This is a genomic window from Streptomyces sp. NPDC034099 (assembly GCF_055575415.1).
The window spans coordinates 111,170-167,098 of record NZ_JBVISR010000009.1; the positions used below are offsets into that span (position 1 = coordinate 111,170).

Sequence of the window (55,929 nt, forward strand, 5' to 3'; positions counted from 1 at the left end):
ATGCTCTCGGTGTGGATGAGCCCCGCGGACGGCGCCCGCCTGTTCCACGCGGCCCTCACCGCCGAGAACGTCGGGCACACCGTCGTCCACGGCTCCTCCGCCAACACCCGGCTGTGGTGGGACCTCACCTCCGCGCGGGCACTCGGTTACGAACCCCGGGACGACTCCGAGCCGTACGCCGAGAAGCTGATCGCCGAGCAGGGCGACCTCGACCCCGGCGACCCGGCGCACGCCCGCCTGGGCGGCCACTTCGTGACCGACCCCCCGATCTGGCCGTACTGACCGGAAGACGACCCCGCAGAACCCTCGAAGGAGCGGACGGGCACCGAACGGGCCCGTCCGCTTCCGCATGCGGGCATCCGCGCTGCCCGTTCCCACCCCGACCCGCGCTGCGCCCCAGGTCCGAGACGGGCACCCGGGACCGCAAACGGGCACACCCGGGCAGCATCGGGTCCGCAACAGACCTGGTCAGTGCCGCGCGGTCGCTGTAGAACTTCCTCCAAGGGCCGCAGGGGCCCGAACGGGCAAGCACACGGCGACGAGGCGGTGAGGCGGGTGTTCGGCATGAACACGAGGACGACGGAAGAGCGTCGGCACGAGATCGTGCGCGTGGCCCGCGCCACCGGCTCGGTCGACGTCACCGCGCTCGCCGCCGAACTGGGCGTCGCCAAGGAGACCGTACGACGGGACCTGCGCGCCCTGGAGGACCACGGCCTGGTCCGCCGTACCCACGGCGGCGCCTACCCGGTGGAGAGCGCCGGGTTCGAGACCACGCTCGCCTTCCGCGCCACCAGCCACGTGCCCGAGAAGCGCCGGATCGCGTCCGCGGCCGTGGAACTGCTCGGCGACGCGGAGACGGTCTTCGTCGACGAGGGCTTCACCCCCCAGCTCATCGCCGAGGCACTGCCCAGGGACCGGCCGCTGACCGTGGTCACCGCGTCCCTGCCGGTCGCCGGCGCGCTCGCGGAGGCCGGTGACACCTCCGTCCTGCTGCTCGGCGGCCGGGTCCGCTCGGGCACCCTGGCCACCGTCGACCACTGGACGACGAAGATGCTGGCCGGCTTCGTCGTCGACCTGGCCTACATCGGCGCCAACGGCATCTCCCGCGAGCACGGCCTCACCACCCCCGACCCCGCGGTCAGCGAGGTCAAGGCGCAGGCCATCCGGGCCGCCCGCCGCACGGTGTTCGTCGGCGCGCACACCAAGTTCGGGGCGGTGAGCTTCTGCCGCTTCGCGGAGGTCGGCGCCCTGGAGGCCATAGTCACCAGCACCCTGCTGCCCACGGCCGAGGCCCACCGCTACTCCCTGCTGGGCCCCCAAATCATCCGCGTCTGAGAACCGACCCGGACCCACCGGACCCCGCACGGCACACCCACACCCTCCACTGCCCCTTACCTCCCCATACCTCCCCATACGTTCAGGAGCGATCCATGCGAACCCAGAGCCGACGGAGGCCGCGAGCCACGCTCGCCATGGCCGCCGCAGGGACGCTGCTCGCCCCGCTGCTCACCGGCTGCTGGGTCGGGGCGGGCGGCGCCGGATCCGGCGGCAACGCCATCAACGTCCTGATGGTCAACAACCCGCAGATGGTCGAACTGCAGAAACTCACCGCCGACCACTTCACCAAGGAGACCGGCATCAAGGTGAACTTCACCGTCCTGCCGGAGAACGACGTCCGCGACAAGATCAGCCAGGACTTCGCCAACCAGGCCGGCCAGTACGACGCCGCCACCCTCTCCAACTACGAGATACCGATCTACGCCCGCAACGACTGGCTGCACGAGATGGACTCCTACGTCGCCAAGGACCCGGCCTACGACGAGCAGGACGTCCTCGGCCCGATGCGCGAGTCCCTCACCGGCGACGACGGCAAGCTCTACGGCCAGCCCTTCTACGGTGAGTCCTCCTTCCTGATGTACCGCAAGGACCTCTTCGCCAAGGCGGGCCTTGAGATGCCTGAACACCCCACCTGGACCCAGGTGGCCGGCTTCGCCGAGAAACTCGACGGGTCCCAACCCGGCATGAAGGGCATCTGCCTGCGCGGACTGCCCGGCTGGGGCGAGCTGATGGCACCCCTGACGACGGTCGTGAACACCTTCGGCGGCACCTGGTTCGACAAGGACTGGCAGGCCCGGCTCGACTCCCCCGAGTGGCAGAAGGCCACGAAGTTCTACGTCGACCTGGTCCGCGAGCACGGCGAGTCCGGCGCCGCCCAGTCCGGCTTCGCCGAGTGCCTGAACAACATGACCCAGGGCAAGGTCGCCATGTGGTACGACGCCACCTCGGCGGCCGGCTCCCTGGACGCCGCCAAGTCCCCGGTCAAGGGCAAGATCGGCTACGCCCCGGCGCCCGTGGAGAAGACGGACTCCTCCGGCTGGCTCTACACCTGGGCCTGGGGCATCCAGAAGGCCTCCCGCAACTCCGACAAGGCCTGGAAGTTCGTCTCCTGGGCGTCCAGCAAGGAGTACGAGCAGCTGGTCGGCGACGAGATCGGCTGGTCCAACGTCCCGGCCGGCAAGCGCGCCTCGACGTACGAGAACCCGGCCTACGTCAAGGAGGCCGCCGCCTTCCAGGAGATGACCCGCAAGGCCATCGAGGGCGCCAGGCCCAAGGACCCCGGCGTGCAGCCGCGGCCCGCGCCCGGCATCCAGTTCGTCGGCATCCCCGAGTTCACCGACCTCGGTACCAAGGTCTCCCAGGAGATCAGCGCGGCCATCGCCGGACGCCAGTCCGTCGAGGAGGCCCTGAAGAAGTCCCAGCAGCTCGCCGAGAAGATCTCCGAGGAGTACGAGGGACGATGACCGCCACCACAACGGCCCCCTCGGCCGCACCCGAACACACCCGCCCCACCGTCCGCCCGCCGTCCAACCGGCTGCGCGTCTGGGCCACCCGCGCCCCCCTCCTCCCCGCCCTGGTCTTCATGGTCGTGGTCACCCAGCTGCCCTTCGTGGCGACCCTGGTGATCTCCTTCTTCGACTGGAACGCCCTCTATCCCGACGCCCGCCACTTCACCGGCTTCGCCAACTACGGCGACGTCCTGAGCGACCCCGCCCTGCGCAAGTCGGTGTGGACGACGATCCTGCTCACCGTGGCGGTCGTCCTGGTCAGCCTGGTCCTCGGCCTGGCCCTCGCCCTGCTCCTCGACCGGAGGTTCAAGGGCCGCGGCGTGGTCCGCACCCTCCTGATCGCCCCGTTCCTGGTGGTCCCGGTGGCGGCGGCCCTGCTCTGGAAGCACGTCCTCTACAACCCCGAATACGGCCTGCTCAACGGCCTGTTGCACTACGTCGGCGGACCCCAGCCGGACTGGATCTCGAACACCCCGCTGCTCGCGGTCGAGGCCTCACTGGTGTGGCAGTGGACGCCGTTCATGATGCTCATCCTGCTGGCCGGACTGCAGAGCCGGGACCAGCAGCAGATCGAGGCCGCCCGGGTGGACGGCGCGGGCGACTGGCAGATCTTCGTCCACCTCACCCTCCCCCACCTGCGCCGCTACCTGGAACTCGGCGCCCTGCTCGGCTCGATCTACATAGTCCAGAACTTCGACGCGGTCTTCACGATCACGTCCGGCGGCCTGGGCACGGCCAACCTGCCCTACACCGTCTACCAGAGCTTCTACCAGGCCCACGAGAACGGCCTCGCGTCGGCCGCGGGCGTCCTGGTCGTCATCGGCTCGATCATCATCGCCACCTTCGCGCTGCGCGTGGTGTCGTCCCTGTTCCGCGAGGAGGTCGGCCGCGCATGACCGCCACCGCCGTACGCCCCGTCGTCACCGACGCCAAGCCCGCACCCGCCCGCCGCAGGACCGGTGCCGGCCTCGGCCTGGTCGCCTGGCTGGTCGGCATCGTCTTCTTCCTGCCCATCGCCTGGATGGCGCTGACCTCCTTCCACTCGGAGTCGGACGCCGCCACCAACCCGCCGTCCTTCGCGGCGTCGCTGACGCTGGACGGCTACCGCGAGTTCTTCGGCGCGGGCGGCGGCGCCAGTCCCTGGCCGGCGCTGGCCAACTCGGCCGTGGCGTCGATCGCCTCCACCCTCTTCGTCCTGGTCCTGGCCCTGCCCGCCGCCTACGCCCTGTCCATCCGCCCGGTGAAGAAGTGGACGGACGTCCTGTTCTTCTTCCTCTCCACCAAGATGCTGCCGGTGGTGGCGGGCCTGCTGCCGATCTACCTGTTCGCCAAGAACACCGACATGCTGGACAACATCTGGCTGCTTGTCATCCTCTACACGTCGATGAACCTGCCGATCGCGGTCTGGATGATGCAGTCCTTCCTGGCCGAGGTCCCGGTCGCGATCATCGAGGCGGCCCGGGTGGACGGCGCGAAACTGCCCACGATCCTCCTCCGGGTGGTGGCCCCCATCGCCCTCCCGGGCATCGCCGCCACGTCCCTGATCTGCTTCATCTTCAGCTGGAACGAACTGCTCTTCGCCCGGGTGCTGACGGGCGTGGTCGCCGAGACCGCCCCCGTCTTCCTGACCGGCTTCATCACCAGCCAGGGCCTCTTCCTGGCCAAGGTGTGCGCCGCGTCGCTCGTCATCTCCCTGCCGGTGCTCGCCGCGGGGTTCGCCGCCCAGGACAAACTGGTCCAGGGCCTGTCGTTGGGAGCCGTGAAATGAAGGCCGCCGTCATCGAGTCCGTGGGCCGCGCCGTCGTCACCGAGGTCCCGGACCCGACGCCAGGGCCGCGCGAGGTCGTCGTCGAGGTCGCCGCCTGCGGCCTGTGCGGCACCGACCTGCACATCCTCCAGGGCGAGTTCGCGCCCAAGCTCCCGATCGTGCCGGGCCACGAGTTCGCCGGCGAGGTCGTCGGCGTAGGCGCCCAGGTCACGGAGGTGGCGGTCGGCGACCAGGTCGCGGTCGACCCCTCCCTCTACTGCTACGAGTGCCGCTACTGCCGCACCGGCCACAACAACCTCTGCGAGCGCTGGGCCGCCATCGGCGTGACGACGGCGGGCGGCGCGGCCCAGTACGCGGTGGCGCCGGTCGCGAACTGCGTGAAGCTCCCCGAGCACGTCCGCACCCAGGACGCGGCCCTGATCGAACCGCTCTCCTGCGCCGTCCGCGGCTACGACGTCCTCCAGTCCCGCCTCGGCGCCCACGTCCTGATCTACGGCTCCGGCACGATGGGCCTGATGATGCTGGAGCTGGCCAAGCGCACCGGCGCGGCCAGCGTCGACATGGTCGACCTCAACCCGGCCCGCCTGGAGACCGCCCGCGGCCTCGGCGTCTCGGCCTCGGCCGCCACCCCCGACGAGCTGGACCGCCCCCAGGGCTGGGACCTGGTCATCGACGCCACCGGCAACGCGGCGGCGATCCAGGACGGCCTGGACCGGGTCGCCAAGGCCGGCACCTTCCTCCAGTTCGGCGTGGCCGACTACGCCACGCGCGTCCAGATCGACCCGTACCGCATCTACAACCAGGAGATCACCATCACGGGCTCCATGGCGGTCCTCCACAGCTACGAGCGCGCGGCGGAGCTGTTCGCGAACGGTGTCCTCGACCCGGACGTCTTCATCAGCGACCGCATCGAACTGGCCCGCTACCCCCAGGCCCTGGAGCAGTTCGCGGCGGGCGTGGGAAGGAAGATCGTGGTCGTGCCCTAGCCCTTTCCAGCCAACGCCCGGCACACCCAGCCCGTCCAGCGTTTGAGGACGAGGCCGTTCAGGCCGAAAGCGGGGGCCTGGGGGCGGCAGCCCCCAGAGACGCGAAGGGACGGGAAGGGGCGGCGGGGGCGAAAACCCTGAGTCCGCCGCCCCCATCACCCCCGCCCCCCGATTGGCCCCCGGGTAAGGGAACGGTAAAACGCCCTCGCTCGTTCACCCGGCATGACAGCTATGACCCCCGGCTCGAACATCCCCCTCTCCGCCGCCCGCGTGACGGTGGACGTCGCCGCCCCCGTGCGGCTCGACGTATCGGGCCTGCTGCTCACCGCCGACGGCAAGGTGCGCTCCGACGACGACTTCATCTTCTACAACCAGCCCACCGGCCAGGGCGTGACCTACCGCTCCGGCGGCGGCACCGCCCCGGACGCGATCGTGGTGGACACCTCCGCCGTCCCCCCGGGCATCGAGAAGATCGTCGTCACCGCCAGCCCGGACGCCGCCGGCCAGACCTTCCAGGGCATCGAGCCGACCGCCACCATCCGCAACGCGGACGACAACTCCGTGCTCGCCACCTTCACGCCCCCGCAGCTCGGCGCCGAGACCGCCCTGGTGATCGTCGAGGTCTACCTGCGCAACGGCGCCTGGAAGGCCCGCGCGGTCGGCCAGGGCTACGCCAACGGCCTGGCCGGCATCGCGACGGACTTCGGTGTCTCGGTGGAGGAACCGGCGGCCCCGGCCCAGCCGGCCACCCCGCCGCAGCCCCAGGCGGTCACTCCCCCGCCCCCGCCCGCCGCGGCGCCCACGATGCCCGCCGCCCCGCCCGCCCCGCCCGCCGCCGCGCCGGCCGCGCCCGCCCCGGGCACCGGCAAGATCAACCTCGACAAGGGCCGGGTCAGCCTCCAGAAGAACCAGACGGTGTCCCTCGTCAAGGGCGGCCGCCCGGTGCTCTCGCAGGTCAAGATGGGCCTCGGCTGGGAGCCGGCGTACCGCGGCAAGGACATCGACCTGGACGCGTCCGTCATCGCCTACGGCCCGCAGCGCAACCACATCGACAGCTGCTACTTCGGCAAGCTCTCGATCGTGAACGGCGCGATCAAGCACTCCGGCGACAACCTGACCGGAGAGGGCGGCGGCGACGACGAGGTGATCGTCGTGGACCTCGGCCGGCTCCCGCAGGAGGTCAGCGGCCTGGTCTTCACGGTGAACTCGTTCTCGGGCCAGAAGTTCACCGAGGTCGCCAAGGCGTACTGCCGCCTCATCGACGCCGCGAGCGGCGAGGAGCTGGTCCGCTTCGACCTCACCAGCGCCGAGCCGCAGACCGGCGTGATGATGGCGAAGCTGATCCGCCAGTACTCGGGCGAGTGGGAGATGACCGCCATCGGCGACTTCGTCAAGTCCCGCACGGTCCGCGGCATGGTGAAGCCGGCCGCGCAGGCCCTGTAGGCGCCCGCACACCGTAGGGGCCGCCGCCGTCCCGCGGGCGGCGGCGGCCCCTACGGCCTCGCCAGACCCTCCATGAGCAGCGACAGATACCGGCGCGCGGCCGTCCCGTCCACCTCGCCGGCCGCCTCGGCCGCCGTCACCACGCCGTGCAGCAGTCGCAGCACCTCGACCGGCTCGACGTCCGGCCGCAGCGCACCGGTCTGCTGCGCGGCCCGCACCAGCCGGGTCGCCGCGCCGCGCACGCAGTCGCCGCACGCGGGTCCGCCGCCGGTGACGGCCGTACCGAGCAGCGCCTTGAGCCCGCGCACCTGGAGCATCCCGACGGCCAGCTCGTCGAGCCACGCCAGGAGCGCCGCGCCCGGCGGCCGCGCGGCCGCGATCACGTCGGCGCGGGCCGCGATCGCCTCGACGCGTTCGAGGTAGGCGGCCTCCAACAGCGCCTGCCGGGTCGGGAAGTGCCGGTACAGGGTGCCGACCCCCACCCCGGCCCGCCGGGCGATGTAGTCCAGGGAGGCACCCTCGCCGTGCTCGGCGAACGCCTCCGCCGCCACCGCCAGCAACCGCTCACGATTACGCCGGGCATCCGCCCGCATGGGCCTGACCTGCGCCACAGCCCCTCCCTGCACAGCGGGCAACCTTCCGGGCACCCTACCGCGCGGGCTCGCGCCGCAGGTCCCAGGGCCAGTCGGCGTCCCGGCCCGCCTCGAGCAGCGGCACCATCCGGAACGCTGCGTCCGAGAGGCCGCCGAAGGTGTGCCGGTTCGCCTGGCCCGACGGACCGTGGCCCGCCCGGTACCCGGCGAGGTTCCAGGTGTAGACGGGCACGTCCCGCGGCACCTGCTCGGTCGGGTCGCCGTGCCGGCTGTACGCGTACTGCTCGTCGGTGACGATCAGCACCCGGTCGTGCCGCTTGTAGTGGCGCCGTACCGCCTCGGTGGTGTCGGTGCCGCCGAGGTCGCCGAAGCGGTCCAGGACCTTCAGCACCGACTCGCCCTCGCGGTACGTCACGCGGTTGCTCGACGAACCGAATTCCACCAGGTCCGCGTCGGCCGCCCGCAGCGCCAGCGCCGTGCCGAAGACCGCCGCCGCGTCGGCCCGGGTCAGCTCGGAGCGGTCCGACATCCGCGAGTGGAACATCGAGCCCGAGCGGTCCACGAGGACGAGCGTCCGGCCTGCCAGCGCGGGCACGTTGGCCAGCGAGTGGCCGAGCGCCTGCTCCAGCGGGTACGACCAGCGCAGCGACGGCGCGTGCCGGTACGCGGCGAGGTAGCGGAAGGGGAACTGCCGCGAGCGCGCCACCTCGGCCGGGTCGCTGATCCGCGCCGCGACCCGGGCGGCGACCTCGTCCGAGACGCCGGCCTCGTCGAAGTTCCGCAGGTTGCGGAGCAATGCCGTCGCTCCCATGGACGGGATCACCGCCTCCCAGGCGGCCTTGTCCATCGGGCCCTGGAGCCAGCCGGCCAGCATCTCCCACGTGATGCCCGCCGCCGCGAGCCGCTCGGCACCGTCGGGAGCCGTGACCACCGCTCGCCGCTGGGCGACGGGCAGCGCCATCAGCTCGCGGTGCGTGGTCAGAACGCGGTTCGAGGCGGGCGGCACGGCGGTGTCCGGGTTGTGCCGGCGGTCGAGGGCGTACTGGAACAGCTCGCCCTGCCATGGCTTGTCCGGGTCGGGCGCGGCGTGCACCAGGTTGAGAATGTCGCCGAAGCGGTACCCCTTGGACGCGGTGTCGTACTTCAGCAGCGACTTGCCGTGGTAGAGCCGCCGTACGGCGTCGGCGATCCCCCGCTTGACCGGCTTGGGCACGGCGCGGCCGTAGGTCGCCGTCCAGTGGGCGAGCAGCTCGCCGGGCTCGTCGGGACGCTGCAGGACGGAGGCGACGACCTGCCGGTTCGACGGTCCGTCGGTGACGCCGCCGTCGAGGCGGGCCTTGACGTACTCGGCGGCGCCGACGATGGAGGCGGTGCGCAGGTTGCCCTCGCCGCGCAGCCAGCCGAGCAGGCCGGCCGTCCACGACGGGTCGCTGAGGGCGAGTTCGCGCACGAGCGTGGCGAAGCGGTCGTCGCGAGCGGCGCCGGTCTCGTAGAAGGTCCGCTGGGAGACGAAGTTGGCGACCGCGAGCAGAAAAAGCTCGGAGCGCGGGTCGCGCTCGGTGCCCCGACCGCCCTCGAAGGTGCGCAGCACGCGGCCCGTCGAGGTCACGCGCGAGGCGGGCTGTGCCTTCGCGGTCCTGGTGTTGAATCGCGCCATGATGAATTCCCCCGAATTCTGGAATGATGTCGGAGGGAGGCACGGCGGCAGAAGGGTGCCCGAGGTCAGAATCGGCGACGGGAACAGTCGGATGCTCTGCCGAATTGAGCTACACCGACCCGAAGTCGATGACGGGATTCGAACCCGCAACCGTCCGATCCAGGAAGTATCCGCTGCCTGCGCACCGGGCACCCCTCGACTGCTGAGCCTCCCGAGATCAAGTGGACAGCGGCATGGGATTCTTTTGAGAGAAGAAGTAGCCGCGGCCCGCGCACCGGGAGGTGCGTGAAGTTATGGGTGTCCAGAGTTCAGGTCGGCGGAACCGACAAGGTGCTCCAACCCCTGAGCTACACCGGCGCGTTGTGCCGGTGACGGGACTCGAACCCGTGACCGCCCCATTATCAGTGGAAGTAGGTCCTGCCTTCGCACCTGGACGTTCATCACTCTAAAAGGGCGGCCACTGCTCGGGCGAGCGAATTAATCAGCTGCGCTTCTGGCGCTTCCACGGCCCGGTGATGGCCAGCATGATGCCGGGGGTCTGGATGTTGGCGTAGAGGGTCCGGCCGTCGGGCGAGAAGGTGACGCCGGTGAACTCGCTGTATTCGGGGTCGTCCTCGGTGCCCAGGTTCAGTTCGTTGCGGGCGATGGGATAGGTGCGGCCGCTGTCGGTGGCGCCGAACAGGTGCTGGACGCCGTCGCCGTCCTCGGCGATGACGAGACCGCCGTACGGGGAGACGGTGATGTTGTCGGGGCCGTCGAAGGCGCCGTCGGCGGACGGGTCGGCGTTGACGCCGAGCAGGACCTTCAGCGTGAGGGTGCGGCGCTTGGGGTCGTAGAACCAGACCTGGCCGTCGTGCGGGCGGCCGGGGCTCTCGTCACGGGCGAAGGAGGAGACGATGTAGGCGCCGCCGTCGGCCCACCACATGCCCTCCAGCTTGCGCGCGCGGGTGACCTCACCGGCGGCGAACTGCTTGCGCACGGAGGTGGTCCGCGCGTCGCGGTCGGGGACGTCGACCCAGTCGACGCCGTAGACGGTGCCGGTCTTCGTGGCGCGGGACAGGTCGTCGACGAACTTGCCGCCGGAGTCGAAGCACTTGAAGGCCTGGAGGACCCCGGCGTCGTCGGCGAGGGTGCGCAGCCGGCCGCGGCCGTGCCGGAAGTGCTCCGGCGGGGTCCAGCGGTACAGGAGGCCGTTGGGTCCCGAGGCGTCCTCGGTGAGGTAGGCGTGGCCCCGCTTGGGGTCGATGACGACGGCCTCGTGGGCGTAGCGGCCGAGCGCCTTGACCGGCTTGGGGTCGCGGTTGGCGCGCCGGTCCTCGGGGTCGACCTCGAAGACGTAGCCGTGGTCCTTGGTCATGCCGTTCTTGCCGGCCTTGTCCTCGGTCTCCTCGCAGGTCAGCCAGGTGCCCCACGGAGTGCTGCCGCCCGCGCAGTTGGTGGCGGTCCCGGCGATGCCGACCCACTCGGCGACGTGGCCGCCGCGGCGGACCTCGACGACCGTGCAGCCACCGGCGGCGGCGGGGTCGTAGACGAGGCCCTCGGTGAGCGGGACGGGGTGCGGCCAGTCGTCGCGGTGGCCGCCGAGTTCGTGGTTGTTGACGAGGAGGGTGGTGCCGCGCGGACCGTCGAAGGTGGCGGTGCCGTCGTGGTTGGACGGGGTGTACTCGCCGGACTCCAGCTTCGTGCGGCCGGAGTAGGTGATGATCTCGTACCGGAAGCCGGCGGGCAGGGCGAGGATGCCGTCCGGGTCGGGGATCAGCGGCCCGTAGCCGACTCCGCCGTGACCGTGGTGGCCGTCGTGCCCGTGACCGTGCTCCTCCCCCACGCGGTCGGTGTCCGTGGACGCGAGGGCGTTCGGTGCGGTGGCGAGGGCGCCGACGCTGCCCGCCAGTACGACCCCGGCGCCGGTGAGCGCGGATCGACTGGCGAAGTCCCTGCGGGTGAGCGACATGGTGTCTCCTGTGACGGTGGGCGAGCCGTGGAGGGTGGCGGACCTCGGTCCGGCGTCACGCTTCCGCCCGCGCCTGAACAGGAATCCCGCCGTCGCCTGAACGGAAGCTGAACTGGCGGAGACCTCTCCCGCACGCCGCGCCCCGACCCCCCGCCCTCCGGCCGAGCCCCGCCCGCCTCCTCCCGGCCAAGGACCGACAACCCCCTCCCGGCCGCAGGCCAACCGGCTCACCTGCCACCGGGTCCCGCCCACGAGGCCGACCGGGCATCGCCGGGTCGCTCCGGCGGGTGTCAGCCGGCCTGCTGGGAGCGTGCCTTGAAGGCCGCCTTGCGGGCCTCCTTGGCGATCTTCTTGTCGGGGTGCAGCCGCCCCATCGCCTCCAGGACGTCCGGCGTGGCCGGGTGCTCGACCCGCCAGACCGTGTCGAAGAACCCGCTGTGCTGGCGGGCGAGGCCCTCCACCAGGGCGCGCAGTTCCTCGGAGTTGCCCTCGGCGGCGAGCTGCGCGGCGACGGTGTCGATGGTCAGCCAGAAGACCATGTCCTGCGACGGCGCCGGTACGTCCCGGGCCCCGTGCTCGGTGAGCCACACCCGGGCCAGGCCGCCCAGTTCGGCGTCGTCGAGGACCTCCCGCAGCGCGGGCTCGGCCTCCGCGCCGACGAGGGAGAGCGCCTGCTGGCAGCGCAGCCGGCGCAGCGGCGCGCCGGTGTCGGAGCCGCGGGCCGCCGCCAGCAGTTCGCGGGCGGCGTCGAGCGGGCTCCGCCCGGCCAGCCACAGCTCGGTCTCGGCGTGGGCCGCGGCCGGCGGGAAGGGGGCGGTGCCGTCGAGCAGCGCGTCGGCTCCCTTGTCGGCGAGGTCGCCGACGGCGGGGGCCTCGAAGCCGGCGTCCAGGAGCCGGGCGCGCAGTCCGTACAGGCCGAGCGGGGTGAGCCGCACCATGCCGTAGCGGCTGACGTCGGCCTCGTCGACGGGGGCGGCGGGCTCCTCGTCGGCGTCGGCCATCAGCGCCTCGTCGACCGGCTGGTACTCGACGAGGCCGACCGGTTCGAGCAGCCGGAACTGGTCGTCCAGGCGCATCATCGCGTCCGACACCTGCTCCAGGACCTCGTTGCTGGGCTCGCCCATGTCGCTGGGCACGAGCATGGAGGCGGCCAGCGCGGGCAGCGGCACCGGGCTGTCGCCGGGGCCGTCCCCGCCGACGGTGAGCAGGTACAGGTTGCCGAGCACGCCGTCGAGGAACTCGGACTCGGCGTCGGGGTCCCAGTCGAGGGACGACAGGTCGACCTCGCCGCCCTCGGCCATCGCGTCGACCAGGTCGTCGAGGTCGGGCACGCTCGCGTCGGCGAGCACGGCCTCCAGGGCGGTGAGCCACACCCCGAGCACGTCCTGCGGGGAGCCGCCGGTGAGCAGGGCGAGGTCCTCGCCCGCGGCCACGGTGCCCGCCTCCTCGTCGGTGATCTCGACGAGCCCGGTGTCCACGGCGATCCGCCAGGCCTCGCTCGCGTACGCGGCGGCGTCGTCCCCGCTCAGCCCGAGCTGCTCGGCCGCCGCGGGCAGCTGCTCCTCGACGAGCCCGCCCCCGGCGTCGACGCGGGTGCCGGCGTCGGCCCAGCGGGCCAGCCGCGCGGCCCGGGCGAGCACCGGCGCGGACAGCGCGTCGCGGGCCAGCTCCGCTTCGGGGCGCAGCCGTGCGGGCGGCAGGGTGGAGCTGTCTGACATCGGAAGTTTCTCCTCGCGCGCCTCTTGACCGCCGTACGACTGCTCAGCCTAGACGGGTTTCCACCCATGCCGCCCGGTTCATCTCCCCGTCGGGTGGTGTACATGGCCGAAACCTTGACAACTGGCCGGAGCAGGCAGGAGATTGACGCGCGTAGAGTCCCGCGCCACGTCACATCCCCGGAGGGATCCGTTGGCCAGCAAGTCCTCCACGCGCCTCGCCGCGCTCACCGTCGCCGCGGTCTGCTCGGCGGCGTCCACCGTCGTCCTCACCGTGCCCGCGCACGCCGGCTCAGCCCCGGCCGACTCCGTGCGGATCCACGACATCCAGGGCAGCACCCGGCTGTCCCCGTACGCCGGCCGCCAGGTCACGGACGTGGCCGGAATCGTCACCGGCGTCCGGGACTACGGCTCCTCCAAGGGCTTCTGGATCCAGGACCCGCGGCCCGACGCGGACCCGGCCACCAGTGAGGGCGTCTTCGTCTTCACCAGCAAGGCCCCCCAGGTCGCCGTCGGTGACGCGGTCACCGTCTCCGGCACGGTCTCGGAGTACGTCCCCGGCGGCACCTCCTCGGGGAACCAGTCGTTGACCGAGATCACCCGCCCGACGGTCGCCGTCCTCTCGGGCGGCAATGCCCTCCCGGCCGCGACGACCGTCTCCGCCCGGTCCGTGCCCCACGCGTACGCCCCCGCGGGCGACGCGGCGGCGAACGGCTCGGTCAACGGCCTGGCCCTGAGGCCGGGGGCGTACGCCCTGGACTACTACGAGTCGCTGGAGGGCATGAGCGTCCGGGTCGCCGACGCCCGGGTGGTCGGCGCCTCGGACCCGTACACCGAGTTGTGGGTCACGGTGAAGCCCTGGGAGAACCCGAACCGCCGCGGTGGCACGGTCTATAGCTCCTACGACGATCAGAACACCGGACGGCTGCAGATCCAGTCGCTGGGCAAGCCGGCCGACTTCCCCGCCGCCGACGTGGGCGACACCCTCGCCGGCACCACCGCCGGTCCGCTGGACTACAACCAGTACGGCGGCTACACGCTGGTCGCGAGCGAGATCGGCGCCCTGGAGAAGGGCGGTACGGAGCGCGAGTCGACGCGTCGGCAGAGCGCGCGCGAGCTGGCGGTGGCGACGTACAACGTCGAGAACCTCGACCCGTCGGACGACACCTTCGCCGCGCACGCCGACGCGATCGTGCACCATCTGAAGGCGCCCGACATCGTGTCGCTGGAGGAGATCCAGGACAACAACGGCGCCACGGACGACGGCACCGTGGCGGCCGACGCGACGGTCGGGAAGCTGATCGACGCGATCGTCGCGGCCGGCGGCCCCCGCTACGAGTGGCGGGGCATCGACCCGGTGGACAAGGCGGACGGCGGCGAGCCCGGCGGCAACATCCGCCAGGCGTTCCTGTTCAACCCGGAGAGGGTCTCCTTCACCGACCGCGCGGGCGGCGACGCCACCACGGCGACCGGGGTGCGCAAGGTGCGCGGCAAGGCGGCGCTGACCCTCTCCCCCGGCCGGGTCGACCCGGCGGACCCGGCCTGGGAGGACAGCCGCAAGCCGCTGGCCGGTGAGTTCGTCTTCCGCGGCCGGACGGTCTTCGTCATCGCCAACCACTTCAACTCCAAGGGCGGCGACCAGGGTCTGACGGCGCAGTACCAGCCGCCGTCGCGCAGCTCGGAGACCCAGCGCCACGCCCAGGCGAAGGTGGTGAACACCTTCGTGAAGGAGATCCTGGCCACCCAGAAGAACGCGGACGTCGTCGCCCTCGGCGACATCAACGACTTCGAGTTCTCCGAGACCGCGCGCCTCCTGGAGGACGGCGGCGCCCTGTGGTCGGCGGTGAAGTCGCTGCCGAGGAGCGAGCGCTACTCGTACGTCTACCAGGGCAACAGCCAGGTCCTGGACCAGATCCTGGTGAGCCCGTCGGTCCGCCACGGCCACCTGTCCTACGACAGCGTGCACGTCAACGCCGAGTTCCACGACCAGATCAGCGACCACGACCCGCAGGTGCTGCGGTTCCGTCCGTGACCGGACCCCGGTGGGGGCGGGTGCGGGGTTTCAGCGGGGCACGAGGCCCAGCGCGTGGTCGTAGCGACCGACCGTGCTGCTCTTCAGGCCCGGCCAGTTGTGTACCCGCTCCCACTGGGACGTCGCCGAGCCGACACCGTCGCCCGGCGCGGCGAGTGCGTCGATGTGGGCCCGCGCGCTCTCCCACTCGGCGTAGTTGAGGACGCGCGTGCCGTCGGTACTGAGGTGGAAGTGGGCGGAGATGCCGCCGGGGTGCGGCCGCGGCTCGCTCTCCAGGGCCTCGAAGACGGCGTCGACCCAGGCGCGCTGCCGGTCGGGGTCGGGCCCCTCGAACTCGACCTCGACGATCACGACACAGCCCGGGACGACGGCCGCCGCCCCGGGCTCGCGGGTCGCGGCGCGGTAGTGCCGGTACCTGCCGAGGCCCAGCCGTTCGATGCCCGGCACGGCGGTGTCGATCTCGTCGACGCGTTCCTGCCGGTGCACCTTCGCGAAGGCCTCGTACGCCTGCTCGCTCGCCCACTGGGAGTGGTGCAGCAGGGTGCTGCCGTCGTGCCCGGTGTAGACGTGGTAGCCGCGCAGGTCTTCGGCGGGCCAGGGCCGGTTCTCCCAGGTACGGGCGATGGCGTCGACGGTCTGCCGCTGCCGTTCGGGGGTGCCGACCCGCCAGGTGCTGAAGAAGGGCGCCAGGACGTCGGGGCGGGCGAGGCGGGGGTGGGCGTCGGTGCGGCGGGTCATGCCGGGCCTCCGGTGATCGGTGGTTGTCGGGTGCACGCACCACCCTCCGACCTCGACCAAGGTTGAGGTCAAGCCCTGCCCGTGCCGGCACGACGTACGGGGCGAGGGGCCCCGCCCGGAGCCCCTCGCCGCGCCTCACCCTCCGGGCTCAGCAGTGCCCGTGCCGGCGGTGCCGCACGAGGCTCGCCGCGACCACCACGCCCGCCGCCGCCCCCGCGGCCAGCACGGCGCGCGGGTGCCCGAGCCCCGCCCGCACCGCACCGCGCGCCCGTCCCGACGGCGTGTGCCGCTCCGCGGCGTCCCGGGCCCGGCCCGCCTTGTCCTGCGCGGTGTGCCCGGCCCGGCCCGCCTTGTCCTGTACGGCGTGCCCGGCGTGCGCGGCGGAACTGCGCAGTTGCACGCTCATGGCGCCGGCCTTGTCCTTCAGGTCGGCGGCCCGGGCCTTGGCGCGGCCCTTGACGTCGGCCTTGCCCGCCAGCTCCTCCACGGTGTCGCCGAGCCGGCCGCGGGTCTCTTCGATCTGCCTGCGCAGCTCGTCGGGGCCCTTCGCCCCGCCGACCGGCTGCGCGGTGGAGCCGCTCCTCGAACCGTCCCGGCTCGTCGCGTCGGTCATCGATGTGCCCTTTCCCTGATCTGGTCGACGTCGGCCCTGACGCTGCCGAGGGTCTGCTCGGGCTTGGGCGGCACGGCCCGGCGGAGCTGGGCGCGACCGGTCATGGCCAGGACGCCGGCGATCACGAAGAGCGCCGCCGTCACGATGAGCGCCGCGGCCCAGACGGGCAGTACCAGCGAGAGCGCGGCGGCCGCCGTGCCGGCCAGGGCGAACAGGCCCACGTAGGCGATGGCGCCCGCGGCGCCCAGCATCCCGCCGCCGCGCCCGGCCCGCTTGCCCTTCTCGGCCAGTTCCATCTTGGCCAGGGCCACTTCCTGGCGCACGAGCCGGGAGAGCTGTTCGGTGGCCTGCCCGACGAGTTCGCCCACGGAGTGCTGCTCGTCGCGCACCGGCCTGGTGTGCATGGTTCCGGTCACGGTGTTCCCGCCTCCTCTCGGTTCGGAGCACCCCGGGTACCCCGGCCCGAACGGCACTACCCCCACCGCCGCCCACGCCGTCACGGGTGCCCGGGCACCACCCCATTCCTGAAGCATCCCTTACAGACACCTCGTAGAAGAATTAAGTGGAGCTACACTGTCCGGCCGCCGACACTACTCCCATGACGACAGACGAGGACCGCCCCGCCGCCCCCTTCGGCCGCGCCCTGTGCGCGATGGTCACGCCCTTCACCGAGTCCGGCGCCCTCGACCTCGACGGCGCCCGGCGGCTCGCCGGGCGCCTGGTCTCCCGGGGCTGCGACGGCCTGGTGCTGTCGGGCACCACGGGCGAGTCGCCGACCACCACGGACGCCGAGAAGGCGGCGCTGGTGACGGCGGTCCGGGAGGCGGTCGGGGACCGGGCGGCGCTGGTCGCCGGGGTCGGCACATCGGACACCCGGCACACCGTGGAACTGGCCCTGGCTGCCGAGAAGGCGGGCGCCGACGGGCTGCTGGTGGTCGCGCCGTACTACAGCAGGCCTCCGCAGGACGCCCTGGAGGCGCACTTCCGCGAGGTCGCCGACGCGAGCGGGCTGCCCGTGATGGTCTACGACATCCCGGGCCGCACCGGCACCCGCGTCGAACCCGACACCCTGGTCCGCCTCGCCGGGCACCCGCGGATCGTCGCCGTCAAGGACTGCGCCTACGACCTCCTCGGCACCCAGAAGGTGCTGTCCCGCACCGGCCTGGCGTACTACGCGGGCTGCGACGAGCAGGTCCTCGCGCTGTACGCGGTCGGAGCGGCGGGGTACGTCAGCACCGTCGCCAACGTCGTGCCGGACCTGTTCCGGGCCGTCCTCGACGCCTTCGACGCGGGCGACACCGGGCGGGCCGCCGCGCTCCAGCGGCGGGCGATTCCGCTCATCGAGTCGATGATGGCGGCCGGACTGCCCGGCACGGTCACCGCCAAGGCCCTCCTCGGCGCCCTGGGCCTCCCGGCCGGCCCGGTCCGCGCGCCGCTGCGGCCCGCGGACCGGGAGACCACGGCCGGCCTGCTGGCGGCCTACGAGGAACTGGCCGCCCGCACCGGTCAGTTCCAGGCGTAGCCGTCGCCGAACAGCAGGGTGTGCTCCAGCACGTCCTCCGCGGGGTCGTCGATCTGTCCGACGTGGACGTTGAGGAGCCCCACGCGGGGGCCGTTGTGCGAGCCGGTCGTCGTCTCGTCGGCGTGCGCGGCCCCCGCCGCCCACACCGACCCGCAGCACACCAGCACCGCGGCACCCGCCCCGGCCAGCAGGCGTGCCACGGTCCCCATCCGCTCGTTCGTCGTCCCAGGCGTCATCCAGGCCCCTCGTTTCGTCGGATCGGCCTCTGATCGGACTCTGCGTCCACCCGTTCATCCGCCAAGACCACCGGTAAGTCACGGGCAGTCATCCGTACGTGCGGGTTACGGTCGCCCGCGATGAGCAGAAGGCGCTACGTGGCCCGGGGCGTGCCGGGCGGATACCGCATATGGGACAGCAAGGGCCGCCGCTGGTGGGGCGACCACTACGAGCTGTGCCCCGACGACCTCCTGACCGAGCTGAACGGAGCGGCCGACCAGGCCCGGGTCACCGCGCTGCTGAAGCGCTACCGGGCCCTGAAACGCTGAGCGCCGTAGGCTGAGTCCCCGCGGATGACCGCCAGGGGCGACAGGAGGCGACCGAGGTGCCGGAGAAGACGCCGACCGAACCGACGGTGGCCGAGGTGCTGGCCGAGCTGGCCGGGCTCGAGGACCCGCGCATCCGGGCCGTGAACGAGAAGCACGGCGACGACCACGGTGTGAACCTCACCAAGCTGCGCGCGCTCGCGAAGCGCCTGAAGACCCAGCCGGAACTCGCGCGCCGGCTCTGGGCCACGGACGACACCGCCGCACGCCTGCTGAGCCTCCTGATCTGCCGCCCGAAGTCCTACGACCGCGAGGAACTCGACACCATGCTGCGCCAGGCCCGCACCCCCAAGGTGCACGACTGGCTCGTGAACTACGTGGTGAAGAAGAATCCGCACGCCGAGGAACTGCGCGTGGCCTGGACCGCCGCCCCGGACGCGGTGGTCGCGAGCGCCGGCTGGGCACTGACCACCGAACGCGTGACGAGGAAGCCCGCCGGTCTCGACCTCACGGCTCTGCTGGACACCGTCGAGTCGGAGATGAAGGACGCCCCGGACCGCCTGCAGTGGGCGATGAACCACTGCCTGGCCCGGATCGGCATCGACCACCCCGAACACCGCCCCCGCGCCCTCGCCATCGGCGAGCGCCTCGGAGTCCTGAAGGACTACCCCACTCCCCCGGGCTGCACCTCCCCCTACGCCCCCGTCTGGATCACGGAGACCGTGCGCCGCCAACAGGAGCAGACCACCCCCGCGAACACCTGAGCGCCCTCCCCGCGAGGGCGGACAGGGCGCTCGGCGAACTGACGTCGGCTCAGTTGTGGCTGTGCAGGATCTCGTTCAGGCCGCCCCACACCGCGTTGTTCGGGCGGGCCTCGACCGTGCCCGTGACCGAGTTGCGGCGGAAGAGGATGTTCGAGGCGCCGGAGAGTTCGCGGGCCTTGACGATCTGGCCGTCGGGCATCGTGACGCGGGTGCCCGCGGTGACGTAGAGGCCGGCCTCGACCACGCACTCGTCGCCCAGCGCGATGCCGACGCCCGCCTCGGCGCCGACCAGGCAGCGCTCGCCGATGGTGATGCGGACGTTGCCGCCGCCGGAGAGGGTGCCCATGGTGGAGGCGCCGCCGCCGATGTCGGAGCCGTCGCCGACGACGACGCCCGCGGAGATGCGGCCCTCGACCATCGAGGTGCCCAGCGTGCCGGCGTTGAAGTTGACGAAGCCCTCGTGCATGACCGTGGTGCCCGCGGAGAGGTGCGCGCCGAGCCGGACCCGGTCGGCGTCGGCGATGCGGACGCCCTTGGGGGCGACGTAGTCCGTCATGCGGGGGAACTTGTCGATCGAGGTGACCTGGAGGTGCAGGCCCTCGGCGCGGGCGTTGAGGCGGACCTTCTCGATGTCGTCGACGGCGACCGGGCCGAGCGAGGTCCAGGCGACGTTGGCGAGGAAGGCGAACTGGCCCTCCAGGCTCAGGCCGTGCGGCTTGACCAGGCGGTGGGAGAGCAGGTGCAGGCGCAGGTAGACGTCGTGCGTGTCGACCGGCTTCGCGTCCAGCGAGGAGATGACCGTGCGGACCGCGACCACCTCGACGCCGCGGCGGGCGTCCGGACCGACCGCGGCGGTGGCGCCGCCGCCCAGGAGTTCGGCGGCCTGTTCGGCGGTGAGGCGCTCGGTGCCGGAGGGACCGGGCTCGTCGGACAGTTCGGGGGCCGGGAACCAGGTGTCGAGGACGGTGCCGTCGGCGGCGATCGTGGCGAGGCCGGCGGCCACGGCGCCGGTGGTGCGGGGAGCAGTCGTGTCGGTCATGAGGGCAACCTAACCGGCCGTCGCCGGTGGAAGCGAGCCGGGACCGCGGCCGTCTCGGGTGCCGGGCGCGGGGACCAGCCGGGCCAGCACCTCCCGGGCGTACTCCTCGTCGTACGGCGTGTCCGTCAGCAGCACCTGGAGGCAGATGCCGTCCATTACGGCGACCAGGGCGCGGGCCGTGGTGGGGTCGGTGCGGGCGGCGAGCAGGGCGCCCACGCCCTCGGCCCACTCGGCGGCGACCGGGCGCAGGGCGGGGCGGCGCAGGGCGGCGAGGTACAGCTCGTACTCCAGCTCCACGCCGGTGCGGTCGCCGCCCAGCCATGCGCCGAGGACGCGGGCGAGTCCGCCGGGCAGGTCGGCCGCGGGGTCGGACAGGGCGGGGTGGGCGGCGACGACCTTGGCGAAGCCCTCGTTGGCCTGGCGCAGGGCGGCGACCATGAGGTCGTCCAGGGTCGCGAAGTGGTACGTCGTGGAGCCGAGCGGCACGTCCGCCTCGGCGGCGACGCTGCGGTGGCTGAGCCCGGCGATGCCCTTCTGTCCGACGACCCGGATCGCGGCGTCGATGAGGCGCTGGCGGCGCTCCGGATCGTGGCGGCGGGGCATCAGTGCGCCCCGCCCAGGTTGAGGACGACGACGCCGATGATGATCAGCGCGATGCCGGCGGCCTTGGTGGGGGTCATCCCCTCGCCCATGAAGGCGACCCCGATGGCGGCGATGGCGGCCGTGCCCACCCCGGCCCAGATGGCGTACGCCGTGCCGACGGCGAGGAGCTTCAGGGTCTGGGCGAGGAGCGCGAAGGAGAGGACGTACGCGAGGGCCGTCACCAGGGACGGCACCAGCCTGCTGAACCCCTCGCTGTACTTCATGGCGGTGGTGCCGGCGACCTCGGCGGCGATGGCTCCGGCCAGGAGCAGATATCCCATGTGTACGAGCGTACATAACGAGGGACGCGGGCGGGGCGGAACGCGAGAACGGCGGCACCCGAAGGTGTCGCCGTTCTCCACAGCCGTCGTGCCGGGGTGGCTCAGACGTTGAACCCGAGCGCGCGCAGCTGCTCGCGGCCGTCGTCCGTGATCTTGTCGGGGCCCCACGGCGGCATCCAGACCCAGTTGATGCGCAGCTCGCTGACCAGGCCGTCCGTGGCGGACTTGGCCTGGTCCTCGATCACGTCGGTCAGCGGACAGGCCGCCGACGTCAGGGTCATGTCGACGGTGGCGATGTTCGCGTCGTCGACGTGGATGCCGTAGATCAGGCCGAGGTTGACGACGTCGATGCCCAGCTCGGGGTCCACGACGTCCATCAGGGCCTCGCGGAGTTCCTCCTCCGAGGCCGGCTTCATCTCCAGGGTCTCGCTCATGCCGTCGTCTCCTTCTCGGCGTCGGCGCCGTCCAGCGCCTTGGCCGTCGCGTCCTTCCAGGCCATCCAGCTCAGCAGGGCGCACTTGACCCGGGCCGGGTACTTCGAGACCCCGGCGAACGCGACCGCGTCCTCCAGGACCTCCTCCATGGCGTCGTCCGGCTCGACCCTGCCCTTGGACTGCATCAGCTCCAGGAAGGTCTCCTGGATGCGCTGCGCCTGGGCGAGGTCCTTGCCGACCAGCAGGTCGTTCAGCACGGAGGCGCTCGCCTGGCTGATGGAGCAGCCCTGGCCCTCGTAGCTGACGTCGCTGATCGTCGTGCCGTCGTACTTCACGCGGAGCGTGATCTCGTCCCCGCAGGTGGGGTTGACGTGGTGGACCTCGGCGTCGCCATCCCGCAAGCCCCGCCCGTGCGGGTTCTTGTAGTGGTCCAGGATGACTTCCTGGTACATGGAGTCCAGCTTCATGCTCTTCGCTCGTCCCGTCAGCCGAAGAAGTTCCGTACGTGCTCCAGGCCGTCGACCAGCGCGTCGATCTCGGCCGGCGTGGAGTACAGATAGAACGACGCTCGCGTGGTCGCAGGAATTCCGTAGCGCAGGCAGACGGGACGGGCGCAGTGGTGGCCGACCCGGACCGCGATGCCCTGCTCGTCGAGGACCTGGCCCACGTCGTGCGGGTGGATGTCCCCCAGCGTGAAGGAGATCGCCGCACCGCGCTCCTCGGCCGTGGTGGGGCCGATGATGCGCAGGTCCGGGACCTCCAGCAGCCGCTTGACCGCGTACTCGGTCAGCGCGTGCTCGTGGGCGAGGACCTTGTCCATGCCGATCGCGTTGAGGTAGTCGATCGCCGCGCCGAGGCCGACCGCCTGCGCGACCGGCGGCGTGCCCGCCTCGAACTTGTGCGGTGCCGGGGCGTAGGTGGAGGAGTGCATCGAGACGGTCTCGATCATCTCGCCGCCGCCGAGGAACGGCGGGAGGTCCTCCAGCAGCTCCTGGCGGCCCCACAGGACGCCGATGCCGGTCGGGCCGCACATCTTGTGGCCGGTGAAGGCCACGAAGTCGGCCTGGAGGGCCTGTACGTCCAGCGGCATGTGCGGCGCGGCCTGGGAGGCGTCGACGCACACCAGCGCGCCGACCTCCTGGGCGCGGCGCACGATCGCCTCGACCGGGTTCTGGGTGCCCAGGATGTTGGAGACCAGCACGAAGGAGACGATCTTCGTCTTCTCGGTGATGACCTCGTCGATGTTGGACAGGTCCAGGCGGCCGTCGTCCGTGAGACCGAACCAGCGGAGCTTCGCGCCGGTGCGCTGCGCGAGCAGCTGCCACGGCACGATGTTGGAGTGGTGCTCCATCTCCGTGATGACGATCTCGGTCTCGTGATCCACGCGGTAGGGCTCGTCGGCCCAGCCCAGCATGTTGGCGACCAGGTTGAGGGACTCCGAGGCGTTCTTGGTGAAGATCACCTCGTCGCGCGAGGGCGCGTTGATGAACTCCGCGACCTTGTCACGCGCGCCCTCGTACAGCGCCGTGGCCTCCTCGGCGAGGACGTGCACGCCGCGGTGGACGTTGGCGTTGTAGCGCTCGTAGTACTCGCTGAGCGCGTCCAGCACCTGCCGCGGCTTCTGGCTGGTCGCCGCGTTGTCCAGGTACACGAGCTTCTGCCCGTCGTGGACCTGGCGGTCCAGGATGGGGAAGTCCTTGCGGATCGCCTCGGTGTCGAGGAGGCCCGGCAGCTGTGTCACTCGGATGCGCCACCCTTCGTGTATGCCTCGTAGCCCTCGGCCTCGAGCTTGTCGGCCAGCTCGGCGCCGCCGGACTCGGCGATGCGGCCGTTGGCGAAGACGTGGACGTGGTCGGGCTTGATGTAGCGCAGAATGCGCGTGTAGTGCGTGATCAGCAGCGTGCCGACCTCGCCTGACTCGCGGACCCGGTTGACGCCCTCGGAGACGACGCGCAGGGCGTCGACGTCCAGGCCGGAGTCGGTCTCGTCGAGGATCGCGACCTTCGGCTTGAGCAGCTCCAGCTGGAGGATCTCGTGGCGCTTCTTCTCACCGCCGGAGAAGCCCTCGTTGACGTTGCGCTCGGCGAAGGCGGGGTCCATGTTGAGGCGCTCCATGGCCTCCTTGACCTCCTTGACCCAGTGCCGCAGCTTGGGGGCCTCGCCGCGGACGGCGGTGGCGGAGGTGCGCAGGAAGTTGGAGACGGAGACGCCGGGGACCTCGACCGGGTACTGCATGGCGAGGAAGAGGCCGGCGCGGGCGCGCTCGTCGACGGACATCTCCAGGACGTCCTCGCCGTCGAGGGTGACGGAGCCGCTGGTGATCGTGTACTTGGGGTGACCCGCCAGCGAGTAGGCGAGGGTCGACTTGCCGGAGCCGTTCGGGCCCATGATGGCGTGCGTCTCGCCCTGCTTCACGGTGAGGTCGACGCCCTTGAGGATCTCCTTCGTGGCGTTGTCGGCCTCGACGGTGACGTGCAGGTCTCGGATTTCAAGCGTTGCCATGGGTGCCTCAGGACTCCTGGGTGAGGGAGGCGCGTACGTCAACGAGGACGCTGCCCCCTTCGATCTTTACGGGGTATACGGGGACGGGGCGCGTCGCCGGAAGGCTGTCGGGCTTGCCGGAGCGGAGGTCGAAGCGCGAGCCGTGCAGCCAGCACTCGATGTGGCAGTCGTCGACCTCCCCCTCGGCGAGGGAGACGTTCGCGTGCGAGCAGATGTCGTTGATCGCGAAGACCTCGCCCTCGGTCCGCACGACGGAGATCGGCGTGCCGTCGAGTTCCACCCGCTTCGGGGTGTCCTCCTCCAGCTCGTCCGCTCCACAGACGCGTACGAAGGTCATGCGACCGACGCCTCCAGCTCCTTCTCGATCTTGGCGAGGAGGCGTTCCTCGATGTCGGCGACGCCGATCTGCTGGACCAGCTCGGCGAAGAAGCCGCGGACCACCAGGCGGCGGGCGTCGAGCTCGGGGATGCCGCGCGCCATCAGGTAGAAGAGCTGCTCGTCGTCGAAGCGGCCGGTCGCGGAGGCGTGGCCGGCGCCGACGATCTCGCCGGTCTCGATCTCCAGGTTCGGCACCGAGTCGACCCGCGCGCCGTCGGTGAGGACGAGGTTGCGGTTCATCTCGTAGGTGTCGGTCCCCTCGGCCGCGGCCTCGATGAGCACGTCGCCGATCCAGACGGCGTGCGCGTCGTCGCCCTGGAGCGCGCCCTTGTAGACGACGTTCGACTTGCAGTGCGGGACGTTGTGGTCGACCAGGAGGCGGTGCTCCTGGTGCTGGCCGGCGTCGGTGAAGTACAGGCCGAACAGCTCGGCCTCGCCGCCGGGTCCCGCGTAGGCCACGCGCGGGTGCAGGCGGACCAGGTCGCCGCCGAAGGTGACCACGAAGGACTTGAAGGTGGCGTCGCGGCCGATCAGCGCGTTGTGCTGGCCGACGTGCACGGCCTTGTCGTCCCAGTCCTGGACGGAGACGACGGTCAGCTTGGCGCCGTCGCCCAGGACGTAGTCGACGTTGGCGGCGAGCACGGCGTCGCCGGAGTGGTCGATGACGACCACGGCCTCGGCGAAGGCGCCCAGCTCGACGACCTGGTGGCCGTAGGCGGTGCCGCCCTCGCCGTGCACGACGATGCGGATCGGCTCGGTGAGGACCGTCTCCTTGGGGACGGTGATCACGCCGGCCTTCTCGAACGCCGAGTAGGCCTGGGCGGCGACCCGGTCCACGGGGGTGCCGGCCCGGCCGATGCGCGCGTCGTCGCGGCCGACGGTCTCGACGACGACGCCCTCGGGCGCGTCGATGTCGACCTTCACGCCGTCACCGGTGGCGACGGCGGTGCCGTCGTGCAGCCCGCGCAGCCGCTCCAGCGGGGTGAACCGCCATTCCTCCTCGCGGCCGTGGGGGACCGGGAAGTCCGCCACGTCGAAGGACGCGGGTGCGCTCATGCGCGTGGCGACGGTCGACTCGGCGGCCACCGCGATCTGGCCCGCGGTGGTGGACCCCACGGGGATGTTCTGAGCCTCAGCCATGGCTGTCGGTCTGCTCTCTTCCTACGTTCCTGGATCTGGTGACTGCGGTGGGGCGGGGGTCAGCCGACCGCGCCCTCCATCTGCAGCTCGATCAGCCGGTTGAGCTCGAGTGCGTACTCCATGGGCAGCTCCTTGGCGATCGGCTCGACGAAGCCGCGCACGATCATCGCCATCGCCTCGAACTCGCTCAGACCGCGGCTCATCAGGTAGAAGAGCTGGTCCTCGGAGACCTTGGAGACGGTCGCCTCGTGGCCCATGGACACGTCGTCCTCGCGGACGTCCACGTAGGGGTACGTGTCGGAGCGGGAGATGGTGTCGACGAGCAGCGCGTCGCACAGCACGTTCGACTTGGAGCCGTGGGCGCCCTCGCCGATCTCGACGAGGCCGCGGTAGGAGGTGCGGCCGCCGCCCCGCGCCACGGACTTCGACACGATGTTGGAGGAGGTGTTCGGCGCCATGTGGACCATCTTGGAGCCGGCGTCCTGGTGCTGGCCCTCGCCCGCGAAGGCGATGGACAGGGTCTCGCCCTTGGCGTGCTCGCCCATCAGGTAGACGGCCGGGTACTTCATCGTCACCTTGGAGCCGATGTTGCCGTCGATCCACTCCATGGTCGCGCCCTCGTACGCCACAGCGCGCTTGGTGACCAGGTTGTAGACGTTGTTCGACCAGTTCTGGATGGTCGTGTAGCGGCAGCGGGCGTTCTTCTTGACGATGATCTCGACCACGGCGGAGTGCAGCGAGTCCGACTTGTAGATCGGCGCGGTGCAGCCCTCGACGTAGTGCACGTAGGCACCCTCGTCGACGATGATCAGGGTCCGCTCGAACTGGCCCATGTTCTCCGTGTTGATGCGGAAGTAGGCCTGGAGCGGGATCTCGACGTGCACGCCCTTCGGGACGTAGATGAAGGAGCCGCCGGACCACACGGCGCTGTTCAGCGAGGCGAACTTGTTGTCACCGACGGGGATGACGGTGCCGAAGTACTCCTTGAAGAGCTCCGGGTGCTCCTTCAGGGCCGTGTCGGTGTCCAGGAAGATGACGCCCTGCTCCTCCAGGTCCTCGCGGATCTGGTGGTAGACGACCTCCGACTCGTACTGCGCGGCGACACCGGCGACGAGGCGCTGCTTCTCCGCCTCGGGGATGCCGAGCTTGTCGTACGTGTTCTTGATGTCCTCGGGCAGGTCCTCCCAGGACTCCGCCTGCTTCTCCGTGGAGCGCACGAAGTACTTGATGTTGTCGAAGTCGATCCCCGACAGGTCCGAGCCCCAGTTCGGCATGGGCTTCTTCTCGAAGAGGCGCAGGCCCTTGAGACGGAGCTTGGTCATCCACTCCGGCTCGTTCTTCTTCGCGGAGATGTCGCGGACGACGTCCTCGTTGATGCCGCGCTTGGCAGAGGCGCCGGCCGTGTCGGAGTCGGCCCAGCCGTATTCGTACTTGCCCAGGCCCTCGAGCTCAGGGTGAGCAGTCTCCGTGGGGAGAGTCATGCGGGGTTCCTCCCGGCCGTGCTTGCGGATGCGTTGTGGGTCGTGGAAATCGTCTCGGAAGCCGTCTCGGACATCTCGGGGGGCTTCGAAGTCTTCGGAATGAACGTGGTGCACACCCCGTCGCCGTGGGCGATGGTCGCGAGACGCTGTACATGCGTACCGAGCAGCTCGGCGAAAAATTCCGTCTCCGCCTCGCACAGCTGCGGGAACTGCTCCGCGACGTGGGCGACCGGGCAGTGGTGCTGGCACAGCTGCTCGCCCTGCTGGGGGTGGGGTGCGCTCCGCGCGGTAGCAGCGTACCCGTCCGTGCTCAGGGCCTTGGCCAGCGCTTCGGTGCGCTGCTCGGCGGGAACGGACTCGACGGCCGCGCGGTACGCGCCCGACTGGGCGGCGATCCGGGCGCGGGCGAAGGCGGCGATCGCCTGCTCCCCGCCCTCCTGCTCGGCGATCCAGCGCAGGGCGTCGGCGGCCAGCTTGTCGTACGACTGGTCGAAGGCGTCCCGGCCGCAGTCGGTGAGCGCGAAGACCTTGGCGGGCCGCCCGCGCGTGCGCGTGCCGTAGACCCGCTGCTCGCGGGCCTCCACCACGTCGTCGGCGACCAGGGCGTCGAGGTGGCGCCGGACGGCGGCCTGGGTCAGGCCCAGGCGCCCGGCGAGCTCGGCGACGGTGGACGGCCCGTGGTCCAGGATGGAGCGCGCGACACGGTTGCGGGTGGACCGCTCACCGGTCGCGAGTTCCTCCTGCGGAGCCTCGCCGACGTTTTTCACAACGCCATTGTTGCGTAATTCCTCCGGGGTGGGCAAGCCGCGTCCGGATCATCGAACGGTGCCCTGCGTCACTTAGGCATACCTAAGGTGACCTGCGGAAACGATCTTTGATCGATCAGCGGCGGGCCAATCCACTGGCGTCCGCGAGTGTCTTCCGGAACACTCCCCCGCATGCCCACACCCCCTCCGACCGGCCCACTCGTCACCCGCGGCACCATCGCCGGCGGGCTGCGCGAACTGGGCGTGCGGACCGGCGACACCCTCCTGGTGCACTCCTCCCTCAGCGCCCTCGGCTGGGTCTGCGGAGGTCCCGTCGCGGTCGTCCAGGCGCTGCTGGACGTGCTCGGTCCGAGCGGCACCCTGGTGGTCCCGACCCAGACCGGCGACCTCTCGGACCCGGCCCTGTGGACCAGCCCGCCGGTGCCCGAGGAGTGGTGGGAGACCGTCCGGGCGGCGACGCCCGCCTACGACCCGCTGATCTCCCCCTCGCGCGGTGTCGGGGTGGTCCCGGAGACGGTGCGCACCTGGCCGGGCGCCCGGCGCAGCGCCCATCCGCAGACGTCCTTCGCGGCCCTCGGCGCCCGCGCCGACAAGGTGGTCGCGGGCCACGCGCGGGACTGCCGGCTGGGCGAGCGCAGCCCGCTGGCCACGCTGGAACGGCTGGGCGCCCGGGTCCTGCTGCTCGGCGCGGGCTACGACTCGTGCACCGCCTTCCACCTCGCCGAGTACCGGATCCCCGCCCCGCTGGTGGAGGTGGGGCGCCCGGGGCCGGTGGGCTGGGAGCGGGTGACCGAGGTGTCGATCACCTCGGAGCGCTTCGACGAACTGGGCCACGACTTCGAACGGGACCGGTCCGTCGTGCGCGGCAGGGTCGGCGCGGCCGACGTACGCCTGTTCCCGCTGCCGGACGCGGTCGCCTACGCCGAGCGTTGGCTGCCCGTGCACCGCCCCCGCGAGTGAGTCCCGTCCCGGGTTCCAGGAGGTTTTCCACACCCCCGCGCCCGACCGGTCGTCCGCCTACCTAGACTCGTGACCCATGCGAAGTGAGCCCGTGGTCCAGGTCCAGGCCCTGGTGAAGCGGTACGGCACGAAGACCGCGGTGAACGGCCTCGACCTGGTGGCCCGCCCGGGCGTCACCGCCGTGCTCGGCCCCAACGGGGCGGGCAAGACGACCACGGTCGAGACCTGCGAGGGGTACCGGAGGCCGGACTCCGGCACGGTGCGCGTGCTGGGCCTCGACCCGGTGGGACAGGGCTCCGAGCTGCGCCCCCGGATCGGCGTCATGCTCCAGTCCGGCGGCGTCTACTCCGGCGCCCGCGCCGACGAGATGCTGCGCCACGTGGCCAAACTGCACGCGCATCCGCTGGACGTCGACGCGCTGATCGAGCGGCTCGGTCTGGGTTCGTGCGGCCGCACCACGTACCGCAGGCTCTCGGGCGGGCAGCAGCAGCGGCTCGCCCTCGCGATGGCCGTGGTCGGGCGCCCGGAGCTGGTGTTCCTGGACGAGCCGACCGCCGGTCTCGACCCGCAGGCCCGCCGCGCCACCTGGGACCTCGTGCGGGACCTGCGCGCCGACGGGGTCTCGGTGATCCTCACCACGCACCACATGGACGAGGCCGAGCAGCTGGCCGACGACGTGGCCATCGTCGACACCGGCCGGGTCGTCGCCCAGGGCTCCCCGGAGCAGCTGTGCCGCGGCGGCGCCGAGAACACCCTGCGCTTCACGGGCCGCCCGGGACTGGACGTCGCGTCCCTGCTCAAGGCGCTCCCCCCGGACTCCGCGGCCGCCGAGCTGACCCCGGGCTCCTACCGGGTGAGCGGCGAGGTCGACCCGCAGCTGCTCGCGACGGTGACCTCCTGGTGCGCCCAGCACGGGGTGATGCCGGACCGCATCTCGGTGGAGCGGCACACTCTGGAGGACGTCTTTCTTGAGCTGACCGGCAAGGAGCTGCGCGGGTGACCACCACGACAGGGACCACGGGGACGTACGCGCCCAGGCCCGGCGCCGCGCCGCTCGGGCGGATGATCGCGGCGCAGGCCGTGCTCGAGACGAAGATGCTGCTGCGCAACGGCGAGCAGCTGCTGCTGACGGTGATCATCCCGACGCTGCTGCTCGTCCTGTTCAGCTCCGTGGACATCATCGACACCGGAGCCGGGGAGGCGGTCGACTTCCTCGCCCCCGGCATCCTCGCGCTGGCGGTGATGTCGACGGCGTTCACGGGACAGGCCATCGCCACCGGTTTCGAGCGCAGGTACGGGGTGCTGAAGCGGCTGGCGGCGTCGCCCCTGCCGCGCTGGGCCCTGATGACCGCGAAGACGGCCTCGGTCCTGGTCACCGAGGTGCTCCAGATCGTGCTGCTGACGGTGATCGCCTTCGCGCTGGGCTGGTCGCCGCACGGCAACCCGGCGGCCGTGCTGCTGCTCCTGGTCCTCGGCACCGCCGCCTTCTCCGGGCTCGGGCTGCTGATGGCGGGCACGCTCAAGGCCGAGGCCACGCTGGCCGCCGCCAACCTGGTCTTCCTGCTGCTCCTGGTGGGCGGCGGAGTGATCGTGCCGCTGGACAAGTTCCCGGACGCGGCGCAGGACGTGCTGGGGCTGCTGCCGATCTCCGCCCTGTCGGACGGACTGCGGGACGTCCTCCAACACGGGGCCTCGATGCCCTGGGGCGACCTGGGCGTCCTCGCCGTGTGGGCGGTCGTGGGGCTGGCGGCCGCCGGGAAGTTCTTCCGCTGGGAGTAGGGACACATGCCGGAGACCGACCCTCGTGAAAGCGTGCACAAGCGGGCCCCTACGATGGACGGCGTGCCAAACGTGACCCGCGCCGACGTCGCAGCCGCCGTGCGCAATCCGCTCGCCTTCATCGCCGCGCGCTGGACCCCGGCCCCCCGGACGGTCCAGCGGGCGGCCCTCGCGCCTCTCGTGATGTCCGTGGTCATCGTCGTCACCGGCGGCGCCGTCCGGCTCACCGGCTCCGGTCTCGGCTGCCCGACCTGGCCCAAGTGCACCGACGACTCGCTCACCACCACGAGCGAGATGGGCTTCCACGGCGTCATCGAGTTCGGCAACCGCATGCTGACCTATGTGCTGTGCGCCGCGGTCGGCTGGGCGATCATCGCCGCACGCTCGCAGAAGCCGTACCGGCGCAGCCTCACCCTGCTGGGGTGGGCGCAGTTCTGGGTGGTGATGAGCAACGCGGTGCTCGGTGGCATCGTCGTGCTCGTCGGCCTCAACCCGTACACGGTCGCGGCCCACTTCGTGGCCACGACCGCGCTCCTCGCCCTGGCCACGGTGATGTGGCAGCGCACCCGGGAGGGCGACACGGCACCGCGCCCGCTGGTCGGCAAGTCCGTGCAGCAGCTGGTGTGGGTGATGGTCGTCGTCTCCGCGCTGCTGATCCTGGTCGGCACCGTGGTCACCGGCGCGGGCCCGCACGCGGGCGACTCCAGCGACGTGCCGCGGATGCCGGTCGACTGGGAGACCATCAGCAAGGCGCACGCCGTCCTGGCGTGGATCGTGGTGACGCTGACGTTCGCCCTGTGGTTCGTGCTGAAGGCGGTCGACGCGCCCAAGGGTCCGCTGGCCCGCACCCGCGACCTGTTCCTGGTGCTGCTCGCCCAGGGGGTCATCGGGTACGTCCAGTACTTCACCGACCTGCCCGAGGTCCTGGTCGGCCTGCACATGTTCGGTTCGTGCCTGGTGTGGATCGCGGTGCTGCGGGTGCTGCTGGCGCTGCGCGAGCGGCCCGGGGAGACGGTGCCCGGGCTGCCCGCTCAGGAGTACGACGCCACCAGCGTGTCGATGGCCGGCCCCAGGTAGCTCCGGGTCAGCTCGGCGCGGCGGGCGGTCCACTCCGCCGTGGCCGCGGGCCGCGTGCCGTCCCCGTACCGCCGCTCGGCGACGTCTTCGACGACCTCGCCGGGCGCGCCGAGCGCGGGCAGTTCCTCCAGGGCCTCCCTCTTGGTGATCAGGCGGCCCTCGCGCAGCGTGACGGTGGCCCGGGCGAAGGTGATCAGGCCCAGGTCGACCCAGACGTCCTGCCGCCACAGCTCCGGCCTGCGCACGTGCGGCCGCCAGAAGTCCCGCTGGTCGCGGACGACGAACCCGGCCAGTTCCGGGTCCGCCACCGGCGGCAGCAGCTGCTCCGGCGACTCGCCGTGCAGGACGCGGCCGAAGCTGTGGAGTTCACGCCGGGTGACCGGGGTGACCGTTCGTTTGAAGAGCTGCTGGTGGGCCCAGGTCAGATGCCGCTGGTCGGGGTCGGCGACCGTGTCCGGCGACAGGTACGTGCAGTGCAGCAGTCCGGCCAGGGGTTCGGCGCGCAGCCGGGCGTGGAGCAGCCCGAGCCGCCAGGCCGTGCGGGCCGTGGCCGGCCGGGGCAGGACCGCGATCAGGTCCAGGTCGCTGCGGCCCTCCTGGTAGTCCCCCGCGCCCAGCGAACCGTGCGCCCAGACGGCGACGGGTTCGAGGGGCGTGAGGCCGGTGAGGAAGCGGTCGAGCAAGGCGTCGGTCGGCATGCGGCCAGTCTCGACGACACACTCCGACGTGTACACCCGTCACTCCAGCCGGTACACCCGCCCGGCGTTCCCCGAGGCGATCATCCCCGCGACCCGTTGCGCGTCCCCGAGCGACCACGCCCCCTCGGCCACCCAGGTGCCCAGCACCCGGCCGAGGGCCTCGCGGAAGAGCCGGGCGGCGACCACGTGCAGCTCCGGCAGGCCCTGGGCGCCGCTGGAGAACAGGATCTTGCCGAACGGGGCCAGCTCCAGAATCTCCGCGAGGACCGTCGCCGCGCGGGCGCCGGTGCGCACCAGGGCGGCACCGGAGTCGGCGTAGACGTGCGGGAAGACGCCGGCCAGATGGGCGGCGTGGCGGTGGTAGGGGTAGCCGTGCAGCAGGACCAGGTCGGTGCCGAGTCCGGCGGTGGCCCGTACGAAGTCGGTGAGCAGGACCGGGTCGGTGCGGTCGATGCGCAGGCCCGGCTCGCCGAGGCCCGCGTGCAGCTGGAGCGGCAGGCCCGAGGCGACGGCGATCCACAGCAGGTGGCGCAGCAGCACCGGGTCGCTCAGCTCCCCGCCGACCTCGCGCCCGGTCAGCCAGCGGGCGGCGGCCCCGCGCACCTCGCCCGCGCCGGGCGGCTCCGGGGCCAGCGCCAGACCGTGCCGTACCCCCGCGACGGAGGTGAAGGCGACCGCGTTCACGGCGGCGCCGTGCACGGCCTCGGCGAGGTTGGCGAGGAAGGACTCGACGGTGCCGGAGGTGTCGGCGACCTGTTCGGCGAGGAGTTCCAGGCGCACGATCTCGCGGGTGTCCGCGTCCGCGGCGGAGGCCATCTCGGTGGGCCCGGTGAGGTCTCCGGGCAGTCCCGCGTCGACCAGGTAGGTGGTGATGCCGCTGCCGCGCAGCAGCCGGCGGTCGGCCTCCATGACGCCCAGTTCACGGCGCCGGGCCAGGTAGCGGGCGGGCGGGCAGTGCGGTTCCAGGCCGAGCAGGGGCGGGCACCAGCGGCGTACCGCGAAGCCGGTCTGGGTGTCGAAGAGGGTGGTGCCCGGTGCGGGCGGACCCTCGGTGCGGGCCAGCTGGGCCTCGAAGGTGCCGAGGCCCAGCTCCGTTCTCAGGACGCCGTGGCAGTACTGGTCCACCAGGGTCGGCGTTTCGATCATCCGGGCTCCCGTGGGGGACCGTGCGCCGGACGGCTCGGGCGCCGTGCGGCTTCCTACGGTCCTAACGGGTGAACCCGGGCTCAGGTGTTGCTCGGGCCGCCCACCTGGATGCCCGCCATGCGCGACCACTCGTAGCGGCCGGTTTTCACCTTGGCCGCGAACTCGCCGTCGAAGTCCTCGTGGACGGTGATCCCGGACCTCTCCACGGCCTGCTGGGCGCTCTCGTAGGAGCGCGCGACCAGGTCGCCCCAGGCGCCGTCCGCGCCGACGAGCACGATCCGGGCGCCGCGCTCACCGAGGTAGGCCACCTGGCCCTCGGCGCCGCCGTGTGCCTTGGAGAACGCCTCGATCCGGCCGGCCAGGCGGGCCACCCGGCGCTCGGCCCAGCGGTCGGGCTTCGTCTCAACCTGCTGCGTGTCTGCCATGACCAGGATGCTACCGACGGGTAGATCAAACGGCGACGGGCGGGGTGCGTGGCCTTGACCACGCACCCCGCCCGTACACGGGGTCTTCGGCGTCTCAACGCAGGAAGGGGTCCACCGCGATGGCGAGGAACAGCACCGACACATAGGTGATGGACCAGTGGAACAGCCGCATCTCCTTGAGCTTGCCGCCCGTCACCTCGGCCTTGGCGCGGTTCTGGAGCCCGTGTGCCTCCCACAGCCACATGCCGCCGGCCGCCACGGCGACCGCCGTGTAGAACCAGCCGGTGTAGCCGAGCGGCTGCAGCAGCAGCGACACGACGACCATCACCCAGCTGTAGATGACGATCTGCCGGGCGACCACCTTGTTGGAGGCGATCACCGGGAGCATCGGCACGCCGACGCGCGCGTAGTCCTCCTTGACCTTCATGGACAGCGGCCAGTAGTGCGGCGGCGTCCAGAAGAACATCACCCCGAAGAGGATGATCGGCGCCCAGGACATCGAGTTGGTCACGGCCGACCAGCCGATGAGCACCGGCAGGCAGCCGGCGATGCCGCCCCAGACGATGTTCTGCGAGGTGCGGCGCTTGAGGATCATCGTGTAGACGACGACGTAGAAGAGGAGCGCGCCGAGCGAGAGCCAGGCCGACAGCCAGTTGACGGTGAACCCGAACAGCAGCGTGGAGACGACGGCCAGGGCGATGCCGAAGACGAGGCATTCGACCGGGCTGACCATGCCGGTCACCAGCGGGCGCTGCGAGGTCCGGTCCATCAGCGCGTCGATGTCGCGGTCGATGTACATGTTCAGCGCGTTGGCGCCGCCGGCCGACAGGTAACCGCCGACGCAGGTCAGCAGCACCAGCTTCAGATTCGGAACACCCTGTTCGGCGAGGAACATCACCGGAACGGTGGTGATCAGCAGAAGCTCGATGATCCGCGGCTTGGTCAGCGCCACGAACGCCTTGACACGGGCCCCGAACGGCCGGTGACTCGGGCTCTGGCTCGTCCCGATATCCCCCATTGCCTTAAGGGCATGGGAGGTACCCCCACCCGCAGGACGGGATTCAACGGCCGTCACGCACACCCCTGACAGAGACATCCCAGCGAGCCTCCCCCGTGTGAAGTGGCGGTAAAGGCTCGCGCGTACCACGCCACTTTAGACGTTGCCCATACCTCGGCCTTCGCGGGGGTGGGCTCGTGTTGGCGCGGGTGCTCCGACGTGCGTTCGGAGAGTCGATTGAGCGGTCAGATGAGCGGCTCCGTATTCACTTGCCGAATGCGGTTTCGCCCAGTCGACAGGCGGATCGACAAGAGTCCCGGCAGTCTGGTTTCCAGCGGAAAAACGCACGTACTTACGGGGGTAGGCTCGGCAATGGCCGGCCGACTCACGGACGCGCCGGCAGCCCGTGCACTCGTGCACCGGCAACCGACATGTGGAGAGGAGCCCTGACTCAGGGTGAGCACCAAGCCGACCACCACAGACCTCGAGTGGACCGAACTGGACCAGCGGGCCGTGGACACCGCCCGCGTCCTGGCCGCCGATGCCGTACAGAAGGTTGGCAACGGCCATCCGGGTACGGCGATGAGCCTGGCGCCCGCCGCCTACACCCTCTTCCAGAAGGTGATGCGGCACGACCCCGCCGACGCGAACTGGGTCGGGCGCGACCGTTTCGTGCTGTCCGCGGGCCACTCGTCCCTGACCCTCTACACCCAGCTGTACCTGGCCGGCTTCGGCCTGGAGCTGGCGGACCTCGAGTCCTTCCGCACCTGGGGCTCCAAGACCCCCGGTCACCCGGAGTACGGCCACACCACGGGCGTGGAGACCACGACCGGTCCGCTGGGCCAGGGCGTGGCCAACGCGGTGGGCATGGCGATGGCCGCCCGCTACGAGCGCGGCCTGTTCGACCCGGAGGCCCCCGAGGGCACCTCCCCGTTCGACCACTTCGTCTACTGCATCGCCGGTGACGGCTGCCTCCAGGAGGGCATCTCCTCCGAGGCGTCCTCGCTCGCCGGACACCAGAAGCTCGGCAACCTGGTGCTTTTGTGGGACGACAACCACATCTCCATCGAGGGTGACACCGAGACCGCCGTCTCCGAGGACACCTGCAAGCGGTACGAGGCGTACGGCTGGCACGTCCAGCGCGTCGCCCCGAAGCCGGACGGCGACCTGGACCCGAACGCGATCTACGACGCGATCGAGGCGGCGAAGCGGGTCACCGACCGGCCGTCCTTCATCGCCATGCGCTCGATCATCGCCTGGCCCGCCCCGAACGCGCAGAACACCGAGGCCGCGCACGGCTCGGCGCTCGGCGACGACGAGGTCGCGGCGACCAAGCGGGTCCTGGGCTTCGACCCGGAGAAGTCCTTCGAGGTCTCCGACGAGGTCATCGAGCACACCCGCAAGGCCCTGGAGAAGGGGCAGGCGGCCCGCGCGGTGTGGGAGAAGTCCTTCCAGCAGTGGCGGGACAACAACCCGGAGCGCGCCGCCGAGTACGACCGCGTCGCCAAGGGCGAGCTGCCCACGGGCTGGGAGGAGAAGATCCCGGTCTTCGAGGCGGGCAAGGGCCTCGCGACCCGTGCCGCGTCCGGCAAGGTGCTCCAGGCGCTCGGCGCGGTGATCCCGGAGCTGTGGGGCGGCTCGGCCGACCTGGCCGGCTCGAACAACACGACGATCGACAAGACGTCGTCCTTCCTCCCCGCGGGCAACCCGCTGCCGGAGGCGGACCCGTACGGCCGCACCATCCACTTCGGCATCCGCGAGCACGCGATGGCCGCGGAGATGAACGGCATCGCGCTGCACGGGAACACCCGCATCTACGGCGGAACGTTCCTGGTCTTCTCGGACTACATGCGCAACGCGGTGCGGCTGTCGGCGCTGATGCACCTGCCGGTGACGTACGTGTGGACGCACGACTCCATCGGTCTGGGCGAGGACGGCCCGACCCACCAGCCGGTCGAGCACCTGGCCTCGCTGCGCGCCATCCCGGGCCTGAACGTGGTCCGTCCGGCCGACGCCAACGAGACGGCGATCGCCTGGCGGGAGATCCTGCGCCGCTGGACGAAGGAGTTCGGCAAGGGCCAGCCGCACGGTCTGGCGCTGACCCGCCAGGGCGTGCCGACGTACGAGCCCAACGAGGACGCGGCCAAGGGCGGCTACGTACTGTTCGAGGCCGAAGGCGGCGACGCGCAGGTGGTCCTGATCGCGACCGGCTCCGAGGTGCACGTGGCGGTGGAGGCCCGTGAGGCGCTCCAGGCCGACGGTGTGCCGACCCGTGTGGTGTCCATGCCGTCCGTGGAGTGGTTCGAGCAGCAGGACCAGGGGTACCGGGACAGCGTCCTGCCCCCGTCGGTGAAGGCCAGGGTCGCGGTCGAGGCCGGGATCGGCCTGACCTGGCACAAGTACGTGGGGGACGCCGGCCGGATCGTCTCCCTGGAGCACTTCGGTGCTTCGGCGGACGCCAAGGTGCTCTTCAAGGAGTTCGGTTTCACCGCCGAGAACGTGGCCTCCGCCGCCCGGGAATCGATCGCCGCAGCCCAGCGCTGACGCTGACACACGACAGTAGGAGATGCATTTTCCATGACAGACGCACTCAAGCGCCTCTCCGACGAAGGCGTCGCGATCTGGCTGGACGACCTGTCCCGCAAGCGGATCACGTCCGGCAACCTCGCCGAGCTGATCGACCAGCAGCACGTCGTGGGCGTCACCACCAACCCGTCGATCTTCCAGAAGGCGATCTCGCAGGGCGACGGCTACGACACGCAGCTCACCGACCTCGCCGCCCGCGAGGTGACGGTGGAAGAGGCGATCCGCATGATCACCACGGCGGACGTCCGCGACGCCGCCGACATCCTCCGCCCGGTGTTCGACAACACCGGCGGCAAGGACGGCCGGGTCTCCATCGAGGTCGACCCGCGTCTCGCCCACAACACCCGGGCGACGGTCGCCGAGGCCAAGCAGCTCGCGTGGCTGGTGGACCGGCCCAACACGCTGATCAAGATCCCGGCCACCGAGGCGGGCATCCCGGCGATCGCCGAGACCATCGGCCTGGGCATCAGCGTCAACGTCACGCTGATCTTCTCGCTGGAGCGGTACCGCAAGGTCATGGACGCCTTCCTGACCGGCCTGGAGAAGGCCAAGGAGCGCGGCCTGGACCTCTCGCAGATCCACTCGGTGGCGTCCTTCTTCGTCTCCCGCGTGGACACCGAGATCGACAAGCGGATCGACGCGCTCGGCACCGACGAGGCCAAGGCCCTGCGCGGCAAGGCCGCCGTCGCCAACGCCCGCCTCGCCTACCAGGCGTACGAGGAGGTCTTCGGCACCGACCGCTGGGCCGCCCTGGAGAAGGCCGGCGCCAACAAGCAGCGTCCGCTGTGGGCGTCGACCGGCGTGAAGGACAAGGCGTACAGCGACACCATGTACGTCACCGACCTGGTGGCGCCCAACACGGTGAACACCATGCCGGAGGCGACCCTGTTCGCCGCCGAGGACCACGGCGAGATCACCGGCGACACCGTCTCCGGGACGTACGAGCAGGCCCGCGCGGACCTCGACGCGGTCGAGAAGCTCGGGATCTCCTACGACGAGGTGGTCCAGCTGCTGGAGAAGGAAGGCGTCGACAAGTTCGAGGACGCCTGGAACGACCTGCTGAAGTCCACGGAGGCGGAGCTCAAGCGCCTCGCTCCCTCGAAGGGCTAGAAATTGTCGAGCAGCAATCCGCTGCGTGACCCCGCAGACCGACGGCTCCCGCGTATCGCGGGGCCGTCGGGTCTGGTCATTTTCGGCGTCACCGGCGATCTGTCCCGCAAGAAGCTCATGCCCGCCGTGTACGACCTCGCCAACCGGGGCCTGCTGCCGCCGGGCTTCTCGCTCGTCGGGTTCGCCCGCCGCGACTGGGAGCACGAGGACTTCGCCCAGGTCGTGCACGACGCCGTCAAGGAACACTCCCGCACGCCGTTCCGCGAGGAGGTCTGGCAGCAGCTCATCCAGGGGATGCGCTTCGTCCAGGGCACCTTCGACGACGACGACGCCTTCGAGCGGCTGCGCGGCACCATCGAGGAGCTGGACAAGGCACAGGGCACGGGCGGCAACTTCGCCTTCTACCTGTCGGTGCCGCCGAAGTCGTTCCCGGTGGTCATCCAGCAGCTGAAGAAGCACGGTCTCGCCGACCAGACGGGCGGCTCCTGGCGGCGCGCGGTGATCGAGAAGCCGTTCGGCCACGATCTCAAGTCGGCCGAGGAACTGAACGCGATCGTCCACGAGGTCTTCGGCTCCGACCAGGTCTTCCGCATCGACCACTACCTGGGCAAGGAGACCGTCCAGAACATCCTGGCGCTGCGCTTCGCCAACACGATGTTCGAGCCGATCTGGAACCGGTCCTATGTCGACCACATCCAGATCACCATGGCCGAGGACATCGGCATCGGCGGCCGGGCCGGGTACTACGACGGCATCGGCGCGGCGCGCGACGTCATCCAGAACCACCTGCTCCAGCTGCTCGCGCTGACCGCCATGGAGGAGCCCGCCTCCTTCGACGCGGACGCGCTGGCGGCGGAGAAGACCAAGGTGCTCGGCGCGGTCCGCCTTCCCAAGGACCTGGGCCGGGACACCGTGCGCGGCCAGTACGCGGCCGGGTGGCAGGGCGGCGCCAAGGCCGTCGGCTACCTGGAGGAGGAGGGCATCGACCCCAAGTCGAAGACCGACACCTACGCCGCGATCAAGGTCGGCATCGACAACCGCCGCTGGGCGGGCGTCCCCTTCTACCTGCGCACCGGCAAGCGGCTCGGCCGCCGGGTCACGGAGATCGCGGTCGTCTTCCAGCGGGCCCCGCACTCCCCCTTCGACACGACGGCCACCGAGGAACTCGGCTCGAACGCGATCGTCATCCGCGTGCAGCCCGACGAGGGCGTCACCGTGCGCTTCGGTTCCAAGGTGCCGGGCACGTCGATGGAGATCCGGGACGTGTCGATGGACTTCGCGTACGGCGAGTCCTTCACGGAGTCGAGCCCGGAGGCGTACGAGCGCCTGATCCTCGACGTGCTGCTCGGCGACGCCAACCTCTTCCCGCGCACGGAGGAGGTCGAGCTGTCCTGGAAGATCCTCGACCCGATCGAGGAGTACTGGGACGCGCACGGCACCCCTGCCCAGTACCCGGCCGGCACCTGGGGGCCCGTGGAGGCGGACGACATGCTGGAACGAGACGGACGGAGCTGGCGCCGGCCATGAAGACCGACCTCACGGACACCACGGCCAGCAAGATCAACAAGGCGCTGGTGCTCGGCCGCCGGGCCATCGGCACCCCGGCCGTGGGCATGGTGCTCACCCTGGTCATCGTCACCGACGAGGAGAACGCCTACGACGCGCTGAAGGCCGCGAGCGACGCCGCGCACGAGCACCCCTCGCGCACGCTCCTGGTCATCAAGCGGGTCTCGCGCTCGCCCCGGGACCGCACCCAGTCCCGGCTGGACGCCGAGGTGCGCCTCGGTGCCGACGCGGGCACCGGCGAGACGATCGTGCTGCGGCTGTACGGCGACGTCGTCGACCACGCCCAGTCGGTGGTCCTGCCGCTGCTGCTGCCGGACGCACCGGTCGTGGTCTGGTGGCCGGCGAACGCGCCGCTGGACCCGGCGAAGGACCCGCTGGGCGCCCTCGCCCAGCGCCGCGTCACCGACACCTACGCCTGCGAGGAGCCGATACGGGAGCTGGTGGCCCGTGCCGACGCCTACGCGCCGGGCGACACGGACCTGTCGTGGACCCGCATCACGCCGTGGCGCTCGATGCTGGCGGCGGCCCTCGACCAGGTCGACTGCGAGGTGCAGTCGGTCGAGGTGGAGGGCGAGGAGTTCAACCCGAGCTGTGAACTGCTCGCGATGTGGCTCGCCGACCGGCTGGACGTGCCGGTGCGGCGCACGGTGTCGAGCGGACCGGGTCTCACCGCGGTCCGCATGGACACCGACTGCGGTCCGGTGGTCCTGGACCGGGCCGACGGCTCGCTGGCGAACCTCTCCATCCAGGGCCAGCCGGCCCGCGCGGTCGCGCTCAAGCGCCGTGAGACGGCCGAGCTGATCGCGGAGGAGCTGCGGCGCCTGGACCCGGACGACACGTACGCCTCGGCGCTGCGCTACGGGGTGGACCGGCTGAACACACCGGCCAAAGGGGACGAAGGGGCCGCGGGCGACGGAAAAGGCGCCAGCGCGGTCGCCGCTCCCGTCGGGACGGTCGCGAAGGCTCCAGCGAAGGACGCGGCACAGGAGAAGGCACCGGTGAGGAAGGCGGCGGCGAAATGAGCGACACCCCGCAGCTGGTCGTGCACCGCGACAAGGAGCTGATGGCCGAGGCCGCGGCGGCCCGCCTGATCACGAAGATCGTGGACGCGCAGGCCTCCCGGGGCAGCGCGTCCGTGGTCCTCACCGGCGGCCGCAACGGCAACGGTCTGCTCGCGGCACTGGCCGGCTCCCCGGCCCGGGACGCGATCGACTGGGGCCGGCTCGACCTGTGGTGGGGCGACGAGCGCTTCCTGCCGGAGGGCGACCCGGAGCGCAACGTCACCCAGGCGCGCGAGGCGCTGCTCGACGCGGTGCCGCTGGACCCGAAGCGGGTGCACGCGATGGCGCCGTCCGACGGCCCCTACGGCTCGGACGTGGAGGCGGCAGCGGCGGCCTACGCCCAGGAGCTGGCCACGGCCTCCGTCCCCGAGAACCACGCGGCCGTCCCGTCCTTCGACGTCCTGCTCCTCGGTGTCGGCCCGGACACCCACGTGGCGTCGCTCTTCCCGGAGCACCCGGGAGTCCGGGAGACGGAGCGCACGGTGATCGGCGTCCACGGCTCCCCCAAGCCGCCGCCCATCCGCATCTCCCTGACCCTGCCCGCGATCCGCGCCGCCCGCGAGGTGTGGCTGCTCGCGGCGGGCGAGGACAAGGCGAACGCGGTGGCGATGGCCCTGTCGGGCGCGGGCGAGATCCAGGCCCCGGCAGCGGGCGCCCGGGGCCGCGCCCGCACCCTGTGGCTGCTGGACTCGTCGGCGGCGTCCCAACTTCCGAGGTCGCTGTATCCACCGGCGTCGGCCTGACCAGCCCGTCCGGCGTTTGAGGACGAGGCCGTTCAGGCCGAAGCGGGGGTCTGGGGGCGGCAGCCCCCAGGGACGGGAACGGGAAGGGGCGGCGGGGGCGACAACCTCCCGCCGCCCCTTCGGCATGTTCACACCCGCCCGCGCAACTCCCGGTAGGCGGCGACCAGCGCGGTCGTGGACGGGTCGAGGCCGGGCACGTCGGCGCCCTCGGTGAGGGCGGGTTCGACGCGCTTGGCGAGCACCTTGCCGAGTTCGACGCCCCACTGGTCGAAGGAGTCGATGTTCCAGATCGCGCCCTGCACGAACACCTTGTGCTCGTACAGCGCGACGAGCTGCCCCAGCACCGACGGCGTCAGCTCACGGGCCAGGATCGTCGTCGTCGGGTGGTCGCCGCGGAAGGTCTTGTGCGGGACCAGTTCCTCGGGCACTCCCTCGGCGCGTACCTCGTCCGGGGTCTTGCCGAAGGCGAGCGCCTGGGTCTGCGCGAAGAAGTTGGCCATGAGCAGGTCGTGCTGGGCCTTCAGCCCGTCGCTCAGCTCCCCCACCGGCCGCGCGAAGCCGATGAAGTCCGCCGGGATCAGCTTCGTGCCCTGGTGGATCAACTGGTAGTACGCGTGCTGCCCGTTGGTGCCCGGCGTGCCCCAGACCACCGGCCCGGTCTGCCACTCCACCGGGTTGCCGTCGCGGTCGACGGACTTGCCGTTGGACTCCATGTCCAGCTGCTGGAGGTACGCGGTGAACTTCGACAGATAGTGGCTGTACGGCAGGACCGCGTGCGACTGCGCGCCCAGGAAGTCGCCGTACCAGACGCCCAACAGGCCCATCAGCAAAGGCACGTTGGACTCGGCGGGGGCGGTGCGGAAGTGCTCGTCGACGAGGTGGAAGCCGTCGAGCATCTCCCGGAAGCGGTCCGGGCCGATGGCGATCATCAGGGAGAGCCCGATCGCCGAGTCGAAGGAGTACCGGCCGCCGACCCAGTCCCAGAACTCGAACATGTTGGCCGTGTCGATGCCGAACCCGGCGACCTTCCCGGCGTTGGTCGACAGCGCCACGAAGTGCTTGGCGACCGCCTTCTCGTCGCCGTCGAACGCGTCCAGCAGCCAGGACCGCGCCGAGGTGGCGTTGGTGATCGTCTCGATGGTCGTGAAGGTCTTGGAGGCGATGACGAACAGCGTCTCGGCCGGGTCCAGGTCCCGGACCGCCTCGTGCAGGTCGGCGCCGTCCACGTTGGACACGAAGCGGAGGGTGAGCGAGCGGTCGGTGAAGGCCCGCAGCGCCTCGTAGGCCATCGCGGGACCGAGGTCGGAGCCGCCGATGCCGATGTTGACGACGTTCCGGATGCGCTTGCCGGTGTGACCGGTCCACTCGCCGCCCCGGACCCGGTCGGCGAAGCCGGCCATCCTGTCGAGCACGGCGTGCACCTTGGGGACGACGTTCTCGCCGTCGACCTCGATCACCGCGTCCCGCGGGGCCCGCAGCGCGGTGTGCAGCACCGCCCGGTCCTCGGTGATGTTGATGCGCTCACCGCGGAACATCGCGTCCCGCAGCCCGAACACGCCGGTGGCGGCGGCCAGCTCACGCAGCAGCCGCAGGGTCTCGTCGGTGGCGAGGTGCTTGGAGTGGTCGACGTACAGGTCTCCCACGCGGAGCGTCCAGCCGGTGCCGCGCCCCGGGTCCGCGTCGAACAACTCGCGCAGCCGCACCTCGCCGAGCTGCTCGCGGTGCCTGGCCAGCGCGGCCCATTCGGGCGTCTGGTGGAGCCTGGTACGGCCGTCTGCGTTCATGTCGGACGTCAGCCTTCTTCCTTGGGGTGTCCCAGCTGTCCCGGCTGTACAGCTGTTCCAACCTAGATGATCAGGAATGAGGGCGTCCGACGGAGACGGAACTAGATCTCGCCGCGCAGTTTCGCGAGTGCCTCGGCGAGGATCGCCTCGCCGTCCGCGTCGCTGCGGCGCTCGCGCACGTACGCGAGGTGGGTCTTGTAGGGCTCGGTGCGCGGCGGGTCCGGCGGGTTGTCCCGGTCCTGTCCGGCGGGGAAGCCGCAGCGCGGGCAGTCCCAGGTCTCCGGGACCTGGGCGTCGCTCGCGAAGCTCGGCTGTGTCTCGTGTCCGTTGGAGCACCAGAAGGAGATGCGCAGACGCGGCGCGGACTCGCCGCGCTCGGCCTCGCCCATCGGCCCCGCCCCGACCCGGCTTCCCCGGATCGCGTTGCCACTTGCCACGGTCGTAACTCCCTGCGTGATGGTGCCGCGAAGCGAGTCGGCGTTTCGCTTCACTGCGAGCGCCTCAGTCTACGTAAGGCCCAACGCGCGTCCAGTGATTGGAGTTACAAGCTCCAGTGCGCAGACGCAAGCCCCATGATAGGCGGCGCGGTGAGGCGCGTACCGGACATGGGGCTTTACGTGCACAAGTGTGTGACGGGTCGGTGCGACCGGTCAGTTGTTGGCTTTCATCATCAGGCCGAGCACCATGATGCAGGCGAACCAGCACAGACCGACCACCACGGTGATCCGGTCGAGGTTGCGCTCGGCGACCGAGGAGCCGCCGACGGACGACTGCATGCCGCCACCGAACATGTCGGAGAGGCCGCCGCCCTTCCCCTTGTGCATCAGCACCAGCAGCATCAGCAGCAGGCTGAAGACGATCAGGGCGATCGAGAACCCCAAAACCACGGCTGGACCAACTTCCTCGGATTCGGATGAACGACGGGGGCAGGGTGACAGCAGGCCACCATGCCCCCGCAAGGGTACGACGTATCGCCGCTAGCGCATACTCACTGGTCGATCTGCCTCTCGACCAGTCGCCGGCTACTGGTCGCGGAAGCGGACGATCTTGACGAACTCGTCCGAGTCCAGCGAGGCGCCGCCGACCAGGGCGCCGTCGATGTCGGGCTTCGCCATGATCTCGGCGACGTTGCCGGACTTGACGGAGCCGCCGTACTGGATGCGGACCTTGTCGGCCAGCTCCTGGGAGTACAGCTCGGCGAGCTTGCCGCGGATCGCCGCGCAGACCTCCTGGGCGTCGTCGGCGCCGCAGACCTTGCCGGTGCCGATGGCCCACACGGGCTCGTAGGCGATCACGACGGTCTCGGCCTGCTCGGCCGGGAGGTCCTTGAGACCGCCCTCGACCTGGGCGAGGGTGTGCTCGACGTGGTTGCCCACCTCGCGGACGTCCAGCTCCTCGCCGACGCACAGGATCGGGGTCAGGCCGTGCTTGTAGGCGGCCTTGACCTTGGCGTTCACGATCTCGTCGGTCTCGGCGTGGTACTGCCGGCGCTCGGAGTGGCCGACGGCCACGTACGCGCACTTCAGCTTGGCCAGCATGGGGCCCGAGATCTCGCCGGTGTAGGCGCCGCCGTCGTGCGCGGAGATGTCCTGGGCACCGTACTTGATCTTGAGCTTGTCCCCGTCGACCAGGGTCTGCACGGAGCGCAGGTCGGTGAAGGGGGCGAGGACGGCGACCTCGACGGCGTCGTAGTCCTTGTCCGCGAGGGCGAAGGCGAGCTTCTGGACGTGGGCGATGGCCTCGAGGTGGTTGAGGTTCATCTTCCAGTTGCCCGCCATCAGCGGCGTGCGGGTGGTCATCGGGGTCAGTCCTCCAGTGCGGCGAGGCCGGGGAGCGTCTTGCCCTCGAGGTATTCGAGGGAGGCGCCGCCGCCGGTCGAGATGTGGCCGAATGCGTTCTCGTCGAAGCCGAGCGTGCGCACGGCCGCGGCGGAGTCGCCGCCGCCGACCACGGTGAAGCCCGGGGCGTCGATGAGGGCCTGGGCAACCGCTTTGGTGCCCTCGGCGTAGTCGGGGTGCTCGAAGACGCCCATGGGCCCGTTCCAGAAGACGGTGGCGGCGTCGGCGAGCTTCGATGCGTACAGCTTGCGGGTCTCGGGACCGATGTCCAGACCCTCCTGGTCGGCCGGGATGGCGTCCGCGGCGACGGTGGTGGGGTTGGCCGGCGCCTTCGCCTTGAGGTCGGGGAACTCGCGCGCGACCAGCACGTCGACGGGCAGGACCAGCTCGACGCCGTTCTTCTCGGCGCGCTCGATGTACTCCTTGACCGCCGGGACCTGGTCCTCCTGGAGCAGGGAGATGCCGACCTCGTACCCCTTGGCCTTGAGGAAGGTGTACGCCATGCCGCCGCCGATGAGCAGCCGGTCGGCCTTGCCGAGCAGCTGGTCGATGACGGCGAGCTTGTCGGAGACCTTGGCGCCGCCGAGGGCGACGACGTAGGGGCGCCGCACGTCGTCGGTGAGCTTCTTGAGCACGCCGACCTCGGTGGCGATGAGGTACCCGGCGTAGTGCGGGAGCCGCTTCGGCAGGTCGAAGACGGACGCGTGCCCCCGGTGCACCGCGCCGAAGCCGTCGCCGACGTAGACGTCCGCGAGGCCGGCCAGCTTGTCGGCGAAGGCGGCGCGCTCGGCGTCGTCCTTGCTGGTCTCGCCCGCGTTGAAGCGCAGGTTCTCGATGACGGCCACCTGGCCGTCGGCGAGGCCGGAGACGACGGCCTCGGCGGAGCTGCCGACCGTGTCCTCGGCGAAGGCGACGTCGGCGCCGAGCAGTTCACCGAGGCGGGCGGCGGCCGGGGCGAGGGAGAAGGCGGGGTCCGGGGCGCCCTTGGGGCGGCCCAGGTGCGAGGCCACGATCACGCGGGCGCCGGCGTCGGCCAGGGCCTTGACGGTGGGCACCACGGCGCGGATGCGGCCGTCGTCGGTGATGGCGGTGCCGTCCAGCGGGACGTTCAGGTCGGCGCGGACGAAGACGCGCTTGCCCGCGACGCCTTCGGAGAGCAGTTCGTCGATCGTCTTCAAGAGGGCTCCTGGGTTCTCGGATCGCTCGTGATCCTACGAGGACTGGTGGCGGCGGACGCGACGCAGGGCCCGGGCAGCGCGACCTTGCGCTGTCCGAGCCCTGCTACCGCATCGAGGTGCCTTGCTGAAGTCGATCAGAGCTGGTTGCCGACGAAGACCGTGAGGTCGACGAGGCGGTTCGAGTAGCCCCACTCGTTGTCGTACCAGCCGAGGATCTTCACCGACTTGCCGTCCTGGACCATGGTCAGGGACGAGTCGAAGGTGCAGGAGGCCGGGTCGCCGACGATGTCCGAGGAGACGATCGCGTCCTCGGTGTAGAACAGGATGCCCTTGAGGTCGCCGTCGTCGGCGGCCTTCTTGAACGCGGCGTTGACCTCGTCCTTGGTGACCTCGCGCTGGAGCTCCACGACCAGGTCGGTGGCCGATCCGGTCGGGACCGGGACGCGCATCGCGATGCCGTCGAGCTTGCCCTTGAGCTGCGGCAGAACCAGCGCGGTGGCCTTGGCGGCACCCGTGGTGGTCGGGATGATGTTCTCCGCGGCGGCACGGGCGCGGCGCAGGTCCTTGTGCGGGAAGTCCAGGATGCGCTGGTCGTTCGTGTACGCGTGGACCGTCGTCATCAGGCCCTTGACGATGCCGAAGTTCTCGTCGAGGACCTTGGCCATCGGCGCCACGCAGTTGGTGGTGCAGGAGGCGTTGGAGATGACGTGGTGGTTCGCCGGGTCGTACTTGTCCTGGTTGACGCCCATCACGATGGTGATGTCCTCGTCCTTGGCCGGAGCCGAGATGAGGACCTTCTTCGCGCCACCGGCGATGTGCTTCTCCGCGTCCGCCTTCTTCGTGAAGATGCCGGTCGACTCGATCACGATGTCGACGCCCAGCTCGCCCCACGGGATGTCGGCCGGGTTGCGCTCGGACAGGACCTTGATGGTCCTGCCGTCGACGGTGATGGTGTCCTCGGTGTGCGAGACCTCCGCCTTGAGGCGGCCGAGGATGGTGTCGTACTTCAGCAGGTGGGCGGTGGTCGCGGTGTCACCCAGGTCGTTGACAGCCACGATCTCGATGTCCGCACCCTGCTCCAGCAGCGCGCGGAAGTAGTTACGACCGATGCGGCCAAAGCCGTTGATGCCTACGCGGATCGTCACGAACCGATCTCCTCGTTGGTACGCCGGCCCGATGTGCCGGCGAGCTGTATTTGGGATGTCCCCGACCACCTCCGACCCTACCTCCCTACGGCGTCGGGGGTGACATCGAGACGGCCCATACCCGGCAGGGCGGTCCGTACCCGCCGGTAGGGGTACGGACCGCCCTGGGCGACGGGGACCGATCACCCGATGTGGCTACACCGGGTCAGTCCCCCGTACACCGGAATTCACTCGTCCAGGGCATGCAGCGCCTGCCGGACCAGTGCCGCGCGGGCGGCGGGTCCGGCGAGGTGCTCCAGGCCGAAGCCCAGCAGCACGGTGTCGTCCGTGGTGACCGCGCCGTAGGTCTGGAACAGCGTCCCGGTGCGGGTCCAGTCCTTCAGGACGGCGGGGCTGCCCTCGGGCGGTCCGGAGACCCGCCAGGCGCCCAGTGAGGTCTCGAAGCCCTCGGTCTGCGTCGCCGTGCCCCCGACGACCAGGGAGGCCTCGTCGGCGAGGACGCCGCGGCCGCCGCTGCCGGGGTCGGTGACGTAGGCGATCGACAGCTCGACGGACTTCCCGGCGTAGGCGCTCAGGTCGAACTCGACCTGCTTCCAGCCGCCGGAGGAGCCGGTGAGGCTGTTCCACTGCCCGGTGGTGCCGGTGGCGGCGCAGCCCTCGTCGGACTGGGTCAGGTAGTGCCCGAGCCAGGGGTGCTCGCCCATGTAGAACCCGGCCCCGCACTCCGCGGGCACGGCCGTGCCGGTGGCGCCGTTCGCCTCGGGGAGCGTGGTCCAGTCGTCGGCGCCGGTGGTGTGCGCCTCGACCAGGGCGTGGTCGTAGCCGCGTTCGGTGTCCCACAGCAGCTGGGTGCGGAGCGTGGGACGGTCGGCGGCGGTGACACCGGTGAGGTCGACGGTGCGGGTCAGGCGCTTGTAGGAGTCGTCGGTGTGAACGGCGGCGGCCATCCACTCCCCCGCGTAGGGCCCGTACGGGTTGACCGTCCCGGCGAACTTCCCGGCGCCCTCGCTCGCGAACTGCGGGTAGGTGTCGGGGTCCAGCTCGTCGGAGGTCACGCTGTAGGTCCCGGCGGCGTCCAGCGGGTTGCCGGGGGCGTCGCCGAGGGTGCCGCCCGCCTTGTCGAGCCTGCCGGAGCCGGTGAAGCCGGTGGCGCCGGAGGTGGAGGTGCGGGTGTAGGCGCCCAGGTAGTACTGGCTGAAGTCGTCGGACAGGGTGCCGCCGCCGAGGTCGACCTCGCCGCCGGCCTGCTCGCCGGCCTCGATCAGCTTGCCGCCCTCGTTGAGGAAGGCGCGCAGCTGGAGCTGGGTGGCGTTGCCGGGCACCGCGGCGCCCGTGTAGTGGACGACGGTGCCGAAGTGGCCGAGGACGCCGAGCGCGTCGGGAGCGCCCTGCGTGGCGACGTCCCAGACGGCGGCGTGCCGGCCGTTGGCCTTGAGCGCCTCGACGTACGCCTGCGCCCGGGTGGCCTTCGCGCCCTCCTCGGCGACGACGAGGACGTCGGCGCGGGACCGCTCGGCGACCGTGTACGTGAAGTGCTCGCTCTCGGTGCGCTTGCCGTGCTTCCCGTGCCGGTCGTGGCTTCCCCGCGGCGTCTCGCCGCTGAACCAGACCTCGACGCGGTCGCCGGGGCCGGCGCCCCTGACCACGGCGCGGTACTCGTCGAAGTAGAGGTTGTCCTCACCGCCGTACGTCTCGCCGCCCCGCCAGGGCCGCAGCGCCGCGTCGTGCGTGCGTCCGCCGTTGACGCGGTACCTCAGCTCCTTGTCGCGCACGGACTTGCGGACGACGACGGAGACCTCCTGGTCGGCGCCGCGCGCGTAGGAGGTGGTGAAGGGGGCCGGGGTGAAGTCGGCGGCGTCCAGGCCGACCGAGGAGGACGGCCGGTCGGGGTGGGCGGCGGTCTCGGCGACGGAGAGCGCGAACGGGACGTTCTTGGCGAACTCCTGCTGGATCAGCTTCTCGTCGTCGGGGAAGTTGAAGCCCGACTGGCAGTCGCGCGCGTTCCACTGGTCGTCGGGGTCCACGTCGGAGGCCGTCTGACAGGTCGACATCTCCGGGGTGAACATCGCCATGCCGTTGACGTTGGCCGCGTGCCCGTCGGCCTCGCCGTTGGTGGTGTACAGCTCCGAGGAGACCTGCGGGTGGTAGCCGGGGATCGCGGAGTTGCCGGGGGTCCCGGCCAGCGCCTTGTAGAGGACGTCGTCCGGGGTGTTGGTGGCCACCTGCCAGCCGACGCCGTAGAGGAGGAGTTCGGCGGCGGAGTGGTAGTTGATGCCGTACGTGAAGCCGATCCGCTTCTGGAAGGCGTCGAGTGCCTTGGTCTCGGGCTCGGAGCCGGGGCTCGCGCCGCGGTAGGTCTCGCTGGTGGGGTTGGGGGACGAGCCCTCGTCGTCGTAGCCCCACTTGTAGGCGAAGTTGCGGTTGAGGTCGACGCCGTCGCCGGTGCTGATGGCGCCGTCGCCGTTGACGTCGCGCAGGTTCTTGCGCCAGAGGCGGTTGTCGGTGCTCTCGAAGGTGTAATCGTAACCGTCGGGGTTGGCCGACAGGACGAACCACAGCTCGGTGGAGTCGACGATCTGCCTGATCCGCCGGTCCTTCTCGTAGTTGTCCAGGTAGTGGTGCATCAGCCGCCGGGTCATCTCCGGGGTGATCCACTCGCGCGCGTGCTGGTTGGACATGTAGAGGACGGACGGCTTGGAGCCGTCCTTGGACTTCTTCGCGTGCTTGGTGAGCTTGAGCGCCAGGATGCCCTGGCCGTTCACGGTCCTGCCGATGGAGACGACCTTGGTCAGACCCGGGTTCTCCTGGGCGGTCCGCAGGATCTCCTCGCGCAGTCCGCCGCTGCCGCTGTAGGGGCGGAAGACGCCGTCGGCGGCGCTCTCGACCCGCTTCTCGGCCTGGGTGGACAGGGCGTGCTCGGTGAGGTCGACGCCCTGCTTCTCCAGCGTGCCGGCCTGTTTCCGGGTGAGGTACAGCTCGACGGCGGCCGTACCCCGGGCGGGTACCCGCTCGCCGAGTTCGTGGCCGTCCTGGCCGGCGGCCAGCAGCAGGGGTACCTGCTCCCGGGTGACGTCGGCGCGGAAGACCTTCACTTCGTTCGCGTCCGGGGTCCCCGGGTCCGCGGGTTGTGCCTGGGCGATGGGCGCGAAACTCGCTCCGCCGATCAGGAGTGCGCCGACGGCGAGGATCGATCTCGCTCTTCGTCTCATGAAACCCCCTGGATGGGGCCTGTGCGACAGGCCTGGGTCCGCCACAGCGGCGAACAGATGCCAGGCTCATGACAGCTCATGATCGAGTCAAGGGTGCGGCAAGGACACGCGGAAGCCGGTGCCGGTCACCCAAGTGGGCGTCGGCACCGGCTCGTTGGCGGTCCTGCCGGTCCGATCAGCCGACCAGGTTGTCGGCCAGCTCCTCGCCGAGGTTGGCGTCCGTACCGGCGATGCCGAGGTCCGAGGCCCGCTTGTCGGCCATGGCCAGCAGGCGGCGGATGCGTCCGGCGACGGCGTCCTTGGTCAGCGGCGGGTCGGCGAGGGCGCCCAGCTCCTCCAGAGAGGCCTGCTTGTGCTCCATGCGCAGGCGCCCCGCGGCGGCGAGGTGCTCGGGCACGTCGTCGGCGAGGATCTCCAGGGCGCGCTGCACCCGGGCGCCCGCGGCGACGGCGGCGCGGGCGGAGCGGCGCAGATTGGCGTCGTCGAAGTTGGCGAGCCGGTTGGCGGTGGCGCGGACCTCGCGCCGCAGCCGGCGCTCCTCCCAGGCCAGCACCGAGTCGTGGGCGCCGAGCCGGGTGAGCAGGGCGCCGATCGCGTCGCCGTCGCGGACCACGACCCGGTCCACGCCGCGTACCTCGCGGGCCTTGGCGGGGATCGACAGCCTGCGGGCTGCGCCGACCAGGGCGAGCGCCGCCTCGGGGCCCGGGCAGGTCACCTCCAGGGAGGAGGAGCGGCCGGGCTCGGTCAGCGAGCCGTGTGCCAGGAAGGCCCCGCGCCAGGCGGCCTCGGCGTCGCAGGTGGCGCCCGAGACCACCTGCGGCGGCAGGCCCCGGATCGGGCGTCCCCGGCCGTCCACGAGGCCGGTCTGCCGGGCCAGCTGGTCACCGCCCGCGACCACCCGGACGACGAAGCGCGAACCGCGGCGCAGCCCGCCCGGAGCCATCACGATCAGCTCCGAGCCGTGCCCGAAGATCTCCAGGATGTCCCGCTTGAGCCGTCGAGCCGCGTTCCCGGTGTCCAGCTCCGCCTCGATCACGATGCGTCCGCTCACCAGGTGGAGGCCGCCGGCGAACCGCAGGACGGCGGAGACCTCCGCCTTTCTGCAGCAGGTCCGGGTGACGGGGAGCTGGGAGATCTCGCTCTTCACCGCTGCCGTCATCGCCATGGGCCGATCCTTCCATGCATCCGAAAAATACGGTCGTACGCGGCGGCCAGCAGCTCCGGGTCGTGCCTCGGGGTCCCGTCGGTCCGGGCGACCGGAGCCAGTTCGACCGCGGCGCCGAACCGTTTCGCGGCGTCGGTGAGCGAGTCACGGTCGGGCACGGCGGCCTCGTCGGCCAGCACCACGTCCAGGGCGAGTTTAGGGGCGTGTCGTCCCAAAACCTCCAAATGACGCTGCGGGGAGAAGCCCTCAGTTTCTCCGGGCTGCGGGGCGAGGTTCAGCGAGAGCACCCGGCGCGCCTTCGTCTCGACCAGCGCGTCCAGCAGATCCGGCACGAGCAGGTGCGGGATGACCGAGGAGAACCAGGAGCCGGGGCCGAGCACCACCCAGTCGGCGTCCAGGACGGCGTCGACCGCCTCGTGGACGGCCGGCGGGTCGCTGGGCACCAGGTGCACGGACTGCACCTCGCCGGGGGTGAGCGCCACGGTCGCCTGCCCCCGTACGGTGTCCACCGCGTCGGGCCGCTCCGGGTCGTGGCCCCTGACCAGGGCCTGAAGCTCCAGCGGGACGGCGGACATGGGCAGCACCCGCCCGTGTGCGCCGAGCAGCTTGCCCACCAGGTCCAGCGCCTGGACGTGGTCGCCGAGCTGCTCCCACAGGGCGACGATCAGCAGATTGCCGACCGCGTGTTCGTGCAGGTCGCCCTGGGACTGGAAGCGGTGCTGGATGACGCGGGCCCAGGTCTGGCCCCAGTCGTCGTCGCCGCACAGCGCGGCCAGCGCCTTGCGCAGGTCGCCGGGCGGCAGGACGCCCAGCTCGTCGCGCAGGCGCCCGCTGGAGCCGCCGTCGTCGGCGACGGTGACGACGGCGGTGAGGTCGCCGGTGATCCGGCGCAGCGCGGCGAGCGAGGCGGACAGGCCCATGCCGCCGCCGAGCGCGACGACCTTGGGCTGGGCGCCCCGGCGGCGCGGCTTCCCGCCGCGCGCCTGTTCGGGCCGGGCGGCCCGGGCGTCCGCGGGTCTGCCGCCGCGTCCCTCGGGCACCACCCGGCGCAGCCTGCTCAGCCGCGGAGTACGTCCTGTCATTCCCCTGTCATTCCCGTCCCATGTCCCGGTGGACGACCACCGTCTCCACGCCCTCGGCGGCGAGCCGGGCGGCGAGCTTCTCCGACATGGCCACGGACCGGTGCTTGCCGCCGGTGCAGCCGACGGCGACGGTCACATAGCGCTTGCCCTCCCGACGGTAGCCCGCGGCGATCAGCTGGAGCAGCTCGGCATAGCGGTCGAGGAACTCCTTGGCCCCGGGTTGGTTGAGGACGTAGCTCGACACCTCCTCGTTGAGGCCGGTGAAGGGGCGCAGCTCCGGGACCCAGTGCGGGTTGGGCAGGAAGCGCATGTCGACGACGAGGTCGGCGTCGACCGGGAGGCCGTACTTGAAGCCGAAGGACATCACCGTGGCCCGCAGCTCGGGCTCCTCCTCGCCGGCGAACTGGGCGTCCATCTTGGCGCGCAGCTCGTGGACGTTGAGGCTGGAGGTGTCGATCACCAGGTCGGCGTCGCCGCGCAGCTCGCGCAGGAGCGCGCGCTCGGCGGCGATGCCGTCGACGATCCGGCCGTCGCCCTGGAGGGGGTGCGGGCGGCGCACCGACTCGAAGCGGCGGACCAGGGCGTCGTCCGAGGACTCCAGGAAGACGATCCGGCGGGTGACGCCGCGGGCGTCGAGGTCCGCGAGGGACTCGCGCAGATTGTCGAAGAAGCGCCGGCCGCGGACGTCGACGACCACCGCGATGCGGGCCACGTTGCCCTGGGAGCGGGCGCCGAGCTCCACCATGGTGGGGATCAGGGCGGGCGGCAGGTTGTCGACGACGAACCAGCCGAGGTCCTCCAGGCACTTGGCGGCCGTCGAGCGGCCGGCCCCGGACATGCCGGAGATGATCACCAGCTCGGGGATGGCCGCCTCGTGCGCCCCGGCTGTTTCCTTGCCCGTACTCACCTGTGCTCCGTCGTCGCGGGTCTGTTCCCGTTCGGCTGTGTGCCCGGTCGGTTCTCGTCCCGTCGCGGGCTGTGTCTGTTCTCGTCCCGCTGCGGGCCGTGCCTCGTGCTCGGTCATCTCTCCTGCCCCCGTCGTTCGTCCGGGGTACCCGCGGACACGGGCTCCCCCGGGGCATCCGCCGTCGTCTCGGGTGCCCCGTCCTCCTCATCCATGATCTCTCCGGTCGCCGTGTTCACGGCGGGCGCGGCCGGGGTGGCCCGGGCTAGGGCCACGGCGACGGTCTCGGCCGTCTTGCGGCCTATGCCGGGCACCTCGCAGATCTGGTCGATCGTCGCCGACCGCAGCTTCTTCACCGAACCGAAGTGCTTGATCAGCGCCTGCTTGCGGGTCTCCCCCAGACCGGGCACGTCGTCCAGCGGACTGGAGCGGAATCGCTTGGCGCGCTTGGCACGCTGGTAGGTGATCGCGAAGCGGTGGGCCTCGTCGCGGACCCGCTGCAGCAGGTAGAGGCCCTCGCTGGTGCGGGGCAGGACGACCGGGTCGTCCTCGCGGGGCAGCCAGACCTCCTCCAGCCGCTTGGCGAGACCGCACACGGCGATGTCGTCGATGCCCAGCTCGTCCAGCGCCCGCTGGGCGGCCGCGACCTGCGGCTGCCCGCCGTCGACGACGACGAGCTGCGGCGGGTAGGCGAACCGCTTGGGCCGGCCGTCGTCGTCCTTGAGCGCGGGGCCGTCCGTGAGTGCCGCAGCGTCGTCCGCGGCGCCCGCACCGTCCACGCCGTCCGCCTGCCGGTCGCCGTCGGTCAGTCCCTCGCCGTCCGCCCACTCGCCGGTCTTCTCCTTCTCGGCGAGGTAGCGGCGGAAGCGGCGGGTGATGACCTCGTGCATGGAACGGACGTCGTCCTGTCCCTCGAAGCCCTTGATCTGGAACCGCCGGTATTCGCTCTTCCGGGCCAGCCCGTCCTCGAAGACGACCATGGAGGCCACGACGTCGTCGCCCTGCAGGTGCGAGATGTCGTAGCACTCGATCCGCAGCGGGGCGCTGTCGAGGTCGAGGGCCTCGGCGATCTCCTCCAGCGCGCGCGAGCGCGTCGTCAGGTCGGAGGCGCGCTTGGTCTTGTGCAGGACGAGGGACTGCTGTGCGTTGCGCTGGACGGTCTCCATCAGCGCCTTCTTGTCGCCGCGCTGCGGGATGCGCAGCGACACTCCCGACCCGCGCCGCTCGGTCAGCCACTGCTGGACGGGCTCCACCGGGTCGGGCAGCGCGGGGACCAGGACCTCCTTGGGGACGGCGTCGCCGCTCTCCTCGCCGTACAGCTGCTGGAGGGCGTGCTCGACGAGGGCGCCGGTGGTGATCTCCTCCACCTTGTCGGTGACCCAGCCGCGCTGACCGCGCACGCGTCCGCCGCGTACGTGGAAGATCTGGACGGCCGCCTCCAGCTCGTCCTCGGCGACGGCGATCAGGTCGGCGTCGGTGGCGTCGGCGAGCACCACCGCGCTCTTCTCCATGGCCTTCTTGAGGGCCCCGATGTCGTCCCGCAGGCGCGCCGCCCGCTCGTACTCCATGTCCTCGGCCGCCTCGGCCATCTGCCGCTCCAGGCGCCGCAGGTAGGTACCGGTGCGGCCGGCCATGAAGTCGC

Annotated in this window: 54 protein-coding genes and 1 tRNA gene (2 of these 55 only partly in view); 20 read left to right on the plus strand and 35 right to left on the minus strand. The window is 71.2% G+C overall.

Features of this window, described 5'->3' with window-relative positions; translation table 11 throughout:
• The 7 genes from ACZ56V_RS25080 to ACZ56V_RS25110 form a co-directional block, all read left to right on the plus strand.
• Positions 1-282, plus strand: partial view of an NAD-dependent epimerase/dehydratase family protein gene (locus ACZ56V_RS25080; RefSeq protein WP_356367196.1) — the final stretch only. 528 nt of this gene lie to the left of the window's left edge; 282 of the gene's 810 nt are visible here — the last part of the coding sequence; its start codon lies off the left edge, out of view; it ends in the stop codon at positions 280-282.
• Positions 283-564: 282 nt separating this feature from the next.
• The gene (locus ACZ56V_RS25085; protein ID WP_398912531.1) at positions 565-1,335 is read left to right on the plus strand and encodes a DeoR/GlpR family DNA-binding transcription regulator; all 771 of its coding nucleotides are present in this window, start codon (positions 565-567) and stop codon (positions 1,333-1,335) included.
• 95 nt (positions 1,336-1,430) lie between these two features.
• Positions 1,431-2,801, plus strand: a complete 1,371-nt coding sequence (locus tag ACZ56V_RS25090) for an ABC transporter substrate-binding protein (protein ID WP_467383935.1) — start codon at positions 1,431-1,433, stop codon at positions 2,799-2,801.
• Positions 2,798-3,742, plus strand: coding sequence for a carbohydrate ABC transporter permease (locus tag ACZ56V_RS25095; protein WP_467383937.1), 945 nt, complete (start codon positions 2,798-2,800; stop codon positions 3,740-3,742). The genes ACZ56V_RS25090 and ACZ56V_RS25095 overlap by 4 nt, the downstream gene beginning before the upstream one ends.
• Entirely contained in the window at positions 3,739-4,614 is an 876-nt protein-coding gene (locus ACZ56V_RS25100; RefSeq protein WP_398912534.1) for a carbohydrate ABC transporter permease, read from the plus strand. Before ACZ56V_RS25095 ends, ACZ56V_RS25100 begins: the two co-directional genes overlap by 4 nt.
• On the plus strand, positions 4,611-5,600 hold the full coding sequence (locus tag ACZ56V_RS25105) for a zinc-dependent alcohol dehydrogenase family protein (RefSeq protein ID WP_123623098.1): 990 nt from the start codon (positions 4,611-4,613) through the stop codon (positions 5,598-5,600). The genes ACZ56V_RS25100 and ACZ56V_RS25105 overlap by 4 nt, the downstream gene beginning before the upstream one ends.
• Positions 5,601-5,831: 231 nt before the next feature.
• The gene (locus ACZ56V_RS25110) at positions 5,832-7,043 is read left to right on the plus strand and encodes a TerD family protein (protein ID WP_398912879.1); all 1,212 of its coding nucleotides are present in this window, start codon (positions 5,832-5,834) and stop codon (positions 7,041-7,043) included.
• A gap of 50 nt (positions 7,044-7,093) precedes the next feature.
• Here ACZ56V_RS25110 and ACZ56V_RS25115 read toward each other — a convergent pair whose 3' ends face one another.
• The 5 genes from ACZ56V_RS25115 to ACZ56V_RS25135 form a co-directional block, all read right to left on the minus strand.
• Complete coding sequence (locus ACZ56V_RS25115; protein WP_467383939.1) at positions 7,094-7,654, minus strand: TetR/AcrR family transcriptional regulator; 561 nt, start codon at positions 7,652-7,654, stop codon at positions 7,094-7,096.
• A 37-nt stretch (positions 7,655-7,691) separates the two neighbouring features.
• Positions 7,692-9,293 (minus strand): TROVE domain-containing protein, encoded by a 1,602-nt coding sequence (locus tag ACZ56V_RS25120; protein ID WP_468945373.1) that lies wholly within the window; start codon positions 9,291-9,293, stop codon positions 7,692-7,694.
• A gap of 366 nt (positions 9,294-9,659) precedes the next feature.
• A tRNA-Ile gene (locus ACZ56V_RS25125) sits at positions 9,660-9,729 on the minus strand.
• A gap of 45 nt (positions 9,730-9,774) precedes the next feature.
• Complete coding sequence (locus tag ACZ56V_RS25130; protein ID WP_398912535.1) at positions 9,775-11,244, minus strand: PhoX family protein; 1,470 nt, start codon at positions 11,242-11,244, stop codon at positions 9,775-9,777.
• Positions 11,245-11,534: 290 nt separating this feature from the next.
• On the minus strand, positions 11,535-12,962 hold the full coding sequence (locus ACZ56V_RS25135; RefSeq protein ID WP_398912536.1) for a hypothetical protein: 1,428 nt from the start codon (positions 12,960-12,962) through the stop codon (positions 11,535-11,537).
• A 190-nt stretch (positions 12,963-13,152) separates the two neighbouring features.
• On the opposite strand from ACZ56V_RS25135, the gene ACZ56V_RS25140 reads away from it, so the two are divergent.
• The gene (locus tag ACZ56V_RS25140) at positions 13,153-14,991 is read left to right on the plus strand and encodes an endonuclease/exonuclease/phosphatase family protein (protein ID WP_468945376.1); all 1,839 of its coding nucleotides are present in this window, start codon (positions 13,153-13,155) and stop codon (positions 14,989-14,991) included.
• Between the two features lie 30 nt (positions 14,992-15,021).
• Here the strand turns inward: ACZ56V_RS25140 and ACZ56V_RS25145 are convergent, their stop codons facing one another.
• From ACZ56V_RS25145 to ACZ56V_RS25155, 3 genes are all read right to left on the minus strand, one after another.
• Positions 15,022-15,729: an antibiotic biosynthesis monooxygenase gene (locus ACZ56V_RS25145; protein ID WP_468945379.1), complete on the minus strand. Its 708-nt coding sequence runs from the start codon at positions 15,727-15,729 to the stop codon at positions 15,022-15,024.
• A gap of 148 nt (positions 15,730-15,877) precedes the next feature.
• Positions 15,878-16,342, minus strand: coding sequence for a DUF3618 domain-containing protein (locus tag ACZ56V_RS25150; protein WP_467383946.1), 465 nt, complete (start codon positions 16,340-16,342; stop codon positions 15,878-15,880).
• A complete protein-coding gene (locus ACZ56V_RS25155; protein ID WP_398912540.1) occupies positions 16,339-16,758 on the minus strand; it encodes a phage holin family protein in 420 nt (139 codons plus the stop codon). The genes ACZ56V_RS25150 and ACZ56V_RS25155 overlap by 4 nt, the downstream gene beginning before the upstream one ends.
• Before the next feature lie 182 nt (positions 16,759-16,940).
• On the opposite strand from ACZ56V_RS25155, the gene dapA reads away from it, so the two are divergent.
• A complete protein-coding gene (gene dapA, locus ACZ56V_RS25160; protein ID WP_467383947.1) occupies positions 16,941-17,864 on the plus strand; it encodes a 4-hydroxy-tetrahydrodipicolinate synthase in 924 nt (307 codons plus the stop codon).
• Here dapA and ACZ56V_RS25165 read toward each other — a convergent pair.
• On the minus strand, positions 17,849-18,100 hold the full coding sequence (locus tag ACZ56V_RS25165; protein ID WP_398912542.1) for a hypothetical protein: 252 nt from the start codon (positions 18,098-18,100) through the stop codon (positions 17,849-17,851). The two genes, dapA and ACZ56V_RS25165, sit on opposite strands and share 16 nt — an antisense overlap.
• Before the next feature lie 120 nt (positions 18,101-18,220).
• Here ACZ56V_RS25165 and ACZ56V_RS25170 point away from each other — a divergent pair, with 120 nt between their 5' ends.
• Both ACZ56V_RS25170 and ACZ56V_RS25175 read left to right on the plus strand, forming a co-directional pair.
• Positions 18,221-18,409, plus strand: coding sequence for a hypothetical protein (locus ACZ56V_RS25170; protein ID WP_356367165.1), 189 nt, complete (start codon positions 18,221-18,223; stop codon positions 18,407-18,409).
• A gap of 56 nt (positions 18,410-18,465) precedes the next feature.
• Positions 18,466-19,170 carry a DNA alkylation repair protein gene (locus ACZ56V_RS25175; RefSeq protein ID WP_468945385.1) on the plus strand — a complete coding sequence of 235 codons (705 nt, stop codon included), beginning with the start codon at positions 18,466-18,468 and terminating at the stop codon, positions 19,168-19,170.
• A 49-nt stretch (positions 19,171-19,219) separates the two neighbouring features.
• Here ACZ56V_RS25175 and dapD read toward each other — a convergent pair whose 3' ends face one another.
• From dapD to ACZ56V_RS25230, 11 genes are all read right to left on the minus strand, one after another.
• Positions 19,220-20,209 carry a 2,3,4,5-tetrahydropyridine-2,6-dicarboxylate N-succinyltransferase gene (dapD, locus tag ACZ56V_RS25180; protein ID WP_398912547.1) on the minus strand — a complete coding sequence of 330 codons (990 nt, stop codon included), beginning with the start codon at positions 20,207-20,209 and terminating at the stop codon, positions 19,220-19,222.
• Between the two features lie 9 nt (positions 20,210-20,218).
• The gene (locus ACZ56V_RS25185) at positions 20,219-20,812 is read right to left on the minus strand and encodes a TetR/AcrR family transcriptional regulator (protein WP_398912548.1); all 594 of its coding nucleotides are present in this window, start codon (positions 20,810-20,812) and stop codon (positions 20,219-20,221) included.
• Complete coding sequence (locus tag ACZ56V_RS25190; RefSeq protein ID WP_398912549.1) at positions 20,812-21,132, minus strand: DMT family transporter; 321 nt, start codon at positions 21,130-21,132, stop codon at positions 20,812-20,814. Before ACZ56V_RS25190 ends, ACZ56V_RS25185 begins: the two co-directional genes overlap by 1 nt.
• Before the next feature lie 101 nt (positions 21,133-21,233).
• Positions 21,234-21,566, minus strand: coding sequence for a metal-sulfur cluster assembly factor (locus ACZ56V_RS25195; protein WP_003976900.1), 333 nt, complete (start codon positions 21,564-21,566; stop codon positions 21,234-21,236).
• The gene (gene sufU, locus ACZ56V_RS25200) at positions 21,563-22,033 is read right to left on the minus strand and encodes a Fe-S cluster assembly sulfur transfer protein SufU (protein ID WP_104635528.1); all 471 of its coding nucleotides are present in this window, start codon (positions 22,031-22,033) and stop codon (positions 21,563-21,565) included. The genes ACZ56V_RS25195 and sufU overlap by 4 nt, the downstream gene beginning before the upstream one ends.
• 17 nt (positions 22,034-22,050) lie before the next feature.
• Entirely contained in the window at positions 22,051-23,307 is a 1,257-nt protein-coding gene (locus ACZ56V_RS25205) for a cysteine desulfurase (RefSeq protein ID WP_398912550.1), read from the minus strand.
• Positions 23,304-24,068, minus strand: coding sequence for a Fe-S cluster assembly ATPase SufC (gene sufC / locus ACZ56V_RS25210; protein WP_398912551.1), 765 nt, complete (start codon positions 24,066-24,068; stop codon positions 23,304-23,306). Before sufC ends, ACZ56V_RS25205 begins: the two co-directional genes overlap by 4 nt.
• Positions 24,069-24,075: 7 nt before the next feature.
• Positions 24,076-24,405: a non-heme iron oxygenase ferredoxin subunit gene (locus ACZ56V_RS25215; protein ID WP_271415279.1), complete on the minus strand. Its 330-nt coding sequence runs from the start codon at positions 24,403-24,405 to the stop codon at positions 24,076-24,078.
• Positions 24,402-25,586: a Fe-S cluster assembly protein SufD gene (gene sufD, locus ACZ56V_RS25220; protein WP_398912552.1), complete on the minus strand. Its 1,185-nt coding sequence runs from the start codon at positions 25,584-25,586 to the stop codon at positions 24,402-24,404. Before sufD ends, ACZ56V_RS25215 begins: the two co-directional genes overlap by 4 nt.
• 59 nt (positions 25,587-25,645) lie before the next feature.
• Positions 25,646-27,067, minus strand: a complete 1,422-nt coding sequence (sufB, locus tag ACZ56V_RS25225; RefSeq protein ID WP_003976894.1) for a Fe-S cluster assembly protein SufB — start codon at positions 27,065-27,067, stop codon at positions 25,646-25,648.
• Complete coding sequence (locus ACZ56V_RS25230; RefSeq protein WP_356367126.1) at positions 27,064-27,834, minus strand: helix-turn-helix transcriptional regulator; 771 nt, start codon at positions 27,832-27,834, stop codon at positions 27,064-27,066. The genes sufB and ACZ56V_RS25230 overlap by 4 nt, the downstream gene beginning before the upstream one ends.
• A 171-nt stretch (positions 27,835-28,005) precedes the next feature.
• Here ACZ56V_RS25230 and ACZ56V_RS25235 point away from each other — a divergent pair, with 171 nt between their 5' ends.
• The 4 genes from ACZ56V_RS25235 (at position 28,006) to ACZ56V_RS25250 (ending at position 31,650) form a co-directional block, all read left to right on the plus strand.
• Positions 28,006-28,794, plus strand: coding sequence for an AAC(3) family N-acetyltransferase (locus ACZ56V_RS25235; protein WP_468945396.1), 789 nt, complete (start codon positions 28,006-28,008; stop codon positions 28,792-28,794).
• Positions 28,795-28,870: 76 nt separating this feature from the next.
• A complete protein-coding gene (locus ACZ56V_RS25240; RefSeq protein WP_398912554.1) occupies positions 28,871-29,794 on the plus strand; it encodes an ABC transporter ATP-binding protein in 924 nt (307 codons plus the stop codon).
• Between the two features lie 62 nt (positions 29,795-29,856).
• Positions 29,857-30,573, plus strand: a complete 717-nt coding sequence (locus ACZ56V_RS25245; RefSeq protein WP_247701293.1) for an ABC transporter permease — start codon at positions 29,857-29,859, stop codon at positions 30,571-30,573.
• Positions 30,574-30,627: 54 nt separating this feature from the next.
• The gene (locus ACZ56V_RS25250; RefSeq protein ID WP_398912555.1) at positions 30,628-31,650 is read left to right on the plus strand and encodes a heme A synthase; all 1,023 of its coding nucleotides are present in this window, start codon (positions 30,628-30,630) and stop codon (positions 31,648-31,650) included.
• Here ACZ56V_RS25250 and ACZ56V_RS25255 read toward each other — a convergent pair.
• From ACZ56V_RS25255 to ACZ56V_RS25270, 4 genes are all read right to left on the minus strand, one after another.
• A complete protein-coding gene (locus ACZ56V_RS25255) occupies positions 31,605-32,348 on the minus strand; it encodes a nucleotidyltransferase (protein WP_468945400.1) in 744 nt (247 codons plus the stop codon). The genes ACZ56V_RS25250 and ACZ56V_RS25255 overlap by 46 nt on opposite strands.
• A gap of 39 nt (positions 32,349-32,387) precedes the next feature.
• Complete coding sequence (locus tag ACZ56V_RS25260; RefSeq protein WP_356367117.1) at positions 32,388-33,494, minus strand: amidohydrolase family protein; 1,107 nt, start codon at positions 33,492-33,494, stop codon at positions 32,388-32,390.
• An 80-nt stretch (positions 33,495-33,574) separates the two neighbouring features.
• Positions 33,575-33,919, minus strand: coding sequence for a hypothetical protein (locus ACZ56V_RS25265; RefSeq protein ID WP_468945403.1), 345 nt, complete (start codon positions 33,917-33,919; stop codon positions 33,575-33,577).
• Between the two features lie 94 nt (positions 33,920-34,013).
• Complete coding sequence (locus tag ACZ56V_RS25270; RefSeq protein ID WP_467383962.1) at positions 34,014-35,000, minus strand: heme o synthase; 987 nt, start codon at positions 34,998-35,000, stop codon at positions 34,014-34,016.
• A gap of 372 nt (positions 35,001-35,372) precedes the next feature.
• Between ACZ56V_RS25270 and tkt the strand changes: the two genes are divergently transcribed.
• Genes tkt through pgl form a run of 5 tightly spaced genes read left to right on the plus strand, consistent with a single transcriptional unit; the run spans position 35,373 to position 41,982 of the window.
• Positions 35,373-37,460: a transketolase gene (gene tkt, locus ACZ56V_RS25275; RefSeq protein ID WP_398912559.1), complete on the plus strand. Its 2,088-nt coding sequence runs from the start codon at positions 35,373-35,375 to the stop codon at positions 37,458-37,460.
• Positions 37,461-37,493: 33 nt separating this feature from the next.
• Positions 37,494-38,612, plus strand: a complete 1,119-nt coding sequence (gene tal, locus ACZ56V_RS25280; RefSeq protein ID WP_398912561.1) for a transaldolase — start codon at positions 37,494-37,496, stop codon at positions 38,610-38,612.
• Between the two features lie 3 nt (positions 38,613-38,615).
• Positions 38,616-40,139: a glucose-6-phosphate dehydrogenase gene (gene zwf, locus ACZ56V_RS25285; protein WP_398912563.1), complete on the plus strand. Its 1,524-nt coding sequence runs from the start codon at positions 38,616-38,618 to the stop codon at positions 40,137-40,139.
• Complete coding sequence (gene opcA, locus ACZ56V_RS25290; protein WP_468945408.1) at positions 40,136-41,200, plus strand: glucose-6-phosphate dehydrogenase assembly protein OpcA; 1,065 nt, start codon at positions 40,136-40,138, stop codon at positions 41,198-41,200. The genes zwf and opcA overlap by 4 nt, the downstream gene beginning before the upstream one ends.
• Complete coding sequence (gene pgl / locus ACZ56V_RS25295; protein WP_398912566.1) at positions 41,197-41,982, plus strand: 6-phosphogluconolactonase; 786 nt, start codon at positions 41,197-41,199, stop codon at positions 41,980-41,982. The genes opcA and pgl overlap by 4 nt, the downstream gene beginning before the upstream one ends.
• Positions 41,983-42,110: 128 nt before the next feature.
• Here the strand turns inward: pgl and pgi are convergent, their stop codons facing one another.
• The 11 genes from pgi to uvrC form a co-directional block, all read right to left on the minus strand.
• On the minus strand, positions 42,111-43,766 hold the full coding sequence (gene pgi / locus ACZ56V_RS25300; protein WP_468945412.1) for a glucose-6-phosphate isomerase: 1,656 nt from the start codon (positions 43,764-43,766) through the stop codon (positions 42,111-42,113).
• 101 nt (positions 43,767-43,867) lie between these two features.
• Positions 43,868-44,203: an RNA polymerase-binding protein RbpA gene (locus ACZ56V_RS25305; RefSeq protein ID WP_003976875.1), complete on the minus strand. Its 336-nt coding sequence runs from the start codon at positions 44,201-44,203 to the stop codon at positions 43,868-43,870.
• Positions 44,204-44,416: 213 nt separating this feature from the next.
• Positions 44,417-44,653 (minus strand): preprotein translocase subunit SecG, encoded by a 237-nt coding sequence (gene secG / locus ACZ56V_RS25310; RefSeq protein WP_104634933.1) that lies wholly within the window; start codon positions 44,651-44,653, stop codon positions 44,417-44,419.
• 135 nt (positions 44,654-44,788) lie between these two features.
• Positions 44,789-45,565, minus strand: a complete 777-nt coding sequence (tpiA, locus tag ACZ56V_RS25315; RefSeq protein ID WP_398912570.1) for a triose-phosphate isomerase — start codon at positions 45,563-45,565, stop codon at positions 44,789-44,791.
• A 5-nt stretch (positions 45,566-45,570) separates the two neighbouring features.
• Entirely contained in the window at positions 45,571-46,782 is a 1,212-nt protein-coding gene (locus ACZ56V_RS25320; protein WP_468945417.1) for a phosphoglycerate kinase, read from the minus strand.
• 134 nt (positions 46,783-46,916) lie between these two features.
• Positions 46,917-47,927, minus strand: a complete 1,011-nt coding sequence (gap, locus tag ACZ56V_RS25325; RefSeq protein WP_356371954.1) for a type I glyceraldehyde-3-phosphate dehydrogenase — start codon at positions 47,925-47,927, stop codon at positions 46,917-46,919.
• A gap of 227 nt (positions 47,928-48,154) precedes the next feature.
• The gene (locus ACZ56V_RS25330) at positions 48,155-51,136 is read right to left on the minus strand and encodes a M14 family metallopeptidase (RefSeq protein WP_468945421.1); all 2,982 of its coding nucleotides are present in this window, start codon (positions 51,134-51,136) and stop codon (positions 48,155-48,157) included.
• Between the two features lie 175 nt (positions 51,137-51,311).
• Positions 51,312-52,301 carry a DNA-binding protein WhiA gene (whiA, locus tag ACZ56V_RS25335; protein WP_356371952.1) on the minus strand — a complete coding sequence of 330 codons (990 nt, stop codon included), beginning with the start codon at positions 52,299-52,301 and terminating at the stop codon, positions 51,312-51,314.
• On the minus strand, positions 52,292-53,383 hold the full coding sequence (locus ACZ56V_RS25340; RefSeq protein ID WP_104634928.1) for a gluconeogenesis factor YvcK family protein: 1,092 nt from the start codon (positions 53,381-53,383) through the stop codon (positions 52,292-52,294). The genes whiA and ACZ56V_RS25340 overlap by 10 nt, the downstream gene beginning before the upstream one ends.
• 7 nt (positions 53,384-53,390) lie before the next feature.
• Positions 53,391-54,407, minus strand: coding sequence for an RNase adapter RapZ (gene rapZ, locus ACZ56V_RS25345; RefSeq protein ID WP_104634927.1), 1,017 nt, complete (start codon positions 54,405-54,407; stop codon positions 53,391-53,393).
• Positions 54,404-55,929 carry the 3' portion of an excinuclease ABC subunit UvrC gene (gene uvrC, locus ACZ56V_RS25350; RefSeq protein WP_468945426.1) on the minus strand. Its footprint extends 598 nt past the window's final position, so the window shows 1,526 of its 2,124 coding nt (coding positions 599-2,124); the start codon falls outside the window, past its right edge; the stop codon is at positions 54,404-54,406. The genes rapZ and uvrC overlap by 4 nt, the downstream gene beginning before the upstream one ends.

Bases quoted from the DNA above. Each gene is read 5' to 3' on its own strand.
- ACZ56V_RS25085 (WP_398912531.1), top strand. From the start codon at position 565: ATGAACACGAGGACGACGGAAGAGCGTCGGCACGAGATCGTGCGCGTG.
- ACZ56V_RS25090 (WP_467383935.1), top strand. From the start codon at position 1,431: ATGCGAACCCAGAGCCGACGGAGGCCGCGAGCCACGCTCGCCATGGCC.
- ACZ56V_RS25095 (WP_467383937.1), top strand. From the start codon at position 2,798: ATGACCGCCACCACAACGGCCCCCTCGGCCGCACCCGAACACACCCGC.
- ACZ56V_RS25100 (WP_398912534.1), top strand. From the start codon at position 3,739: ATGACCGCCACCGCCGTACGCCCCGTCGTCACCGACGCCAAGCCCGCA.
- ACZ56V_RS25105 (WP_123623098.1), top strand. From the start codon at position 4,611: ATGAAGGCCGCCGTCATCGAGTCCGTGGGCCGCGCCGTCGTCACCGAG.
- ACZ56V_RS25110 (WP_398912879.1), top strand. From the start codon at position 5,832: ATGACCCCCGGCTCGAACATCCCCCTCTCCGCCGCCCGCGTGACGGTG.
- ACZ56V_RS25120 (WP_468945373.1), bottom strand. From the start codon at position 9,293: ATGGCGCGATTCAACACCAGGACCGCGAAGGCACAGCCCGCCTCGCGC.
- ACZ56V_RS25130 (WP_398912535.1), bottom strand. From the start codon at position 11,244: ATGTCGCTCACCCGCAGGGACTTCGCCAGTCGATCCGCGCTCACCGGC.
- ACZ56V_RS25135 (WP_398912536.1), bottom strand. From the start codon at position 12,962: ATGTCAGACAGCTCCACCCTGCCGCCCGCACGGCTGCGCCCCGAAGCG.
- ACZ56V_RS25145 (WP_468945379.1), bottom strand. From the start codon at position 15,729: ATGACCCGCCGCACCGACGCCCACCCCCGCCTCGCCCGCCCCGACGTC.
- ACZ56V_RS25150 (WP_467383946.1), bottom strand. From the start codon at position 16,342: ATGACCGACGCGACGAGCCGGGACGGTTCGAGGAGCGGCTCCACCGCG.
- dapA (WP_467383947.1), top strand. From the start codon at position 16,941: ATGACGACAGACGAGGACCGCCCCGCCGCCCCCTTCGGCCGCGCCCTG.
- ACZ56V_RS25165 (WP_398912542.1), bottom strand. From the start codon at position 18,100: ATGACGCCTGGGACGACGAACGAGCGGATGGGGACCGTGGCACGCCTG.
- ACZ56V_RS25170 (WP_356367165.1), top strand. From the start codon at position 18,221: ATGAGCAGAAGGCGCTACGTGGCCCGGGGCGTGCCGGGCGGATACCGC.
- dapD (WP_398912547.1), bottom strand. From the start codon at position 20,209: ATGACCGACACGACTGCTCCCCGCACCACCGGCGCCGTGGCCGCCGGC.
- ACZ56V_RS25185 (WP_398912548.1), bottom strand. From the start codon at position 20,812: ATGCCCCGCCGCCACGATCCGGAGCGCCGCCAGCGCCTCATCGACGCC.
- ACZ56V_RS25190 (WP_398912549.1), bottom strand. From the start codon at position 21,132: ATGGGATATCTGCTCCTGGCCGGAGCCATCGCCGCCGAGGTCGCCGGC.
- ACZ56V_RS25195 (WP_003976900.1), bottom strand. From the start codon at position 21,566: ATGAGCGAGACCCTGGAGATGAAGCCGGCCTCGGAGGAGGAACTCCGC.
- sufU (WP_104635528.1), bottom strand. From the start codon at position 22,033: ATGAAGCTGGACTCCATGTACCAGGAAGTCATCCTGGACCACTACAAG.
- sufC (WP_398912551.1), bottom strand. From the start codon at position 24,068: ATGGCAACGCTTGAAATCCGAGACCTGCACGTCACCGTCGAGGCCGAC.
- ACZ56V_RS25215 (WP_271415279.1), bottom strand. From the start codon at position 24,405: ATGACCTTCGTACGCGTCTGTGGAGCGGACGAGCTGGAGGAGGACACC.
- sufD (WP_398912552.1), bottom strand. From the start codon at position 25,586: ATGGCTGAGGCTCAGAACATCCCCGTGGGGTCCACCACCGCGGGCCAG.
- sufB (WP_003976894.1), bottom strand. From the start codon at position 27,067: ATGACTCTCCCCACGGAGACTGCTCACCCTGAGCTCGAGGGCCTGGGC.
- ACZ56V_RS25235 (WP_468945396.1), top strand. From the start codon at position 28,006: ATGCCCACACCCCCTCCGACCGGCCCACTCGTCACCCGCGGCACCATC.
- ACZ56V_RS25240 (WP_398912554.1), top strand. From the start codon at position 28,871: ATGCGAAGTGAGCCCGTGGTCCAGGTCCAGGCCCTGGTGAAGCGGTAC.
- ACZ56V_RS25245 (WP_247701293.1), top strand. From the start codon at position 29,857: ATGATCGCGGCGCAGGCCGTGCTCGAGACGAAGATGCTGCTGCGCAAC.
- ACZ56V_RS25250 (WP_398912555.1), top strand. From the start codon at position 30,628: ATGGACGGCGTGCCAAACGTGACCCGCGCCGACGTCGCAGCCGCCGTG.
- ACZ56V_RS25255 (WP_468945400.1), bottom strand. From the start codon at position 32,348: ATGCCGACCGACGCCTTGCTCGACCGCTTCCTCACCGGCCTCACGCCC.
- ACZ56V_RS25260 (WP_356367117.1), bottom strand. From the start codon at position 33,494: ATGATCGAAACGCCGACCCTGGTGGACCAGTACTGCCACGGCGTCCTG.
- ACZ56V_RS25265 (WP_468945403.1), bottom strand. From the start codon at position 33,919: ATGGCAGACACGCAGCAGGTTGAGACGAAGCCCGACCGCTGGGCCGAG.
- tal (WP_398912561.1), top strand. From the start codon at position 37,494: ATGACAGACGCACTCAAGCGCCTCTCCGACGAAGGCGTCGCGATCTGG.
- opcA (WP_468945408.1), top strand. From the start codon at position 40,136: ATGAAGACCGACCTCACGGACACCACGGCCAGCAAGATCAACAAGGCG.
- pgl (WP_398912566.1), top strand. From the start codon at position 41,197: ATGAGCGACACCCCGCAGCTGGTCGTGCACCGCGACAAGGAGCTGATG.
- pgi (WP_468945412.1), bottom strand. From the start codon at position 43,766: ATGAACGCAGACGGCCGTACCAGGCTCCACCAGACGCCCGAATGGGCC.
- tpiA (WP_398912570.1), bottom strand. From the start codon at position 45,565: ATGACCACCCGCACGCCGCTGATGGCGGGCAACTGGAAGATGAACCTC.
- ACZ56V_RS25330 (WP_468945421.1), bottom strand. From the start codon at position 51,136: ATGAGACGAAGAGCGAGATCGATCCTCGCCGTCGGCGCACTCCTGATC.
- whiA (WP_356371952.1), bottom strand. From the start codon at position 52,301: ATGGCGATGACGGCAGCGGTGAAGAGCGAGATCTCCCAGCTCCCCGTC.
- ACZ56V_RS25340 (WP_104634928.1), bottom strand. From the start codon at position 53,383: ATGACAGGACGTACTCCGCGGCTGAGCAGGCTGCGCCGGGTGGTGCCC.
- rapZ (WP_104634927.1), bottom strand. From the start codon at position 54,407: ATGACCGAGCACGAGGCACGGCCCGCAGCGGGACGAGAACAGACACAG.